This window comes from Paracoccus sp. MKU1, from assembly GCF_001447385.1.
Lineage (GTDB): Bacteria > Pseudomonadota > Alphaproteobacteria > Rhodobacterales > Rhodobacteraceae > Paracoccus.
Genome location: NZ_LLWQ01000216.1, coordinates 1 through 43490 on the forward strand (window position 1 = coordinate 1; position 43490 = coordinate 43490).

Here is a 43490-nt window from a genome sequence, read left to right on the forward strand (position 1 = left end):
GCCGAGATCTGGAAGCTGCGCACCAGCCCCATCCGCGCCACCTTGTCGGGCTTGGTCTGGGTGATGTCCTGGCCCAGAAGCGTGATCCGGCCCCGCGTCGGCTGCAGGAACTTGGTCAAGAGGTTGAACACCGTGGTCTTGCCGGCGCCGTTCGGCCCGATCAGCGCATGGATGCGCGCGTGCTCCACGTCCAGGTCGACATCGTTCACCGCCGTGAAACCCGCGAAATCCTTGCCGAGGCCGCGGGCGGAAAGCACCACCCGCGGCTCGGTCTGCTCTGCAAGCAACGCCGCCATCACTGGACCAGAGGACAGCCGCTTTCCGCGGGGTCCAGGAAGGCCTCGTCGCCCGGAATGGTGGCCAGCACGTTGTAGTAATCCCAATCCTCGGTCACGTCGCCCGGCGCCTTCACCTCCATCAGGTAGACGTCCTTGATGAGCCGGCCGTTGGGCCCGACCTTGCCGCCCTGAGCGAAGACGTCGTCGACCGGCATCTCGTGCATCTTGGCGGCGACAGCCTCGGTCTCGTCGGTGCCGGCCTCCTGGATCGCCTTGAGATATTGGGTGACGGCGGAATAGGTGCCGGCATGGACCATGTTCGGCATGACGCCGGTGCGCTCCTTGAAGCGTTCGCCGAACTCGCGCGATTCCGGCGTGCGGTTCCAGTAGAAGCTTTCGGTCAGCGTCAGCCCCTGCGCGGCGTCCAGCCCGATGCCATGCACCTCGGCCAGGGTGAACAGCAGCGCCGCAAGGCGCTGGCCGCCGGCGGTGATGCCGAACTCCGCCGCCTGCTTGATGGCGTTCTGCGTGTCCATGCCGGCATTGGCCAGGCCGATCACCTTGGCGCCCGAGGACTGGGCCTGGAGCAGGAACGAGGAATAATCCGTCGTCGCCAGCGGGTGGCGCACCGCGCCCGCGACCGTGCCGCCCTGCGACTTGACGAAATTGCCGGTCTGCTCTTCCAGCGAATAGCCGAAGGCATAGTCGGCGGTCAGGAAGAACCAGCTGTCGCCGCCCTCCTTCACCAAGGCGCCGCCGGTGCCCACGGCCAGCGCATGGGTGTCATAGGCCCAGTGGAAGCCATAGGGGGTGCATTGCGGCCCGGTCAGCTCGGTGGTGGCCGCGCCGGTGTTGACGGTGATCTTCTTCTTTTCCTGGCTCAGCGCCTGCACCGCCAGGCCCACGGACGAGGTGGTCAGTTCCATGATCGCATCGACCTGCTCGGTGTCATACCACTGCCGGGCGATGTTGGAGGCGATGTCGGGCTTGTTCTGGTGGTCGGCGGTGACGACCTCGACCGGCGCGTCCAGCACCTTGCCGCCGAAATCCTCGACCGCCATCCGCGCGGCCTCATAGGAATACTTGCCGCCGAAATCGGCATAGACGCCGGACTGGTCGTTCAGGATGCCGATCTTGACCTTGCCATCCGAGACTTCGGCCAGGGCGGGCGTGGCAATGAGGCCGACCGCAGCGGTCGACAGCAGAATCTTTCGCATTATGTCCTCCCAAAGGCGCATCCCTTCCACCGTCAGCCTTGGTCGTCCGGGTGGGAATGCTGTCCTGTTACCGTCGGGCGCGACTCCATCCCGCGCCTTCCTGGACCGAACGATGCCGGCAATTCGGTTTTGACACAAGTGTTCAGAGAGGTTTAATTTCTTACAGGGTATGTGCGTTTTCGAACAGATGGCCAATCTCAGCTGGGACGATCTGCAATTCTTTCTGGCGGTTGTGCGTGAAGGCCAGCTTTCTCGCGCCGCGCGGCATCTGGGCACCTCGCATGTCACCGTCTCGCGCCGCATCGACCGGCTGGAGCAGGCGCTGAACACCCGCCTGTTCGAGCGCAATCCCCGCGGCTATGAGCCGACCCCCGCCGGCCAGCGCCTGATCGAGGCGGCCGAGCGCATGGAGGAGGCGGCCGGGCTGATCCCGCTGGATCAGGTCGCCGCGCCGGGTCAGGCCAGGCCGCTGCGGCTGGCGATGCCCGAGGGGTTCGGCAGCCTGTTCTCGACCCATCTGCTGCCGGCCTTTACCGCGCGTTTCCCGCTGATCTCGCTGGAGCTCATCACCATGCCGCAGGTGCTGTCGCTGTCGCGGCGCGAGGCGGATATCTCGATCACGCTGGACCCGGTGACCAGCGGCCCCTATCGCTCGGAACGGCTGGTGGATTATACGCTGCACCTTTACGCCACGCGCGCGCATCTGCGCGACCTGCCGCCCATCGCCGGCCCCGAGGATCTGCGCCAGCTGCGCTTTATCGGCTATATCGAGGAGATGATCTTCGCCCCCGGGCTCGACTACCTGGGCGAGATCCATCCCGCGATCCGGGCCAGCGTGAAAAGCTCCAGCATCTTCAACCAGCTGGCGGCTGTGCGCAACGGGCTGGGGATCGGCGTCCTGCCCTGGTATATCGCCGCGAAATATCCCGAGTTGCAGATCGTGCTGCCCGATCAGGTCCGGCTGACCAGGACCTATTGGCTGACCTGCCATCGCGACCTGCGCATGATGCAATGGGTGCGGGCGGTGATCGGCTTTCTGTCGGCCAGCCTGGCCGAGCGCGGCCATGAACTGTCCCGCCCGCTCGGTCACGCCGGCCCGGGCTGAACGCGGCCCCAGGCGACCAGCCCCATCTCGGCGCGGTATTTCGCCACCGTGCGGCGCGACAGGGCGATGCCCTGCCCGGCCAGTCGCTGTGCCAGCGCCGCGTCCGAGATCCGTTGCCCCGCCGGCCAGTCCGCGATGAGCCGGCGCAGCGCCTTCTGCGCTTCGTCGCGGGCCAGATCGGGATTGCGCGGACTGGCCGGCACCAGCAGCAATTGGCGCAGCAGCACCGTGCCGCGCGGGCTGCGCATCGCCACCCCTGCCACCGCCCGGCTGACCGTGCTTTTCGCGAGCCCCAGCCGTTCGGCCAGTTGGGTCATGGTCAGCACCCGCAGCGCCCCCTGCCCCAGCAGCCAATCCGCCTGCGCCTCGGCCAGTGCCGTGCCGATGCGCAGCAGGCTGGCGCCGCGTGCCTCGCAGCCCGCGATCAGGGCGCTGGCAAGGGCGGCCTGCCCGGGCCGGCCCTCGCCCGCGCACCAGGCCGGCGACGGCCCGTTCAGGGCGACCACGCGGCCGTCCGGCGTCAGCTCCAGTTCGGGCGCGGCCGGCGGCGCCGTGCCCTCGGACAGCGGAAACGGCGACAGCGCGCGCAGATCGGCCAACATCCCCGCCGCATCCTCGGCATCGCAGCCGCAATGCGCCTGGATCGCCGCCAGATCACCCGCCGCCGCCAGGTCGAGGCGTTGCAGCAGCCGCTCGATCATCGGGTCCAGCCGCCCGCGCGCCCGCAATTGCAGCCGCAGGCTTTCCGCCAGGTCACGGGCAAAGACGCCGGGCGGCTCCAGCGCCTGCAAGACCGGCAGCAGCGCCTGGATGCGGGCGGGTGGCACATCCAGCCAGCCGGCGATCTCGGGCAGCGGATCGACCAGCCAGCCGTGATCATCGAGGCAATGCACCAGCGTGCGGGCCAGGTCCGCCTCATCCCGGGTCAGGCGCAGAAGGCCGATCTGATCCGTCAGCGCCTGCCGCGGCGTCACCGTCCCGGGCGTTTCGCGCAGTTCCAGGAACGGGTTCCGCGCGGCCTCCAGCCGCAGGCGGCGGCGCAGGCGCCCGCCCTCCATATGCAGCAGGTCCAGCGACAGCCGCATCTGTTGGCTCAGCGCAAGGCCGCAGATCTGGCGCTGCTGCTGGCTTTGCATCCCCTCTCTCCTGTTGCGCCACAGTGTTGCACGGCGGTGCAACAGCCCGTCGCCAAAACCCGGCAAAACCCCCGCTCCAAAATTGGCACCGGCGTTGCTTGCATGATGGGCAGGGAGGACAGACATGGTCAAGGTCGGCATCATCGCCAATCCGATTTCGGCTCGCGACATCCGGCGGGTGATCTCGCATGCGGGCAACCTGCCCATCAACGACCGCGCCAATATCGTGCTGCGCATGATGGCCGGGCTGGCCGCGTCCGGCGTCGATGAGGTGGTGGTCATGCCGGAAAACGGCGGCATCCGCTTTCACTTGGAACGCAGCATCCAGCGCGAGCTTCGACTCGGCCACGGGAATTTTCCGCGCCTGCGCTATCTGGACATGCCCGTCACCGCCACGCCCGAGGACAGCGCCCGCGCCGCGCGGATGATGGCCGAGGATGGCGTGGGCGCCATCGTGGTTCTGGGCGGCGACGGCACCAGCCGCGTCGTGGTGGGGGCCTGCGGCGCGGTGCCGGTGGCGGGGGTCTCGACCGGCACCAACAACGCCTTTCCCGAACTGCGCGAGCCGACGATCACCGGCCTGGCCGTGGGGTTGGCCGTCACCGGGCAGGTGCCCGAGGCCGTGGCGCTGCGGCCGAACAAATGGCTGGAGGTGACGCTGGGCGAGCGGCGCGAGATCGCGCTGGTCGATGTCGCCGTGGTCGAGGACCGCTTCATCGGCGCCCGCGCCATCTGGAAGGCCGCCGGCTTCCGTGACCTGTTCGTGACCTTCGGCCTGCCGCAGGCCATTGGCATGTCGGCCATCGCCGGGCTCTGCGACCCGGTGGACCGCGCCACGCCCGAGGGCCGGCATGTCCGCCTGTCCCCCGATGCGCCGCGCCAGCTCCTCGCCCCCATCGCGCCGGGGCTGATCGATCGGGTGGGCATCGCCGGCATCGCGCGCATGGCGCCGGGCGAGGCGCATCGCCCCTCGATCCCCGCCGGCACGCTGGCCTTCGACGGCGAGCGCGAGCTGACCTTCACCGAAAGGGACGAGGTCTCGGTGCGGCTGGTGCCCGACGCCTTCCGCACCATCGACGTGCCCGCCTGCATGGCCCATGCCGCGCAGGCCGGGCTGTTCATCCGCAACCCAGACTGAACCAGACAAGGGAGGAGTTCATGTCCAATCCGTTTCCGCTGCCCAAGGAGCGGCTGCTTGAAGCCTATCGCAAGATGCGCACCATCCGCGATTTCGAAGAGCGGCTGCATGTCGATTTCGCCCGCGGCGAGATCCCGGGCTTCGTCCATCTTTACGCCGGCGAGGAGGCGACGGCGGTCGGCATCATGATGCACCTGCACGACCGCGACCGCATCGCCTCGACCCATCGCGGCCATGGCCATTGCATCGCCAAGGGCGTGGACGTCAAGGCGATGATGGCCGAGATCTATGGCAAGGCGACCGGCTGCTGCGCCGGCAAGGGCGGCTCGATGCATATCGCCGACCTGTCGCTGGGGATGATGGGCGCAAACGGCATCCTGGGCGCCGGCGCGCCGCTGGTCTGCGGCGCGGCGCTGGCGGCGCAGAAGCTGGGCCATGACGGCGTCGGCATCACCTTCTTCGGCGACGGCGCCTCGAACCAGGGCACGGTGCTGGAAAGCATGAACCTGGCCGCGATCTGGAACCTGCCGGTGATCTTCGTGGTGGAAAACAACGGCTATGCCGAATCCACCTCGGTCGATTACGCCACCGCATCGGACAGCTACGTGGACCGGGCGACGGGCTTCGGCATGCCGGGGATCACCGTGGACGGCCTTGATTTCTTCGCCGTCCACGAGGCGGCGGGCGAGGTCATCCGCCGCGCCCGCGAAGGCGCCGGCCCGACGCTTTTGGAGTGCAAGAACGTGCGCTTCTTCGGCCATTTCGAGGGCGACGCCCAGACCTACAAGGCGCCGGGCGAGAACGAATACAACCGCGCGCACAATGATTGCCTGAAGCTGTTTCGCCAGAAGGTGACCGAGGCCGGGGTGATCTCGGACGACGAGTTGAACGCCATCGACGCCGAGGTGGCGCAGTTGATCGACGAGGCCGTGGCCGAGGCCATCGCCGCGCCGCTGCCCGGCCCGGAACAGCTGACCACCGACGTTTACGTATCCTATTGAGGGAGGGGAAACCATGGCACGCATCATCAGCATGAAGGACGCGGTGAACGAGGCGCTGGATCAGGAGATGACCCGCGACCCCACCGTGATCATGATGGGCGAGGATATCGTCGGCGGCGCCGGCGCGCAGGGCGAGGACGACGCCTGGGGCGGCGTCCTGGGCGTCAGCAAGGGGCTTTACGCCAAGCACCCGAAGCAGATGATCGACACGCCGCTGTCGGAAAGCGCCTATGTCGGCGCGGCGGTGGGCGCGGCGACGGCGGGGCTGCGGCCGGTGGCGGAACTGATGTTCGTCGATTTCATCGGCGTCTGCCTGGACCAGGTCTTCAACCAGGCGGCGAAGTTTCGCTACATGTTCGGCGGCAAGGCCGAGACCCCGGTGGTGATCCGCGCCATGTGCGGCGCGGGCTTTCGCGCGGCGGCGCAGCACAGCCAGATGCTGACGCCGCTTTTTGCCCATCTTCCGGGGCTGAAGGTGGTCTGCCCCTCGAACGCCTATGACTGCAAGGGCCTGCTGATCCAGGCGATCCGGGACAACGACCCGGTGATCTTCCTTGAGCACAAGAACCTTTACGCCAGCACCGCCGACGTGCCCGAGGAACCCTATACCATCCCCTTCGGCGAGGCGAACATCGTCCGCGAGGGCGGCGACGCCACCATCGTCACCTATGGCCAGATGGTCGGCCGCTCGCTGGAAGCCGCCGAGCTGCTGAAGAAGGACGGCGTCGATGTCGAGGTGATCGACCTGCGCACGCTGTCGCCCATCGACATGGACACGGTGCTGGAAAGCGTCGAGGCGACCGGCCGGCTGGTCTGCGTCGACGAGGCGAACCCGCGCTGCTCGATCGCCGCCGACATCGCCGCGAACGTGGCGCAGGACGCCTTCGGCGCCCTCAAGGCACCCATCCAGATGGTGACGCCGCCGCATGCGCCGGTGCCCTTCTCGCCCTCGCTGGAGGACGCCTATGTGCCCTCGGCCGAGCGCATCGCCGCGGCCGTCCGCAAGACGCTGGAGAACTAGACATGGCAGACATCACCCCGATCCTGATGCCGAAATGGGGCCTGTCGATGAAGGAGGGCAAGCTTGCCGCCTGGCACGTGGCCGAGGGCGCCGAGATCAAGCCTGGCGACGAGATCATGGATGTCGAGACCGACAAGATCGCCAATGTGGTCGAGGCCGCCGACGGGGGCCTCTTGCGCCGCCGCGTCGGCATCGAGGGCGAGACCTATCCGGTGCGCGCGCTGCTGGCGGTGATGGCGCCGGAATCGGTGCCCGACACGGAGATCGACGCCTATGTCGCCGCCTATCAGGCCCCGTCGGCCGGCGACGAGGACGAGGATGCCGGACCCGCCTATCAATATGCCGACCTGCCCATGGGTCGCATCCGCTATGCCGAGCGGCCGGGCGAGGGCGTGCCGTTGGTGCTGATCCATGGGTTCGGCGGCGACCTGGACAACTGGCTGTTCAACATCGACGCGCTGGCGGAAGCCGCGCCGGTCTATGCGCTGGACCTGCCCGGCCATGGCCAGTCGGTGAAATCGGCGCGTCCGGCCGGGCTGGGGCTGATGGTTTCGACCGTGATCGCCTTCATGGACCATCTGGGCATCGACAAGGCGCATCTGGCCGGCCATTCCATGGGCGGTCTGATCGCCGGCACGCTGGCGGCCCGGCGCCCCGAGCGCGCGGCCTCGGTCACGCTGATCTGTTCGGCCGGACTCGGCTCCGAGATCAATGCGGACTATATCGACGGCTTCGTGAAGGCGACCGGGCGCAAGGACCTGAAGCCGGTGCTGGCGCATCTGTTCAGGGACCAGTCGCTGGTCAGCCGCGCGATGGTCGAGGACCTGCTGAAATACAAGCGCCTCGACGGGGTGCAGGATTTCCTGACCGAACTGGCCGGAAATCTGTTCCGCGAGGGCCGGCAGGCCGAGCGACTGGCCGAGGCGCTGGCCGCCTCGGGCGTCCCCGCGCAGGTGATCTGGGGCGAGGCCGATGCGATCATCCCCGCCGCCCATGCCGAAAGCCTGCCGGGCGCGTCCCGCCATGTCATCCCCGATGCGGGCCACATGGTGCAGATGGAGCAATCGGCCGAGGTGAACCGCCTGATCCGCGACTTCATCGCCTGACAATCCGGCCGTCCCCTCGGGGGCGGCCCATTGCAATGGGAGGAGAGAGATGAGCAATTCCGTCGAAGGCCGCAGCATCATCGTCACCGGCGCGGGCCGGGGCATCGGGCGTTCCATCGCCGAGGGGCTGGCGCAGGCCGGCGCCCGGGTGGTGATCGCTGACATCGCTGCCGATACCGCCGAATCCACCGCCGCCGAGATCCGCGAGGCGGGCGGGCAGGCCATCGGCCTTGCCGTCGATGTGACCGACCGCGCAAGCACGCGCGCGCTGATCGCCCGCACTGCCGCCGAACATGGCCGGCTCGACGCCATGTTCAACAATGCCGGCATCGCGCAGGTCAAGCCGTTCAACGACATCACCGAGGAGGACTGGCACCGCGTCATGGACGTGAATGCCATGGGCGTGCTGATCGGCATCCAGGAGGCGGCGAAGCAGTTCATCGCCCAGGGCGGCGGCGGCAAGATCGTCAACACCTGCTCGATCGCCGGCAAGCAGGGCTACGAGCCCTTGGCGCATTACTCGGCCAGCAAGTTCGCCGTGGTGGCGCTGACCCAGGCCGCGGCCCGCGCCTTTGGCAAGCACGGCATCTGCGTCAACGCCATCTGCCCCGGCGTGGTCGCGACCGACATGTGGAAGCTGATCGACAAGGGCTTCAAGGACGAGGGGCTGACCCAACGCGACAACGAGGCCTTCGAGGGCTTTTCCGCCGACATCCTGCTGGGCCGTCCCTCGCGGCCCGAGGATCTGGCGGGCGTCTCGGTCTTCCTTGCCTCGGCCGGGTCGGATTACATGACTGGGCAAAGCTTGGTCGTCGATGGAGGGATGGTGCTGGTATGAACGCGAAACAGAAGCTGGCCGAAATGAACGCGCGCGCCGCCGCGCTTTACAAGGCCGACGGCAAGACCATGTCCGCCTTTCGCGGGCTGATGCTCGCCGCGAACCGCGAGGGCAAGGTCGGCCCCGCCATGAAGGAGATGATCGCCATCGCCGTCGCCATCGGGCGCGGCTGCGAGGATTGCATCGTCTTTCACGCCAGCGAGGCCAAGGCCCATGGCGCCAGCCGCGAGGAACTGCTGGAGGTGCTGGCCGTCGCCATCGAGATGTCGGGCGGACCGGGCACGGTCTATGCGGCGAAAGCCCTTGCCGCCTTCGATGAGCTTTGAGAGGAAACCCCATGAAAGCCTTGCGTTTCCATGCCGCCAGGGATCTGCGGATCGAGGATATTCCCGAGCCGCCCTCGCCCGGCCCCGGCCAGGTGCTGATCCGCAACCGCCATGTCGGCATCTGCGGCACCGACCTGCACGAATATGCCTCGGGGCCGATCTTCATCCCGACCACGCCGCATCCCTATTCCGGCGCCCATGGCCCGCAGGTGCTGGGTCACGAATTCGGCGGCGAGGTCGTGGCGGTGGGCGAGGGCGTGACCAAGGTGGCGCCCGGCGACCGGGTGGCGGTGCAGCCGCTCATCATGCCGCGCGGCGGCGAGCATTTCGCCGACCGCGGCTGGCACAACCTCTCGGGCAGCCTGGCGCTGGTCGGGCTGTCCTGGGTCTCGGGCGGCATGGCCGAGATGGCGCTGCTCAACGACTACAATGTCGAGAAGATCCCCGACGGGATGAGCGACGAGGAGGCGGCGCTGGTCGAGCCGACCGCCGTCTGCGTCTATGCCTGCGACCGGGGCCGGATCACCGCCGGGGATTCGGTGCTGGTGACGGGCGCCGGTCCCATCGGCATCCTGGCGCTGCTGACCGCGCGGGCCTTTGGCGCGACGCGGCTGTTCGTGTCGGACGTGAACGACACGCGGCTGCGGCTCGCCGCCGAGGTCGTGCCGGGCATCGTTCCCATCAATCCGGCGCGCGAGGATGTGGGCGAGCGGGTGCGCGCCGGCACCCAAGGCGGCATCGGCTGCGACGTGGCGCTGGAATGCGTCGGCAACGACCGCGCGCTGCAATCCTGCCTGGACGCGGTGCGCAAGCAGGGGGTGATCGTGCAGACCGGGCTGCATCCCGGCAAGGGCAGCGTGGATTTCTTCCAGCTGACCTTCAAGGATGCCGAGATCCGCGGCTCGTGGTGCTATCCGACCCATGGCTGGCCGCGCACCATCGAGCTGATCGCCTCGGGCGCGATCCCGGCCAGGCGGGTGGTGACGAAGCGCATCGCGCTGGACGAGGCGGTGGCCGAGGGGTTCGAGGCGCTGCTGGACCCGGCCGGCAGCCAGCTGAAGATCCTGATCGACCTGTCGCGCTGACGGCCCGCGCCTGCGGCAAGATTTCTGCCCCGGCGCTGTCCGACCCGTGCTATGGTCGCGCCGGGCTTTGGGAGGAGCCGATGCGGGGAATGCCGGATACGGGGACGCATGTCCTTGAAGTCATTCGCGTGGCCGAGGGCGAGACATCGCCGCGCCGGGATGCCGATGTGCTGGCCTCGTGGCGGCGCTGCGTGAACGAACACCAGCTCGACCCCGGCCGCCATGCCGGGCCGCGTATCGTTACCCAGCAGGAGCTGCGCCAGCACCGCCAGGAATCCGAGGAACTGCTGGGCGTTGCCCGGCACGGCATGGAGGATCTCTATCGCCGCGTGAACGCGATGGGCTACGTCCTGCTGCTCGCGAATGCGCGCGGCGTGACCGTCGATGCCATCGGCGATGCGGAACTGGACCGCGAGCTGCGCCATGCCGGGCTGATCGCCGGCTCGGAATGGCATGAAAGCCATGTCGGCACCAACGGCGTCGGCGCCTGCCTTGCCACCGGGCGGGCGATCACCGTGCATCGCACCGACCATTTCGACGTGGCGCTGACGCCGCTGTCCTGCACCGCCGTGCCGGTGCATGATACGCGCGGCGGGCTGATCGGCGTGCTGGACCTGTCGCATCTTCAGGCGCCGCAGGACAAGATGAGCCAGGCGCTGACGCTGGAGGTGATGAAATCCTGCGCCCGGCGCATCGAGATGGCCAATCTGGTGCGCCGGCACCGCGCCGACTGGATCCTGCGGCTGAACCCCTCGCCCGAATTCCTGGACGTGGACCCGATGGCCGCCGTCGCCATCGACGCCGAGGGCCGCATCAGCGGCATGACCCACAACGCGCGCGAGCTTCTGGCCGGCGGGCCGGCCGGGGCGCTGATCGGCCGGCGCTTCGACGACATCTTCGCCTCTGCCATGGACGACCTGCCCAAGCTGTCGCGCGCCATGGCCCTGATCGACGGCGCGCTGGAGATGCAGGCCGGCGGGCTGATCTTTGCCCGGGCCGTGCCGCCGACCGCACCGCCGCGCCGGGCCGCCGAAACCAGCCTGCCCCAGCCTCTGCGCGCGATCCATGGCGGCGACGCGGCCATGCAGCGCCTGGCCGAGCGCGCCGCCAAGGTGGTGGACCGCCAGATCAGCGTCATCCTGCGCGGCGAGACCGGCACCGGCAAGGAGTTCATCGCCCGCGCCATGCATGCCTCGTCCCGGCGCCGGGGTGCCTTCGTCGCCATCAATTGCGCCGCGCTGCCCGAGGCGCTGATCGAAAGCGAGCTGTTCGGCTATGCCCCGAACGCCTTTACCGGCGCCCATGCCCGCGGCAAGAAGGGCCTGATCCGCGAGGCGCATGGCGGCACGCTGTTCCTGGACGAGATCGGCGACATGCCGCTGGCCCTGCAGGCGCGGCTGCTGCGCGTGCTGTCCGAGCGCGAGGTGCTGCCGGTCGGCGCCACCCGCGCCGAGCCGGTGGACATCCGCGTCATCTCGGCCTCGCATCGCGACCTGGCGGAGCTGGTGGCCGAGGGGCGGTTTCGCCAGGACCTGTATTACCGGCTGAACGGGCTGGTGCTGGACATCCCGCCGGTGCGGGCGCGGGCCGACCTGGAATGGCTGATCGCCCGCATCGCCAGCGCGACCGAGGGCAAGCCGCGCTTCTCGCCCCAGGCCATGGCGCGCCTGCTGGTCCATGACTGGCCGGGCAATGTGCGCGAGATCGTCAATCTCTGTACGCTTTGCGCCGCGCTTTGCGACGGTGCGACGGTCGGCCCCGACGACCTGCCGGACGAGATCGCCCGCCCCGCCCGGCTGCGGACCGGCGCATTGCCGGCCGCCGATACCGGGGAACGCGCCGCGCTGCGCCGGCTGATCGCGGAATGCGAGGGCAATATCTCGGCGGTGGCGCGGCAGGCGGGAGTGGACCGCAGCACGATCTATCGCCGGATGCGGCGGCTGGCGCTGGCCGAGGTGCCGGGCGCGGGCTGACCGGCGATCATTCCCCGCCGGCCGCGAGGCTGCGGCGATGCCGCTCGGCCAGCAGGCCGGTCATCTCGCCGGTCAGCCGGCCGATGGGACCGGCGCTTTCCCAGGCATAGATCGACACCACCATGGCCGGCTCGCCGCCGAAGCTGTCGCAGCGCCGCAACCCTGCGCCCGAGACCGCCGCGACCGGCAGGAGCGTGATGCCCAGCCCGCCCTCGACCCCCAGCATGACGCTGTGCAGGCTGCTGCCGGAAAAGGCGACATACCAGCGCCGATGCTCGCGCTCGATCCGCGCGAACATGGCGTCGCGGTAAAGCCCGCCGGGCGGGAACACCACCAGCGGCACCGGATCCTGCCAGTCGCGCGGCAGGACGGCGCTTTCGAACCAGGCCATCGCCTCGGTGAAGCTGGCCCGGCAATCGCTGTCGGCGGCGGGCTCCTTGACCACGACGATGTCCAGCTCGGCCGCGCGATAGCGGCGCGTCAGCTCTCGGCTGAGACCGACGGTCACGTCCAGCCGGATCTGCGGGAACTGCCGGGTGAAGTCGCGAAAGATCCCGCACATCCCGGCGTTGAAGATGTCCTCGGGCAGGCCCAGCCGGATCGAGCTGGTGCCGCTGGGATCGCCAAGCGCCGCCGCCGCCTCTTGCTGCAAGGCCAGGATGCGCCGGGCATAGCCCAGCAGCCGCTCGCCCTGCGGGGTCGGCAGCACGGGCCGGGCGGTGCGCTCGACCAGCGGGTGGCCGGCGGCATCCTCCAGCCGGGCCAGTTGCTGGCTGATGGTCGATTGCGTCATGTGCAGCCGCTCCGCGGCGCGGGTGAAGCTGCCGCAATCGACGATGGCCACGAAGGCGCGCAGCAGGCGCGGATCGAGCATCCCGGACTCCATTCGATTTCACGATGTTTATCATCTGGACATTTAATTTCCAGATGATCCCGGCCGGGCTTATCCAGATCGCAGGGCAAACGACATTCGGGAGGAAACGCATTTGCACACCGAGCATCGCCACAGCCGCCGCGCCTTCCTGCGCGGCACCGGGGGGCTGATGACCGCATCGGCCGTGATGGGCATGGGAACCGCCAGCGCCGCAGGAGCCGCCGCCGGGGCCGCCGAGGAACAGGCGCTGATCGGCGAGATCGCCGAGACGCATTACTACCTGACCGAGGTCCGGCTGGAAAACGGCTTCGAGCGCGAGGGCGAATACATCACCGCCACCCGCACCGCACTGCATACGCTGGAAATCCGCGACGGCCGCATCCAGGCGATCCTGGGGGAAGGCGCCGCGCTGGCGCCGGATGTCCCGCGCTATTCGGCCGGGGGCAAGCTGGCGCTGCCGGCCTTTCGCGACATGCATATCCACCTGGACAAGACCTTCTATGGCGGGCCGTGGCAGGCGCCGCTGCCGCGGCAGGGGAAGACGATCATGGACATGATCGCGCGCGAGGAAATCCTGCTGCCGAAGCTGTTGCCGTCCTCGCAGCAGCGGGCCGAGGCGCTGATCGATCTGCTGCTGTCGCAAGGCACCACCGTGGCGCGCAGCCATTGCAACATCGACCCGGTCAGCGGGCTGAAAAGCCTGGAGCATCTGCAACTTGCGCTGGAAAGGCACCGCGACCGCTTCGAATGTGAGATCGTCGCCTTCCCGCAGCACGGGCTGCTGCATTCCAAGGTGGACGGGCTGATGCGCGAGGCGATGGCCATGGGCGTGCAATTCGTCGGCGGGCTGGACCCGACCAATGTGGACGGCGCGATGGAGCAGTCGCTGGACGCCATGTTCCAGATCGCACTGGACCATGACAAGGCGGTGGATATCCACCTGCACGAAACCGGCCCCGCCGGCGTCGCGGCGATCAACTACATGGTCGAGACGGTCGAGCGCACGCCGCAGCTCAAGGACCGGCTGAACCTGAGCCATGCCTTCGCGCTGGGGACGCTGCCCGAGGCCGAGCTGGACGCGCTGGCCGAGCGCATGACGGCGCAGGGCGTCACGGTGATCTCGACCGTGCCCATCGGGGCACTGACCATGCCCCTGCCGCGCCTGCGCGAAAAGGGCGTGACGCTGATGACCGGCACCGACAGCGTGATCGATCACTGGTCGCCCTTCGGCACCGGCGACATGCTGGAAAAGGCCAATCTCTGCGCGCAGCTTTATGGCGGGCGCGACGAGTTCGGCCTGACCCGCGCCATGGCCATTGCCACCGGCGACGTGCTGCCGCTGGACGATGCGGGCGAACGCGCCTGGCCGACACCCGGCGATGCGGCGGAATTCGCGCTGGCCGAGGCCAGCTGCTCGGCCGAGGCGGTGGCCCGGCGCTCGGCCCGCAGCGCCACCTTCCACAAGGGCCGGTTGGTTTTCGGCAACGTCAGCCGGGCCTGAGCCTGACGGCGGGGCGGCCATCGCCGCCCTGCCCCGTTTCCTGCCCGCCTGTGCGATCGGGCGCTAGTCGTAAAGCCCGGCGAAACGGTCGCGCAGCAGGTTCTTCTGCACCTTGCCCATGGTGTTGCGCGGCAATTCGTCCACGAACAGCACACGCTTGGGCTGCTTGAACTTCGCCAGCCGCCCTTCCAGCGGGGCCAGCACCTCGGCCTCGGTCAGGGCGGGGCTGCCGGTCGGGACCACCACCGCCGTCACCCCCTCGCCGAAATCGCGATGCGGCAGGCCGATGACGGCGGATTCGACCACGCCGGGCAGCGCGTCGATCTCGGTCTCGATCTCCTTGGGATAGACGTTGTAGCCGCCGGTGATGATCAGGTCCTTGCCGCGGCCGACGATATGCAGATAGCCGCGCGCGTCGAATTTCCCCAGGTCGCCGGTGATGAAGAAGCCGTTGTCCCGCAGCTCGGCGGCGGTCTTTTCCGGCATGCGCCAATAGCCCTTGAAGACGTTCGGGCCGCGCACCTCGATCATGCCGATCTCGCCCTGCGGCAGCTCGGCGCCGGTTTCGGGGTCGGTGACGACGATCTCGGTGCCGGGCAGCGGCAGGCCGACGGTGCCGGCGATGCGCTCGCCGTCATAGGGGTTCGAGGCGTTCATGTTCGTCTCGGTCATGCCGTAGCGTTCCAGGATGGCGTGGCCGGTGCGGGCCTGCCATTCGCGATGCGTCTCGGCCAGCAGCGGCGCCGAGCCCGAGACGAACAGGCGCATGTTGGCGGTGGTCTCGGCGTTCAGCATGTCGTCCTGAAGCAGCCGGACGTAGAAGGTCGGCACGCCCATCAGCACCGTGGCGCGGGCCATCGCCTCGAATATCCGGTCCACGTCGAATTTCGGCAGGAAGATCATCGAGGCGCCCGAGAACAGCACCACGTTGGTGGCGACGAACAGGCCATGGGTGTGAAAGATCGGCAGGGCGTGGATCAGCACGTCCCGCGCGGTAAAGCGCCACGCCTCGCGCAGCACCAGGGCATTCGAGGCCAGGTTGCCATGCGTCAGCATCGCCCCCTTGGACCGGCCCGTGGTGCCCGAGGTGTAAAGCAGCGCGGCCAGGTCGTCGCTGTCACGGGCCACGGTTGCGAAGGTTTCGGGCGCGGCCTCGGCGGCGTCGGTCAGGCTGCCCCGTCCCTCGGCATCCAGCGTGACCATGCGGGCGTCGGCGGCCTCGGTGGGCTCGCGCAGCGCTTCCTGCCGGGCGGGGTCGCAGACGAAAACCCGGGGCTCGGCATCGCCGAGGAAATAGCCGATCTCGGCGGGGGTGTAGCCAGTGTTCAGCGGCAGGAACACCGCGCCCGCCCGCAGAGTGGCGAGATAGAGGATGATCGCCTGAACCGATTTCTCGACCTGCACCGCCACCCGGTCGCCGGGCTGGACGCCAAGCCCCGCCAGCGCATTGGCCATGCGGCCGCTGCGGGCGATCAGGTCGGCGTAGCGGATGGGCTCGCCCGCCGGGGTCTCGATGGCCACGGCCTCAGGGTCGCGGATGCCGGCGGCGAGAAGGTCGAACAGATTGTCACTCATCAGTTATCCCCGTGGTTCATGGGTTGGAGGCCGGCAGCGCGCGCTTGACGCTGTCCGAGGCGGCGACGGCGCTGCGTTCGGCAAAGGCTTCGTGGTTCGCCTCGATCCGGTCGAGATCATAGAGATAGTTCACCATCAGCCCATGCGACTGCCTGAGCCCGTTGGCCGAGACATCGCCCAGGAAGTTCAGCCGCTCCAGCCGGGCGCCGTTGCCCAGGTGGAAGCGCGCCACCGGATCGAGGACGCGGCCCTTGCCGTCGCGGGCGCGCAGGAAATAGGTCGCGGCGGCGGCCAGCAGCGGCGCGCGCAGGCTTTCGGCCACGGCCGGATCCTTGTGCCAGTCGGGATCGTCCAGCACGGCAAAGGCCAGGCGCTGGTCGGCGTCGATCAGTTCCGACATCGCGTCCTTGCGCTGCCCGGCCAGCCAGGCGGCAAAGCCCGGCACCGGCGACAGCGTGACGAAGGTGCGGATGTTGGGCAGTTCGGCCTTGAGCTCTTCGACCACCTGTTTGATCAGGAAATTGCCGAAGGACACCCCGGCCAGCCCGCGCTGGGTGTTCGAGATGGAATAGAACACCGCGGTGCTGGCGCGCTCCGCCTGGATCGGCTGGCGGTCGAGGTCGAGCAGCCCGGCGACATTGTCCGGGATCTCCTCGGTCAGCGCCACTTCGACGAAGATCAGCGGCTCGTCCACCAGCTGCGGATGGAAGAAGCCGTAGCAGCGCCGGTCGGTCGGTTGCAGGCGATTGCGCAGGTCGTCCCAGTTCTGGATGGCATGCACCGCCTCGTAGCGGATGATCTTTTCCAGGATGCTGGCGGGCGTGTTCCAGTCGATATGACGCAGCACAAGAAAACCCCTGTTGAACCAGGACGCAAAGAGATGCGCGAAATCGCCGTCCACCCGGCGCAGCACGGGATTGTCACGCAGATGGCGCAGCAGCTCCTCGCGCATCCGCACCAGCGCCGCCGTGCCGCCGGGGGCCAGGTTCAGGCGGCGGAACAGCTCCTGCCGGCGCGGCTCGGCAGCATCGTGCAGCGCCTCGATGGCTTCGGGGGAATCGGCGTCGTGCTGCACGGCCTTCAGCGCCGCGCGCACCGCCGCCGGATCGGGGCCGAAACGGTCGGCGAGGTTTTGCAGGAAGGCAAGCCGCGTCGCCTCGTCGGCATCCTCGAAGGCGGCGAGCAGCCCCTGCGCGATGGCCACGCCCGAAGCCTCGCCCCGCCGCGACAGCAGCGCCTCGCCCAGTTCGCACAGTTCGGGCGCCTCGGTGGCCGTGCCGGCGCCCCGCCGCCCCAGCAGACGGCGGCCGCGTGCGGTCAGCACCTCGAACAACTCGCCCAGAAAGGCCGGGCGGCTGGGGCGCGGGGTCTCGACGGTCTTGATCATTTCGGGCCTCCGAACAGGGGATGGTCTGCCGGGATCACCCCGGCAGCACGACGAAGATCAGCCACAGCACGACCGGAGCGACCACCGTCACCAGCGCGCCGTAGTTCAGCAGTTTGCGGAAAAACACCTGGCGGTCCACCCCGCGCGCATTGGCCAGAACCAGGGCGCCGTTGGTCGAGAACGGGCTGACATCGACGATGGTCGAGGCGACGGCCATGCCGGCGATGAAGCCGATGGCGCCCACGCCCGTATCGCCTTGCAGGAAGGGCACCGCCAGCGGGATCAGCGAGCCCAGCACCGCCGTGGACGAGGCGAAGGCCGAGACGACGGCGCCGATCAGGAACAGCATCAGCGCCGCCAGCAGGGGCGAGGCCATGCCCGCCACGCTGTCGCCGACGAAATCGATGGTGCCCATGTGCTCCAGCACCGCGACATAGGTGGAAACGCCGGTGATCAGCATGATCTCGGGCCAGGCGACCTGCGCCATGGCGCGTTTCTGCATGGTAGGGTTCCACAGCGCCAGGCCCAGGCCGATGGTCAGCGAGACGAAGCCGATGTCGAGGTTGAAGGCCAGCACCAGCACCGCCAGCAACGCCAGCCCGGCCAGCGTCACGATCTGATAAAGCGTGCCCTCGGGCTGGTCGCCCTCGTCCACCTCGGAGACGAGGCGGTTCGATTCGCCGCCGCCCTCCTCGCCGATGCGGCGGCTCAGCGCCTCAGCCTCGCTGTCGCCGAAGATCTGCGGGCCGGTGGCCGGGCGGGCGATCTCGACATGCGGCACGCTCACCGGCTCGATCCGCTCCGACCGCGCCTGCATCAGCTTGCGCCCGCCCAGGGCCATGAACAGCAAGAGCGCCACCGCTGCGTTGACGAAGAAGCTGGCGGCAAAGGTGGTCATCGGCGACAGCGGCAGGCCGGCCTTGGCCACCACGCCATTGGTGATGCCGCCATAGATGCTGATCGGCGAAAAGCCCCCGGCCTGCGCGCCATGCACCACCATCAGGCCCATGAGCAGCGGCGAGATCTGGTAGCGAAAGGCGAAACCCAGCGCGATGGGCGCCACGATGGCGACGGCGCCGGGGCTGACCGCGCCCACCGCGGTCAGGACGGCCGAGATGCCGAACATGATCCACGGGATCGCACCGATGCGGCCCTTGACGGCGCGCACGGCCATGCGCACCAGCCAGTCGATGGTGCCGTTGTTCTGCGCCAGGGCGAACAGCCAGGTGATGCCGACCAGCGTCAGGAACAGGCCGCTGGGAAAGCCGGCGATGATCTCCTTGGCCGCCTGTCCCGCCAGCAAGGTGCCGACCAGGAAGGCGCCGACATAGGCCAGCACGCCCATGTTGATCGGCCAGATCGTGGCGACGACGAACATCGCCGCCAGTGCGTAGATGGAAAATAGATGTGGGGTCATGCGCGGCTCCTCTCCATGCAAACCTCCTTGCGCCGGTAAACCGGCTGCCGATTCCCGCGCCCTCCTCCGGTGCGCGAATCCTCACCGGGCTGTTATACGTTTCCCGTTGCTTGTTGTATATATCAAATCCGAAGATGGATAAATGCCGGGGAACTGCTTATCTTTCGGGCAAGAAGCAGAAGGAGGCTTTCCATGGCGACGATCCCCAACACGCTGCGCATCCGCAACGCGCTGGAAAACGCCATCGTGGAGGGCAAGTACCCACCCGGCGCCCGGCTGGACCCCGAGGCGCTGGAGCGGGAATTCGAGGTCTCGCGCACCCCGATCCGCGAGGCGCTGCACCAGCTGGAAGCCTCGGGGCTGGTCCGGGTGGTGCCCAAGCGCGGCACCTTCGTCACCGAATGGAGCGCGAGCGAACTGGCCGAGCGTTTCGAGGTCATGGCCGAGATCGAGGCGACCTGCGGCCGCCTGGCCGCCCGCCGCATCACCGAGGCGGAGATGGCCGATTTCGAGGCCGTGCACGAGGCCTGCCGCCAATTGGCCGAGGCCGGCGAGGTCGAGGCCTATTACGCCCGCAACTCGGATTTCCACCACTGCCTCTATCGCGCGACGCACAACGCCTTTCTGGCGCAGGAGGCGGCGCGGCTGCATGCCATGCTGCAACCCTATCGCCGCATGCAGCTCAAGGTGCGCAACCGGATGATGCGGTCATTCGCGGAACATGACGCGGTGGTGGCGCGCATCCGCGCCGGCGATGGCGAGGGCGCGGCCCAGGCGCTGCGCAACCATGTCATCGTGCAGGGCGATCGGTTCCACGACCTGATCGCGGCATTGCGGCAAGAGGGCTGAACGAGGCGCCGGCGGCGATCGCCGGAAAACCCCTCTGGCGCATCGCGGCAAAGCGGTGGGATAAAGGCCCAGGACAGGCCGAGGGGGGTGCCCATGCGCTATTTCGATTTCAGCACCTGGCAGGGGATCCTGACGACGCTGCTGGGCCTTGCACTGTTCACGCTGATCGGCGTGGGCATCCGGGTGCTGATGCTGCTGACCATCCAGCAGCGCCAGCAGCGCATGAACCGCCAGATCAACGAACGCCTGCGCACGCTGATCGCCGCCTACAAGGTGCTGGGCGGGTCCTTCACCGGCGAGTTGCTGGTCGATCCGACCCATCTGCGCGACCTGCGGCAGCGCGAGCAAGAGGCTGGGGCCGAGGAGGCCGCCGGCTCGGATCGCGCCCGGCGCATCCGCGACGCGGTCGAGGCGGCGCTGTCGGACATCATCCTGCTGGGCACCGAGGAACAGGTCCGCCTGGCCAGCCGTGCCGCCGCCGAGATGGCCGCCGGCCGGCCGATCCATACCGCCGAACTGGTCGTCTCGCTGCGCGATTTCATCCGCAAGGCGCTGGACCTGGGTCCGGTGCCTCGGGACGTGACCATCCCCTCGCAGGGTCCGACGCGGCAATCGGGCGGCTCGTCCAGGGGCGGGCGCGGCGAAAGCGGCAGCAAGGGCGGCGGCGGTGGAGGTGGCGGCGGCATGGGTGGCGGCGGTGGCATGGGCATGGGCATGGGGCTTGGCCTGGGACGCCATGCCGACGACGCGCCGTCCTGAAACGCGGGAAACGCCCGGCTTGCGATGCGGCATCGATCCTGCGATCCTGCCGCCATGACCGGGGACCTGCATATCCTGCGCCAGCACGTCCTGCTGACGGCGCGGCTGTTTCGGAACTACGGCGCGGTGCTGGCGGCCACATGGCTGGCCGGCTCGCTGCTCGGCACGCTCCTGATGATGCTGGCGGTCGAGATCGGCTTCGCCGACCGGCTGGCCGGGCTGATCGCGCTGGTGCCGGTGATCCTGTTGCAGTTGGTGCTGTTCGTCGCCATGTTCGTTATCCTGCGCGACGGGCTGCCGGTGCTGCGCTTTCGCTCAAGGCGCCGTCGCGAGGCGCCCGCGCCCGAGGAAGGCGCAGCCGGGACCCCGGCAGGCATCGGCATGCTGGCCGGGGCGCTTCTGGCGGTCCTGATCCCGTTCTATGGCTATTACGCCGGCTGGGGCCTGCTCGGGAACACGCTGCGCGACTATTCCAAGGCGTTCCTGTCGACCTCGATGGAGCGGATCGACTTCTCGACGGTCTCGCCCGAGCCGGCGCCCACCGCGCTGGAGGTGCAGAGCACGCTTTGGGTCATGGTCGCCGTGCTGCTGATCTGGGCGATCCGGCGCGGCGCCAAGGCCCTGCACAAGCGCAGCGAGGCCGGGATCTGGCCGCTGCTGGTCGTCGCCTGCGAGGCGAGCTGGGCGGTGCTGGGGCTGTACGTCATCTCGGGTTGGCAGGCGGAGTTCGTGGAATGGCTGGCCCGCCTGCCCTCGCCCGCCGAGCTGTGGCAAAGCCTGGTCCCGCCCGCCGCGGCCGAGGTGGTCGATGCCACGAGGCGCCCGGTGGACTGGGCGCCCGCCTTCCAGCCCTGGCCCTGGCTGGTGCGGCTGTTCTGGTATGCGCTGCTGCCGCTGATCTGGTTCAATCTCGGCGCCATCGTCTATGGCCATGACCTGAACCTGATGGCCGAGGAGACGCGGCGCTCGGCCGGCCGGGTCGTCGACCGCTGGCAGGCGCTGCCGAAGCCGCTGACCGACTTCATCGGCCATTTCTGGGCGGGGCTGGTGAAACGCTGGCACGCGGTGGCGAACGGCATGCTGCTGGCAGGATCGGCGGGTTTCGCGCTGACCGTCTCGGTGCTGGTGCTGTGGCGGCTGGCCGACTGGGCGGGCCGCTGGGCCTGGGTCGGGCTGGCCGAGTTGATCGGGCCGCAGGACCTGCGGGTCTGGCAGGTGGCGCAATATCCGCTGGGCCTGCTTTTCGGCGCGCCCGGCCAGCCACAGGGCGGGGTGCTGGTCTGCGTCGTGCAATTCTGCATCCTCGCCGCCGGGCTGGAATTGGCCGGGCGGGCGCAGGCGGCCCGCGCCGCTAGTGCAGATCGCGCAGAACCGGCGTGACCGCGAATTCCAGCGCCTCGGGCCGCGTCCCCCAGGCCGAGACGCGCAGCCGCGCGCCCTTCAGCAATTCGGCCGGCACCAGGAAAAGCTGGTCCGACAGCATCTCCTGCCCGTCCGGCGGCGCGTCATATGAGATGGGATTGCAGCGCCCCTTGTTCTCACCATCAGGGGAAAGCACCCGGACGGCACCCTCGGAATCGGCGCTGATCAGCGGCAGCCAGACCCGATCCGCCGCGTCGCGCAGGCTGATGTCGCAGCCGGCCCAGCCCTGCCGCGCCGCCTCGGGACCGCGCAGCGCCAGGCGGACCAGGACCAGCGCCCGCTCGGACAGGTTGGGCGCGCTTCCCGCCCAGACCTGATCGAGCCGGACATGCACGCCGCGCAGCTCGGCCCCCGCCTCGCCGGCCTGCACCACCCGCCATTCGCGGGCGCGGCGCAGGTCGGTGATCTCGGTCCAGCCCCCGACGACCACGTTGGCGAGCAGCAGGACCGCGGCAAGGAGGATCCACAGCAGATGTCTCATGAGAGGTCTCATGGCTCGAACCGGATGATCGGCCGGCGCTCGGGCAAGGCCGGCGGGGCCAGATGCAAGGCGCTGTCGAAAACCGCGGTAAAGCTGCCCGTCAGCACCAGCGCGCCGCCCGCGACCTCGTCCGCGGGCAGCTCGAAGACCGCGACGGCGCGATTGCTCAGGCCGGGCTGGAACCAGCGGCTTTCCAGCCCGCGCGGAATGTCCTCGGCGCGGCGGGACAGCGCATAGCGCCGCCCGCTCGCGCCCTGCCAGACCGCGTCGAGGCGCTGCGAGGCCAGAGTCGCTTCGGCCTCGATCTCGGCGATCAGGAACACGCCGTCGCTGTCGCGGACCAGATCCCGGCCATAGCGCCGGAAGGCGATGCGGTCGGCCAGGCGCAGGCCGGTGAAGCGGGCGCGGAAACTGCGCGCCTCTCCCGTCCTGCCCGCCGCGACATGGTGGCGGAAGGGCTGCACGACGCTGTTGTAGTCGGGGGCGGTCTGCATCATCCCGCCCAGAAGCGCGGCCCCGGCCAGCACGATGGCAATGCGACCCAGCCAGATCATGGCGCACCCTCGGGCAGCATGGTCATGCGGGCGGTGGGCTGGAAAAGCAGCCAGTTCGACATGCCGTAGAGATTATCCCTGAGCTTGAAGATCTGCCGGTGGAAGGTCAGCGAGACCGGCCCAGGCCGCCAGTCCGGCGGAAGCTGCCAAGCCAGCGTCACCCGCTCGGCCAGGCGCGGATGCAACTGCGCAAGCATCTCGCCATCGCGGTCCAGCGTGACCTCGGGTTCGGGCCAGACCACACCGCCAGAGGCAAGCTCGGGCGGATGCGGCGGAAAGCCGAAGACGGCGGTCTGGCTCTCTCCGGTCAGGTTCAGCAGCCGGACCTGCATCAGCAGCCGGGCCGGCTCGCCCTGCTGCTCGGGCGGGGCGAGCGCCAGCGACAGCGGCGTCAGTTCGACCCGGCCCAGATCGACCGGCTGTCCAAGGGCGACCGGGGGCGGGTCCTGTGGCGCCCGCGCCTCCTCGACCTTCAACCACAGGCCGAGCAGCACCGCGGCCGCCACCCCGGCCGAGGCGGCCATGCGCACCCTCAGACGCCGCAGCAAGGAGGCATGTCGCTTTCCCGTCATGCGAGAATTAAGGCCCGGCCGCGCAGCCCGCACAAGATCCGAACGGCCCCGGTCGGCGGAATCCGGCCAGGGCTCATGCAGCCCGGCCCGCCGCCGACGCGCCTCGGCGCCGGTCGCCCGTCGCATTCGACCGCGCGCCGAACCAACGCCGGCGTCCGGTCCAGCGCCGCCCGTAGACCGTCGGGAAAGGTTGGGAACGATGGCCAGACACAGATGCGGATCGCCCGAGATGTTCTCGAACGGCTGGATCGCCACCGAGGCCCCGGGGGAAGTCGCCAAGCGCGCCCCTAACAGCCGAGCATAGCCATGAACATCAGCAAAAAGAAACACCGCCAGAAGCCGGGACCGGTCAAGCCGGTGCGGTCCCAACGCCCTGTTCGTCCAGGCGTCGGAACAGTGGTACGCCCAGCGGACAAGCCGCGGGGACGCGGGAGAAGCCCGCGCCCCCGTCGGCGGTGGTCGCAGGTGCGGTCACCAGATGAAATCGTCGTCGCCCAATTGGCCCAGCCGGATGTCCTCGATCACCAGCTGGTCGTTGCCGGCACGGATGACGACATTGTTGCCGACCTGGCTGGCCGCGGCGCGGATATCGCCGAAACTGTCGAACCGGGCGTAATGCGACAGGTTGATGCGGTCGTCGTCGCTGTCGAAATCGGTGATCCGGTCGCGACCGCCATTCCAGACGAAGACATCCGCGCCCTCGCCGCCGGTCATGGTGTCATTGCCGGCGCCACCGTTCAGCGTGTCGTTGCCCTCATGCCCGACCAGCCGGTCGTTGCCGGCCTCGCCGAACAGCCGGTCGTCGCCCTCGCCGCCCAGCAGCGTGTCGGCCCCGGCGCCGGCGCGGACGACATCGTTACCCTCGCCGGCGGCGATATGGTCGCGGCCATTGCCGGTGGTGGCCTGGTCGTTGCCCTCGCCCAGGGTGATGCGGTTGTTGCCGTTGCCGGCACGCACGACGTCATTGCCGGAGCCCGCTTCTATGGTGTCGTTGCCGCTTCCGGCCAGGATCACGTCATTGCCTTCGCCGCCCCAGACCCGGTTGTGCCCGTGGCCCGCGTCGATGCGGTCGTTGCCCTCGCCGCCATAGAGGCTGTCGTTGCCCTGATAGCCGAAGATGGTGTCATCCCCCGACAGGCCGCGGATCACATCGGCGAGGCTGGTGCCGAACAGGCGGTTGTCGTCGTCATTGCCACGAATGTTTGCCATGGTCGTTCTCCGTCACTTGCATTGGACCGGCAGGATCGGAACGGCCTTGCGGCCGCTCTCCGCGTCCCGGCTGCCGGTTCGGCCGGGGCGCAAGTCATAAGACTCAGAGGCCGCGCGGCGCCGCGCCAGGCGCCGGCCGGCCAACGGCACGGGCATGGGGCCCGAGGGCGCATTCGGAACGATCAGGGCCATGTCCGGCATCCTTCACCTCTGTATGGCGGGATTACGCCCCGGGTCGGCGGATTATTCCGGCGCCATGCGAAAAATTTGTGGCGGAATGAAAAAAAACGGAGAGAGCCGCTCTTTTCAATTGATAATAAAGGATTTTATTGGATCGAGAGGGCCGGCCCATCGAACGGGCGGCTTGCCGCTCGGATCCGGGGCGGCGGGGCGGGTCTATTCCCCGGAAAGCCCACGCAGGGCCCGGGCCTCGTCCGCTGGCGTCAGCGGCTCGCCCGCGCCCAGGGCGGAACCTCCGGTTGGAAAAATTGACGCTGGCGGGGAATAATAGAATGTGTGGGGCGTAGAATGTCCAGAAACCGGCGAGTGGAGGAAAGGCAATGCCGCGCCTGCTGCTGTTCATGACCGTGCTGGCCGCCATGTTGCTGGCCGATCTGCGCCCCGGGGCCGACTGGCCGGCCCCCGCCGCCGCCTGGGCGGATGACGACGATGATGATGATGACGACGACGATGATGACGCCCCGCGCCGCCGCCGGGCACCGCCGCCAGCCCAGCCGCGGGCCCAGGCCGCACCCCTGCCGCAGCGCGCCCCGGACGAGGTGATCGCGCGCGGCCTGACGCCCGCCGATCTGGCGCAGTTGCAGGAGATCGGCTTCGAACTGCTGCACGAGACCCGGTTGAGCGCGGGCGAGCCGATGCACCGGCTGCGCAAGCCCGCCGCCATGCCGCTGGAGCAGGCGCGGGAGACGGTGCGCGGCATGGGCTCGGCCACGGCCGCCGATTTCAACCATTACTATCGGCCGGGCCAGGCGGGGGCGTGCCGGGGCAGCGACTGCCCCGCACGGCAGATGATCGCCTGGCCGGCGCATGGCGCGGGCTGCGGCACCCCGCCGCTGATCGGCATGGTGGATACCGGGCTGAACATCCGGCACGAGGGGCTGGAGGGGGCGCGGATCAGCCTGCACCGCATCGCCTCGGACAGCGACGCCCCGGATTCGGACAAGCTGCACGGCACGGCGGTGGCGGCGCTGCTGGTCGGGCGCGCCGACAGCCGCACGCCGGGGCTGGTGCCGCAGGCGCCGCTGATCGCCGTCGATGCCTTTCACAAGCGGCGCGAGGACGAGCGCGCCGATGCCTTCGCGCTGGTCGAGGCGCTGGACTATCTGGCCGCGCAGCAGGTGCGGATCGTGAACCTGTCGCTGGCCGGCCCGCCCAACCAGGCGCTGGCCGGGCAGATCCGGCGCATGGACCAGGCCGGGATCGTGCTGGTCGCGGCGGCGGGCAATGGCGGACCGGCGGCGAAGCCGGCCTTTCCGGCCGCCTATCCGCAGGTGATCGCCGTCACCGCCGTCGATCGCCGCGCGCAGGTCTATCGCCGGGCGAACCGGGGCGAGCATATCGACCTGGCCGCGCCGGGGGTGGATGTCTGGACCGCCGCCTCGATCCGCGGGGCGCGGACCAAGACCGGCACCTCCTTCGCGACCCCCTTCGTCACCGCGGCGGCGGCGCTGCTGATGCAGAGGGAGCCGGGGCTGACCCCCGCCGAGGTGCGCGCCCGGCTGCTGTCGAGCGCGCGCGACCTGGGCAAGGCCGGCCATGACGAGGTCTTCGGCCACGGCTTGCTCAGCCCGCCCGATCCTTGCCCCTAGCGCAGGCGGCAGGCGATCCGGCGGGCAAGGCGGTCACGGTGCAACTGCCCGCCGGAACGGTGGCTTGCCGCTCAGAGCGCCAGCGGAAAACCCGTGACGCGCTTGGGGCGCGGCGGGGCATAGGTGCGCACCTTCGAGGTCTTCAGCCCCAGCCGGACCAGCGATTCGGCGATGGTGACCGCCGAGGCCACGCCATCGACCACCGGCACGCCGGTCCGCTCGCGCACCTTGGCCTCCAGTTCGGCCATGCCGCCGCAGCCGAGGCAGATCACCTCGGCATGGTCGCGCTCGACGGCGGCGGCGGCCTGTTCGACGATGGCCTCGACCGCGCGCTCGGGCTGGGTCTCAAGCTCCAGAACCGCCATGCCGCTGGCCCGGACCGAGGCGCAGCGGGCGTCCAGCCCGGCCAGCTTCAGCCGGTCCTCGATCATCGGCACGGCCCGGTCGAGCGTGGTCACGACCGAATATTTGTGCCCCAGGAACATGGCGGTCGAGGCGGCGGCCTCGGTGATGTCCACCACCGGCACCTCCAGAAGCTCCTGCAACCCCTCGCGGCCATGCTCGCCATAGCCGGCCTGGATCACCGCGTCGAAGGGCTGGTCGTAGCGCATGACCGCATCCATGACGCCGACGGCGGCAAGGTAGCTCTCGAAGTTGCCCTCGACCGATTCCGCGCCGAAGCGCGGGGTCAGGGCGACGATCTCGGTTCCCGGCGCGGCGGCCTTCCGGGCCTGGACGCCGATGCCGTGGGTCATCGTCTCGGTCGTGTTCACGTTCACAACAAGGATACGCATGTCTTCTCCGTCTCGGGATCAGTGATTTGTGGCCACGGCGATGGCCTCGCCATCCCGGTCGGCATAGGTCAGCCCCTTGGGCGCGATCAGCCAGTAGAACAGGGCGCCCAGCCCGGCGGCGATGAACCACGAGAACTGCGACAGCGCATGCAGTGCCGGCAGGAAGGCGAACATCAGCGAGATCGCGGCCGAAGGGATCAGCGCCTTGATCGCCGCCGGGTTGATGCCGTTGACATAGTGATAGGGGCCGGCCGTATCGTCGCTGTAAAGCGCCGGCACGTCCACATGCTGTTTGCGGATCAGCCAATAGTCGGCCATCACGATCCCGAACAGCGGCCCGAGGAAAGCGCCGAGGCCGCCCAGGAAATAGACGATCACGATGGGCGAGTTGTAGAGGTTCCAGGGCAGGATCACGAAGCCGATGACGGCGCTGACCACGGCGGCGCGGCGGAAGTTCAGGTGCCGCGGCAGCAGGTTCGCCAGCGCGAAGGCGGGGGCGACGAAATTCGCCATCAGGTTCACCGCGATGGTCAGGATCAGCAGCGACAGGCTGGCCAGGATCAGCAGCGGCGTGTTCGGGATCTTCTGCACCACGTCGGTCGGGCTCTGGATCAGCGTGCCGTCGATCACCAGTTGCCCGCCGGTCAGGATCACCACGATCATGCCGAAGATCAGCATGTTGATCGGGATGCCCCAGAAATTGCCCATGACCACCGCCCGGCGCGAGACCGCGCCCCGGGTGAAGTCGCAGAAATTCAGCACGAACGTGCCGTAGATCGCCACCCAGAGCGAAGCGCCGCCCAGGATCTGCGCCCACATCGCGCCGCCGGTCAGCGGGTTCGGCGGCGACCAGCGCAGCGCCCCGCCCGAGCTGTAGAGCACCCAGCCCGCCAGCGCGACGAAGGTGACGAGGATGATCGGGCCGGCGAAGGCTTCGTATTTGCGGATGCTCTCCATGCCGTAGCAGGCGATGATGACCTGGACGACCCACAGGATGCTGAAGCTGATCCAGCCCAGCACCGACAGGCCCAGCAGCATCTGCTGCGACAGCGGCGCCAGGCTGGGGATCAGCGCGATCAGCAGCACGTCCAGCACCATCGAGGCCAGATAGGTCTGGATGCCGAACCAGACGATGGCGACGCCGCCCCGGATCAGCGCCGGGATCTGCGCGCCCCGGGTGCCGAAGCTGATGCGGCTCATCACCGGGAAGGGCACGCCGGTCTTGAGGCCCATGTAGCCGGACAGGTTCAGCAGGATGAACAGGAACAGCGCGCCGAAGCTCAGCGCGCCCAGGATCTGCCATGCCCCAAGGCCAAGCGCGAACAGCCCGATGGCAAAGGAGTAGTTGCCCAGGCTGTGCACGTCATTGGCCCAGAGGGCGAAGATGTTGTAGGTGCTCCAGGTCCGACCCTCTTTCTTGGTGGGCGCAAGGTCCTGATTGTAAAGCCCGGGCGAAACCCCGGGCGGAATGGTTTCGTGCAGGGCGACGCCTTGCAGGTGCTCGTGGCCGGTCTCGGCGGTCTTGAGGCTGGTCACAGCATCCCCTCCCCGTTCGCATGCAGGCCCGACCCCTTGCGCGACCGGGTCGAATGGCCGATGACGGCGCCGGCGGGATGAGGCTGCGTCCTTGCCGCCCGCAGCGGGCGCGAAATCCCTGTCGCGGGGCGCGTCGCAAGGCGACGGCCCCCAGCCGTAAGTGATGCCATGGTTACCTCCCGTTTCCTCTGGCAGCCGGCGCTGTCCCGGCACGGCAAGCCGAAGCCTGGGCTTGCAGATAAAATGTTAGATGATATCTTTACTGAGCGTCTATTTAGTATGTTAGATATCACCTTATAGGAATTCTTTAAAATTCCCTCTTGGAATCATGACAGACTGACGGTGCCGGAGGGGGGAAGACGGATGGACGACATGCTGAACACGCGGGCGCAGGCCGCATTGACCCAGGCGCTGCGGCAGGGAGAGTTGCGCGCGGGCCAGTTCCTGTCGATGCCCCAGCTTGTCGATATCCTCAAGCTGCCGCTGGCGGCGGTGCGCGAAGCCGCGCGCCATGCCAGCAGTTCGGGCTGGCTGGAGATCATCCCCAAGCGCGGGGTGCAGATCCTCGAGGCGCGGCCCGAAGTGATCCGCGACAGCCTGGACCTGCGCATGGTGCTGGACCAGGAAGGGGCGCGGCGCAGGATATCGAACGACGCGCGGCTGGAATCGCTGCCCGCCCTGCGTCAGGCGCATGAGCAGATGCTGGCCGCCGCGCGCGGTGCGCCGGCGCCCGAGCTTTCGCCGCGGGCCATCAAGGTCGATCTGTCGCTGCACGACTTTCTGGCGGAGGGGCTGGACAATCCGCTGCTGCGCGCCAGCTACGACGCCAACCGCATCCGCATCGCCATCATCCAGCGCGCCCGGCCCTTCGTGCAGGAGCGGATCCGCTCGGCGATGGAGGAGCATCTGGCGATCATCGATGCGCTGGAGCGCCGCGACGCGCCGGGCGCGGTCGAGGCCGTCGCCCATCATTGCGAACGCACCCAGCATTGGTGGGGCGTGACGGCCTGGCACCGGGCCGGCTGACCGGGCCGAGGACACCGGCTTGCCGGGCCCGCGCGGAACCGCCGGCTGCCGTTGGCGCCGCCCGAGGCGCCGGCTCGGATTGCGCCTCATCGCCGGCCGGCTTGTGAAAAGTGACATGGATCTGTCTTGACCGTGGGCTATCTTTCTTGCGCATCGCGTTCATGATGGGCGGGTGCCGCGCACCGAAGCGTCGCAACGGAAGGTCGAGATGCCGCAACAGAAAACCCTTGTCTCCGCGCCGGAACTGCCGCTGGACATCGCGCCCGAGGCGGCCGGGATGCTGCGCGGCTCGGATCTGCTGCCGGGCGAGCCGAAGGCCCTGCCTGTCCATGCGACCTATTTCGACACGCCGGCCCGGGATCTGGCCGCGGCCGGATTCACGCTGAGCCTGACCGAGGGCGAGGACGAAGGCGAACGCATCCAGACCATCAGCGCCACCGGCCCCACCGCCGATCTGTTCGTGCTGCCCGAATGGCGGCAGGCCGTCGCGGGCGACAGGCCGGTCCTGGACGACCGCACGCCGGTCCCGGCGCTGCTGGGGGCGAAGATCGCGGAAATCGGTCCGCTGTTCGGCCTGAACGTCCGGCGGCAGGTCTGGAGCCTGTCCTGGCAGGGCGCCGCCATCGACCTGGTGCTCGACCAGGGCGAGGTGGCGGCCGCCGACCGCCGCGCGGCTCGCTGCGAGATCCGGCTGCTGCTGCGCGACGGCCCGCCCGCGACGCTCTACGCGCTGGCGCGGCGGCTGGACGAGATCGTGCCGCTGCGCCTTGGCATCCTGACCGAGGCCAAGCACGGCTTCCGCCTGCTGGGGCCGCTGCTGCACATGCACAAGGCGGCGCCGGTCGCCTTGCGCCGCGACATGACGGCGGCGGAAGGCTTTCGCCTGATCGGCGCCGCCTGCCTGCGGCAGTTCCGGCTCAACGAGCCGCTGATCGATCCCGGCAATCCCGAAGCCGTGCATCAGGCGCGGGTGGCGCTGCGCCGGCTGCGCTCGGCCTTTGCCATCTTCAAGCCGATGCTTCAGGACGACCTGGCCGACCGGCTGAAACAGGAGAGCCGCTGGCTGGCCGGCATGCTGGGCGAGGCGCGCGACCTGGACGTGCTGCGCCTGCGCTGCCGGTCCGACGCGCTGCGCGCCCGGCTGGAGCCGACCCGGATGGCGGCCTATGCCCAGTCCCGCACGGCACTGGCCTCGCGCCGGGCGCGTCTGCTGATGCTCGATCTGGCGGAATATCTTGCCATCGGTCCCTGGACCACCCTGCCCTCGGGCGCCGAGATCCGCGACCTGCCGTTGCGGGAGTTTGCCGCCGGTGCCCTCGACCGTTTCCGCCGCAAGGTCAAGAAGGACGGCATCGACCTTGCCGATCTGGATGACGAGGCCCGGCACACCTTGCGCAAGGACGCCAAGAAGCTGCGCTATGCCGCGGAATTCTTTGCGCCGCTGTTCACCGAAAAGCGCCGCAAGCGCCGGGCCGCGCGTTTCCTTGCCGCGCTGGAGGCGTTGCAGGATCGCATGGGGGCGCTGAACGACCTGGCGACCGCGCCGGCGCTGATCGCGCGGCTGGGTCTTGCCGATGACCCCGAGGCGGCCGCGCTTCCGGGCACGGATCGTGACAAGCGCGCAGAGATCGACGCCGCCGCCGAGGCGCATGATGCCTTCGTCGATGCCAAGCGTTTCTGGCGCTAGCCGGGACGCCGCCAGCCGCGCCGTTCTCGCCCCCTGCCGACCCCGCCCGCGCTGACGCCGTGCCTACCCGGCCAGAAGCTGGTCCGGGGTGACCGCCGCAAGCCCCAGCGCCTCGCCCACCGGCGGCGAGGTCAGCTGCCCGTCATGCGTGGCCAAGCCCGCGCGCAGATGCGCATCCTGCTCCAGCGCCCGGCGCCAGCCCTTGTCGGCCAGCGCCAGCAGGAAGGGCAGCGTGGCATTGCCGAGCGCCTGGGTCGAGGTCCGCGCCACCGCGCCCGGCATGTTGGCGACGCAGTAATGGATGACGCCGTCGACCTCATAGATCGGGTCCTGGTGGGTGGTCGGGCGCGAGGTCTCGAAACAGCCGCCCTGGTCGATGGCGACATCGACCAGCACTGCGCCGCGCGGCATGGTGGCCAGTTGCGCCCGCGACACCAGCTTCGGCGCCGCCGCGCCCGGCACCAGCACGGCGCCGATCACCATGTCGGCGCCCTGGATCAGCTCGGCGGTCGCCGCCGCGCTGGCATGCTGGGTGGTCAGCTTGCCCATGAACAGGTCGTCGAGCCAGGACAGCCGCGGCAGCGAACGGTCCATGACGGTCACGTTGGCGCCCATGCCGACCGCGACCCGCGCCGCCGCCGCGCCGACCACGCCGCCGCCGATGATGAGCACATTGGCCGGCCGGACCCCCGGCACCCCGCCCAGCAGCACGCCGCGCCCGCCATTGGCCTTTTGCAGTGCCCAGGCGCCGACCTGCGGCGCCAGCCGCCCCGCCACCTCGGACATCGGCGCCAGCAGCGGCAGCCCGCCGCGCGCATCGGTCACCGTCTCATAGGCGATGGCGGTCACGCCGGAATCCAGCAGGTCGCGGGTCTGCGCCGGATCGGGCGCCAGATGCAGATAGGTAAACAGCACCTGCCCGCGCCGCAGCATGGCGCGCTCGGGGGTCTGCGGCTCCTTGACCTTCACGATCAGTTCGGCCTCGGCAAAGACCGCGCCCGCATCCGGCGCGATCCGCGCCCCGGCGGCCAGGTAATCCTCGTCCGCGAAACCGGCGCCGAGTCCCGCACCGGTCTCGACCAGCACCTGATGGCCATGCGCGACGGCCTCGGCCGCGGCGGCGGGGGTCAGGCCGACGCGAAATTCCTGCGGCTTGATCTCTCTGGGGCAGCCGATCTTCATGTCCTTCTCCTCCTGCCGGTTTCGGAGCTTCCGGCGCCAGCCTGACAATGCCGTTCCGCAAGGTGCCGCGAAACTGCCCTTGGCCAAACGGGCGCGGCGGAACAGGTTCCCTCCGGGCGACCAGAAGAATCGAAGATTCTGCCGCCGTCAAGAAGATCGGCGCAAGCATCCTCCCTTCCAGCCCTCCTGCCTTGCATCCATACGCATATTCGAATATGTAACTTTCCCGTATTGCGGCAGCGAAGGAGGGAGCGGATGACCCAGGCCCCGGAGGTGACAGGATTCTACGAGCCGCGGACCGGCTCGGTGCAATATGTGGCGGCCGATCCGGCGACCGGGCAATGCGCCATCATCGACCCGGTGCTGGACTATGACGAGAAATCCGGCGCCACCGCCACCATCGAGGCCGACCGCATCCTGGATTTCGTCGCCGCGCGCAGCTACCAGGTGCAGTGGATCCTCGACACTCATCCCCATGCCGACCATTTTTCGGCCGCCGACTATCTCAAGCGCCGGACCGGCGCCGCCACGGCCATCGGCGAGAAGGTGGTCGAGGTGCAGAAACTGTGGAAGGATTTCTACAACTGGCCGGATTTCCCGGCCGACGGCTCGCAATGGGACAAGCTTTTCGCCGAGGGCGAAGGCTTCCAGGTCGGAAACATCCCGGCACGGGTGCTGTTTTCGCCGGGCCATACGCTGGCTTCGATCAGCTATGTGATCGGCGATGCGGCCTTCGTGCATGACACGCTGTTCATGCCCGACAGCGGCACGGCGCGGGCGGATTTCCCGGGCGGCGACGCGCATGTGCTGTGGCGCTCGATCCAGGAGATCCTGGCGCTGCCGGACGCGACGCGGCTCTTCACCGGGCACGACTATCGCCAGGGCGGGCGGGCGCCGGCCTGGGAATCGACCGTGGCCGAGCAGAAGGCCCGGAACAGCCACGTGGCGCAATATCGCACCGAGGCCGAATTCGTCGCGGCGCGCCAGGCGCGCGACCGCAGCCTGCCGATGCCGCGGCTGATCCTGCATGCCTTGCAGGTCAACATCAATGCCGGCCGGCTGCCCGAACCGGAAGCGAACGGCCGGCGCTATTTGAAGATCCCGCTGGATCTGTTGCAGGCGCCCTGGGACTGAAGCCAAGGAGGAGGAGGAGAGATGCAGATCGACATGGGCGGCGCCGTGCGGGCGCTGCGGCCGGATCTGGCTGGGCGGCCGCCGCTCGGGGCTCGGGCGGGGCTGGCCATGCGCGGCGACGGTCCGGAAACGGGCAGCCGAAAGAACCGGAACCAGGACGCCGGAGGCCGGGCATGACCGAGTTCACCCCTGTGCAATCGCTGCTGGGCGGCGGGCTGATCGGGCTGGCGGCGGTGCTGCTGATGGCGCTCCATGGCCGCATCGCCGGCATGACCGGGATCCTGGCCGGGGCCTTCGCGCCGGGCGGTGGCTGGCGGCTGGCCTTCCTGCTGGGCGCGGCGCTGGCGCCGCTGCTGCTGGTCCGGGCCGGCGGGGTCGAGATCGGCTTCGACAGCCCGGCGCCGCTGGGCTGGACGGCGCTCAGCGGGCTTCTGGTCGGGATCGGGGTCAGCTATGGCGGCGGCTGCACCTCGGGCCACGGGGTCTGCGGCCTGGCGCGGCTGTCGGCGCGGTCGCTGGTGGCGACGCTGAGCTTCATGCTGGTGACGGGCGCGACGGTCTATGTCACGCGCCACCTTATGGGAGGGCTCTGAGATGGCCTTGCTCACGGCCTTGCTGATCGGGCTGGTCTTTGGCGCGGGGATTGCGGTCTCGGGCATGGCCAATCCGGCGAAAGTGGTGAACTTCTTCGACATTGCCGGGTCCTGGGATCCGTCCCTGGCCCTGGTGATGGGCGGTGCGCTGGCGGTGGCCTATCCGGGCTACCGGCTGGTGCTGCGCCGGCCGGCCCCGGTGCTCGACCCGCGTTTTCACCTGCCCGAGCGGCGCAGGATCGACGCGGCGCTGGTCTGGGGCTCGGCGCTGTTCGGCATCGGCTGGGGGCTGTCGGGCTTCTGCCCCGGCGGGGCCATCCCCGCCATCGGCCTCCTCCGCCCCGAGCCGCTGATCTTTACCGCAACCATGGGCGCAGGCATCCTGGCCGCGAAGGCGCAGCAGCGATGGGCCGCAGAGCGACGAAGCGACCGCGCAAGGCGGCAAGGGGCGTGCCGCGGATGCGGCTGATCCGCCGCCTGCCGCTGCTGCAATGGGCGCGCGGCTATGGCGGGGCGATGCTCGGCGCCGACCTGCTGGCGGCGGTGATCGTCACCATCATGCTGATCCCGCAGAGCCTGGCCTATGCCATGCTGGCCAACCTGCCGCCCGAGGTCGGGCTTTATGCCTCGATCCTGCCGCTGGTCGCCTATGCGGTCTTCGGCACCTCGCGGGTGCTGGCGGTCGGGCCGGTGGCGGTGGTCTCGCTGATGACGGCCTCGGCCATTGGGCCGGTGGTGCAGGCGGGGCTGGCCGATCCGCTGACGGCCGCCGTGGTGCTGGCGCTGCTCTCGGGCGCGATGCTGGCGGCGGCGGGCATCTTCCGGCTGGGGTTCCTGGCGAATTTCCTGAGCCATCCGGTGATGTCGGGCTTCATCACCGCCTCGGGCATCCTGATCGCGGCCGGGCAGGTCCGGCACCTGCTGGGCGTGGGCGGCACAGGCGCCACCCTGCCCGAGATCCTGCCCGCGCTGTTGGGCGCCCTGCCGCAGACCAATCCCTGGACGCTGGCCGTCGGCACGGGCGCGCTGGGGTTTCTTTACGCGGCGCGGCGCTGGGGCAGGCGCGGGCTGGTGCGGGCCGGGCTGCCCGCCTGGCTGGCCGAGATGCTGGCACGGGCGGCGCCGATCCTGGCCGTCGCCTTGGCCATCGCGCTGGCCCAGGCGCTGGACCTGGGGGCCAGGGGCGTGGCGCTGGTCGGCGCCATCCCGCAGGGCCTGCCGCGGCTGGCGCTTCCGGGGCTGTCGGCCGAATTGCTGATGGCGCTGGCGCCGGCGGCGTTGCTGATCTCGGTCGTGGGCTTCGTCGAGTCGGTCTCGGTCGGCCAGACCCTGGCGGCGCGGCGGCGCGAGCGGATCGCGCCGGACCAGGAACTGATCGGCCTCGGCGCGGCCAATATCGCGGCAGGGCTCAGCGCGGGCTATCCGGTGACGGGGGGCTTCGCGCGTTCGGCGGTGAATGACGACGCCGGCGCGCAGACCCCGGCCGCGGGAATCTTCACCGCCATCGGCATCGCGCTGGCCGCGCTGTTCCTGACGCCGCTGCTGGCCGACCTGCCGCAGGCGGTGCTGGCGGCGACGATCATCCTGGCGGTGCTGTCGCTGGTGGATTTCCGCGCCATCCGCCGGGTTCTGGACTATTCGCCGCGCGATTTCCTGGCCATGGCGGCCACCATCCTGGTCACGCTGCTGGTGGGGATCGAGCCGGGCATCAGCGCCGGGGTGGTCCTGTCGCTGGTCATGCAGCTTTACCGCAGCTCACGGCCGCATTCCGCCGTGGTGGGCCAGGTGCCGGGGACCGAGCATTTCCGCAACATCGACCGCCACCGGGTGCTGGTCTGGCCCGAGATCCTGTCGCTGCGCGTCGATGAAAGCCTGTATTTCGCCAATTCCCGCTTTCTGGAAGATCGCATCGCCGCCCTGGTGGCCCAGAATCCGCGCGTGCGTCATGTGGTGCTGATGTGCCCGGCGGTGAACGATATCGACGCCAGCGCGCTGGAAAGCCTTGAGGAAATCAATCGCCGCCTAGCCGAAGGCGGGGTCAAGCTGCATCTCTCCGAGGTCAAGGGGCCGGTCATGGACCGGCTGCATCGCAGCGATTTCCTGCGCCACCTGTCGGGCCGGGTCTTCCTGAGCCAGCACGAGGCCATCTGCCACCTGCGCCGCGAACTGGGCCCGGACGCGGCCCCGGCGCAAGAACTGGGACCGGCTTGTTGCCGGGACGGTGTCTCAGGCGGATAGGCCGCGGCCTTGAATACCTACGGCAATGCGAACATATCCTTGGGACAGCTTCAGGAACCGAGGTCGAGCATGTCCGGCACCGACATCCAGATCGCCTGCACCGCCTGCGGCGCGACGAACCGCCTGCCGCCCGGGCGCGACCCGCGCGAGGCGCGCTGCGGCAAATGCCGCGCGGCGCTGTTCTCCGGCCAGCCCGCCGACGTGGACGGGCCGATGTTCCAGCGCCAGATCGGCCGCAGTTCGATCCCGGTTCTGGTCGATGTCTGGGCACCCTGGTGCGGCCCCTGCCGGATGATGGCGCCGGAATTCGCCCGCGCCGCCGGGATGCTGGAGCCGGAGATGCGGCTGATCAAGCTGAACTCCGAGGCCGAGCCGCAGACCGCCGCCGCCTTGGGCATTCGCGGCATTCCGACGCTGCTGCTCTATCGCGGCGGGCGCGAGGTGGCGCGGCAATCCGGCGCCATGGATGCCGCCGGGATCGCCGGCTGGGCGCGCGCACAACTGCGCCACTGAAGCCAGAGCGGTTGCCCGCGCCGCCCGCTCGGCTATGCTGGAGACCGGACGGAAACGCGGGGGACAGCATGGGCCAGTTGATCGACGGTGTCTGGCATGACGAATGGTATGACACGGAAAGCAGCGGCGGACGCTTCCAGCGCAGCGTGACCGCCTGGCGCAACTGGATCACCCCGGACGGCAGCCCGGGCCCCAGCGGCAAGGGCGGTTTTCCCGCGGAAAGCGGGCGTTATCACCTTTATGTCTCCTATGCCTGCCCCTGGGCGCATCGCACGCTGATCTTCCGCGCGATCAAGGGGCTGGCGCGGCATATCGACGTCTCGGCCGTGCATCCGGACATGCTGTCCGAAGGCTGGACTTTCGCCACCGATTTCCCCGGCGCGACCGGGGACGGGCTGTTCGGCCTGCCCTATCTGCGCGACCTCTACCTGAAGGTGGACCCGAAAGCCTCGGGCCGGGTGACGGTGCCGGTGTTGTGGGACAAGACGCAGGGCACCATCGTCAGCAACGAAAGCGCCGAGATCATCCGCATGTTCAACTCGGCCTTCGACGGGCTGACCGACAACGGCGACGATTACTGCCCGGCCGAGTTGCTGGGCCAGATCGATGCAATGAACGAGCGCATCTACGACCGGGTGAACAACGGCGTCTACAAGGCGGGCTTCGCCACCACGCAGGCCGCCTATGACGAGGCCGTGGGGCCGCTGTTCGAGACGCTGGACTGGCTGGAGAGCCACCTGGCCGCGAACCGCTATCTTTGCGGCGAGCGCATCACCGAGGCGGATTGGCGGCTGTTCACCACCACGCTGCGCTTCGATCCGGTCTATCACACGCATTTCAAATGCAACCGGCGCTGGCTGCGCGAATATCCGAACCTCTGGGGCTGGACGCGCGAGCTTTATCAATGGCCGGGCGTGGCCGAGACGGTGCATTTCGACCATATCGTGCGGCATTACCATTACAGCCATGTCACGATAAACCCGCATCGCATCATCCCGATCAATCCGCTGATCGACTGGCACGAGCCGCACGGCCGGGGCTGAGACAAGGCGTCGCGGGGCTTTCCTAGGGTTTCCCTCGGGATTGACAAGCCCCGCGGGCGGCGTATTGCTTTTCCCGTCGGCCCGCTTTGGCCGATGACCTTGCCGCGATGCCCTTCCGGCCGGCGCGATCCGCCGCCACCGGACCCGCACCACGACAAAATGTTGGGGAAAGGCCGATGCTGGCACCGTTTCTCATCATGCTGCGCGAGGGCTTGGAGGCGGCCCTGATCGTCGGCATCATCGCCGGTTACCTGCGCCAGACCGGACGCCGCGCTTGGCTGCCCGCGATCTGGGTCGGCGTTTTCCTTGCCGTCGCCATGGCGCTGTTCGCCGGCGCGGCGATCCAGCTGGTCAACAGCGGCTTTCCGCAAAAGACGCAGGAACTGTTCGAGGCGGTGATCGGGCTGGTCGCCGTCGCCGTGCTGACCGGCATGGTGTTCTGGATGCGCCGGGCCGCGCGCTCGATCAAGGCCGAGCTGCATTCCGGCATCGACGAAGCGCTGGCGCATCAAGACAGCGCCGGCACCTGGGCGCTGATCGGCATGGTCTTTCTGGCCGTGGCGCGCGAGGGGCTGGAATCGGTGTTCTTCCTGCTGGCGATCTTCCAGCAAAGCCGGGATAGCGCGGCGCCCATCGGCGCGCTTCTGGGCGTGATCGTCGCCATCGGCGCCGGCTGGGGCATCTATGCCGGCGCGCTGCGGCTGGACCTGCGCCGCTTCTTTCGCTGGACCGGGGTGTTCATCCTGCTGGTCGCGGCGGGGCTGCTGGCCGGCTCGGTCCGCGCGCTGCACGAGGCCGGGCTGTGGAACGGCTTGCAGGACCGGATCTATGACCTGAGCCGCACCCTGCCGGAATCGAGCCCGCTGGGCACGGTTCTGTCCGGCCTTCTGGGCTATCGCGAGGCGCCCACGCTGGGCGAGGCGCTGGTCTGGGGCGTCTTCCTGGCGGTGACGCTGGTGCTTTTCCTCAGGCCGCAGGCAGGCCCCCTGCCCGCCCGGCCGCGGACCGCGGGGCGCAAATGAGTTCACCCTCGAAAGGCATTTACCTGGCGGTCGCGGGCGCGGCGGTGTTGGCCGTCGCCGGCGGCGTAGCCTTCTGGCAGGCGACACAGCAGACTGCCGGCACGCAGACCGGCGCCGACCAGTTGGTGACCGTGAACGCCACCACCTGCGAGCCCAATGCCATCACCGTGCCCGGCGGGCGGCGCAGCTTCGAGATCGTGAACGCCAGCGACCGCCCCATCGAATGGGAGATCCTGAACGGCGTCATGGTGGTGGCCGAGCGCGAGAACATCGCCCCGGGCTTCCGCAGCATGCTGGAGGTGCAACTGGCGCCGGGCGAATATGCCATCACCTGCGGCCTGCTGTCGAACCCGCGCGGCAAACTGACCGTGACGCCATCGGACGAGGCCGCGGCCGCCGCCTCGGAAGTCACGCTGCGCAAGTTCCTGGGGCCGCTGTCGGAATACCGCGTCTATCTGGTCATGCAGGGCAATGCCGCCGTGAAGGCCGCCGAGACGCTGCGCGACGCCATCGCCGCGAATGATCTTGAGGCCGCGCGCGAGGCATGGCGCCAGGCCCGCCTGCCCTATCGCCGCATCGAGCCGCTGGCCTATCGCTTCTCGGACCTGGAAGAGCGCATCGACGCCCGCGCCGCCTATTTGCAGGGGCGCGAACAAGACCCCGCCTTCACCGGCTATCACCGCATCGAATACGGGCTTTTCGCCGAAAACAGCACCGAGGGGCTGGCACCCCTTGCGGACGCGCTGGTCGCCGACCTGACGGAGTTGGCCGCCCGGCTGAAACAGGCGCCGCTGGACCCCGGCCTGCTGATCGAGATGCCGGGCGAAAGCGCGCTTCAGATCGCGCAGGGCCAGCTGCCGCAGGGCGAGAACCTTTATGCCGGCAACGACTTGCAGGATCTCGGCGCCAGCCTGGAGGGGATCGGCAAGCTGGCCGGCTTGTTGCGGCAGGTGGTGGCCGAGGTCGATCCGGCGCTGGACACGGTGATCGGACAGGACATGCAGGCGGTCCAGGCCCGTCTTGCCGAGGTCGAGGCGCAGGGCCATCCCGGCTATGGCGACGTGCCGCAGGACGCCCGCGCCGCGCTGGCCGCCGACCTCACGCGGCTTTCCGAAAGCCTGCGCAAATTGCAACCCGCCATCGGGATGAACTGACATGAGCGACCAGGACCGCCTTTCCACCACGCGCCGTACCCTTCTGAGGCAGCTTGGACTGGGCGCCCTGGGCGGGACCATTGCGGGCCTGGGTATCCCGGGCCTGTCCGCCGGGGCGCAGGACGGGCCGCCCAAGCAAGGGCCGCAGGTGGTCGATGCGCCGCCGGGCCATGCCGAAACCGCCGCGCAGCGCGTACCCTTCCATGGCAGGCACCAGGCCGGCATTCTGACCCCGCGCCCGGCCAGCGGCATCTTTGCCGCCTTCGACGTGGTGATCTCGTCCCTCGACGATTTCGAGCGAATGCTGCGGCTGCTGACCGAGCGCGCCGTGTTCCTGACCCAGGGCGGCGCGGTACCGGCACGCGACCCGAAACTGCCGCCCGCCGATTCCGGCCTGCTGGGCCCGGTGATCGCGCCGGACAACCTGACGATCACCCTGGGCCTGGGCGCCTCGTTCTTCGACAGGCACGACTGGCTTGCCGGGCTGAAGCCGGCGCGGCTGCAACGCATGGTGCAGTTCCCCAATGACGCGCTGGACCCGGCGCTGTGCCATGGCGACCTGTCGCTGCAATTCTGCGCCAACCTGCCGGACACCAACATCCACGCCCTGCGCGACATCGTGAAGAACCTGTCCGAATTCCTGGTGCTGCGCTGGATGATCGAGGGCTCGGTCCCGCCGGTGCCGCCCGCCCCCGACGGCTCGACCCCGAGCGCGCGGAACTTCCTGGGCTTCCGCGACGGTTCGGCCAACCCGGATGCCAATGACGCGGCGCTGATGGAGCGCGTGGTCTGGACCCACGGCCCGGACGAGCCGGAATGGACCCATGGCGGCAGCTACCAGGCCGTCCGAGTGATCCGCAATTTCGTCGAACGCTGGGACCGCGCCCCCTTGGCCGAGCAGGAGCGCATCTTCGGCCGCACCAAGATGACCGGGGCGCCCTTGGACGCGCCCGAGGCCAGCGAATACGACGTGCCCGACTACACTGCCGACCCGGACGGCACCGCAACGCCGCCGGATTCGCATATCCGCCTGGCCAATCCGCGCACCCCGGAAAGCGGGCGGAACCTGATGCTGCGCCGCCCCTTCAACTATTCCCGCGGCGTGCTGAAGAACGGCCAGCTCGACCAGGGCCTGCTGTTCATCGCCTATCAGGCCGATCTGGAGGCGGGCTTCATCGCCGTGCAGAACCAGCTGAACGGCGAGCCGCTGGAGGAATATATCAAGCCGGTGGGCGGGGGCTATTTCTTTGCCCTGCCCGGCGCCGCGGCCGGGGGTTACCTCGGCTCGTCCCTTGTCAACGCAGCCAGGCGGGGTTGATCCGCCAAGCCGGGAAACCATCAAACGGGAGTTGGAACGATGGTCGGACAGTATCTGAAGACGACGGCCCTGGCACTGGCCATGGGCGGCTGGGGCCTGGGCGCCATGGCGGCGGATCCCTCGCTGGACCTGGTCGGGCCGCTGGCGGAATACAAGCTCTATGTCGCGGAAAACACCGCCAAGCTGGTCGAGGACACCACCGCCTTCACCGATGCGGTCAAGGCCGGCGAAGTGGAAAAGGCCAAGTCGCTTTTCGCCCCGACCCGCACCAGCTATGAGAAGATCGAGCCCATCGCCGAGCTGTTCTCGGATCTCGACGTCTCGATCGACGCGCGCGCCGACGATTACGAGCAGGCCGAGCAGGACCCGGCCTTCACCGGCTTCCACCGCATCGAATACGGGCTTTGGGAGCAGGGCTCGACCGAGGGGCTGGCAGAATATGCCGACAAGCTGCTGGCCGATGTGAAGGAGCTCGACACGCGCATCAATGACCTGACCTTCCCGCCCGAGATCGTGGTGGGCGGTGCCGCCGTGCTGATGGAGGAGGTTGCCGCCACCAAGATCTCGGGCGAGGAGGACCGCTATTCACGCACCGACCTGTGGGATTTCGACGCGAATTTCGAGGGCGCGCAAAAGATCTATGACCTGCTGCGCCCGCTGATCGCCGAGAACGAGGCCGATTTCCTCGCCAAGGTGGACGGCAATTTCGCGGCGGTGGACGAGGTGCTGGAGAAATACCGCAGCGCCGAAGGCGGCTTCGTCTCTTACGAGGAACTGACCGATGCGGATCGCAATGCGCTTTCGGCCAAGGTGAACACGCTGGCCGAGGATCTCGCGACGCTGCGCGGCAAGTTGGGCCTGGGCTGAGTGCCGGCGGGCGAAGCGGTGCCGCCGCTTCGCCGACCCTGTCCCGGGCAGCGTCCGGCGGCAGGATTCCCGAATGAAGGCAAGTTCTTTCAACGGGTTGGGGCGTTAGTCGGGAATTTTGCACTGTGGCTGCATTTTTCCGCTTGCACCTTCCGGCGCGCCCTCCTATACGACGCCTCACACGGGCGCCGGAGACGCCGCCCGAGACCTCCGGTGGGGCCATAGCTCAGTTGGTAGAGCGCTTGAATGGCATTCAAGAGGTCAGGGGTTCGACTCCCCTTGGCTCCACCAAATCTATCGCATATTCGGATTGATTATTAGCCGGTTAGGCGAATACCGCCGCGTGTCACCCCGCGCTCGCCCCCACACCCGAAAAAAGATGCTGCTGGATCTCGCTGGACGTTCAGCGACCCGTGTAGCCCGGATGCGAGCCGGATCGAGGTGTTAGATTCCGGGCGCAACTAGGAGCCTTCGCGCCCGTTCTGGAGGCCGAAGCGGCGGGCATCACTTCAAACCCGGATCGGCTAGTGTCCAGGCTCATTGAGTTTCACAGCCAGAACAAGACGGTTGCGGCTAGCATGATCGCAGAGAAGAAGGTTTCCGGGCACCGGTCGTATCGGGTCGCGACGTATGAGGAGGATCAGAAAACAGTCCGGGGGACTGTTTTCCCGACGATTGGCCAATCCTTCAGGCGGCCGAACATGATCTCGATGCGGTTGCGCCGTTTGTA

General features: G+C 68.9%; 42 protein-coding genes, 1 tRNA gene and 1 pseudogene. 28 read left to right on the top strand and 16 right to left on the bottom strand.

Features of this window, described 5'->3' with window-relative positions; translation table 11 throughout:
- Window positions 1-296: ATP-binding cassette domain-containing protein (locus AQY21_RS23765; RefSeq protein ID WP_152988331.1), on the bottom strand; the 296-nt coding region annotated here is incomplete at its 3' end.
- Window positions 296-1495, bottom strand: a complete 1200-nt coding sequence (locus AQY21_RS23770) for an ABC transporter substrate-binding protein (protein WP_058100070.1) — start codon at window positions 1493-1495, stop codon at window positions 296-298. The genes AQY21_RS23770 and AQY21_RS23765, both read right to left, overlap by 1 nt.
- Window positions 1496-1682: 187 nt before the next feature.
- Here AQY21_RS23770 and AQY21_RS23775 point away from each other — a divergent pair, with 187 nt between their 5' ends.
- Window positions 1683-2600: a LysR family transcriptional regulator gene (locus AQY21_RS23775; RefSeq protein ID WP_058100104.1), complete on the top strand. Its 918-nt coding sequence runs from the start codon at window positions 1683-1685 to the stop codon at window positions 2598-2600.
- Here AQY21_RS23775 and AQY21_RS23780 read toward each other — a convergent pair.
- The gene (locus AQY21_RS23780; protein ID WP_058100071.1) at window positions 2582-3736 is read right to left on the bottom strand and encodes a hypothetical protein; all 1155 of its coding nucleotides are present in this window, start codon (window positions 3734-3736) and stop codon (window positions 2582-2584) included. The two genes, AQY21_RS23775 and AQY21_RS23780, sit on opposite strands and share 19 nt — an antisense overlap.
- Before the next feature lie 124 nt (window positions 3737-3860).
- Here AQY21_RS23780 and AQY21_RS23785 point away from each other — a divergent pair, with 124 nt between their 5' ends.
- The 8 genes from AQY21_RS23785 to AQY21_RS23820 all read left to right on the top strand — a co-directional run bounded on the left by AQY21_RS23785 (window position 3861) and on the right by AQY21_RS23820 (window position 12224).
- The gene (locus tag AQY21_RS23785) at window positions 3861-4874 is read left to right on the top strand and encodes an ATP-NAD kinase family protein (protein WP_058100072.1); all 1014 of its coding nucleotides are present in this window, start codon (window positions 3861-3863) and stop codon (window positions 4872-4874) included.
- 20 nt (window positions 4875-4894) lie between these two features.
- Window positions 4895-5875 (top strand): thiamine pyrophosphate-dependent dehydrogenase E1 component subunit alpha, encoded by a 981-nt coding sequence (locus AQY21_RS23790; RefSeq protein WP_058100073.1) that lies wholly within the window; start codon window positions 4895-4897, stop codon window positions 5873-5875.
- A gap of 13 nt (window positions 5876-5888) precedes the next feature.
- The gene (locus tag AQY21_RS23795; protein ID WP_058100074.1) at window positions 5889-6896 is read left to right on the top strand and encodes an alpha-ketoacid dehydrogenase subunit beta; all 1008 of its coding nucleotides are present in this window, start codon (window positions 5889-5891) and stop codon (window positions 6894-6896) included.
- A 2-nt stretch (window positions 6897-6898) separates the two neighbouring features.
- Window positions 6899-8002, top strand: a complete 1104-nt coding sequence (locus AQY21_RS23800) for an acetoin dehydrogenase dihydrolipoyllysine-residue acetyltransferase subunit (RefSeq protein WP_058100075.1) — start codon at window positions 6899-6901, stop codon at window positions 8000-8002.
- A gap of 49 nt (window positions 8003-8051) precedes the next feature.
- Entirely contained in the window at window positions 8052-8840 is a 789-nt protein-coding gene (locus tag AQY21_RS23805) for an SDR family NAD(P)-dependent oxidoreductase (RefSeq protein ID WP_058100076.1), read from the top strand.
- On the top strand, window positions 8837-9166 hold the full coding sequence (locus tag AQY21_RS23810) for a carboxymuconolactone decarboxylase family protein (protein WP_058100077.1): 330 nt from the start codon (window positions 8837-8839) through the stop codon (window positions 9164-9166). The genes AQY21_RS23805 and AQY21_RS23810 overlap by 4 nt, the downstream gene beginning before the upstream one ends.
- A gap of 11 nt (window positions 9167-9177) precedes the next feature.
- Window positions 9178-10251 carry a 2,3-butanediol dehydrogenase gene (locus tag AQY21_RS23815; protein ID WP_058100078.1) on the top strand — a complete coding sequence of 358 codons (1074 nt, stop codon included), beginning with the start codon at window positions 9178-9180 and terminating at the stop codon, window positions 10249-10251.
- 89 nt (window positions 10252-10340) lie between these two features.
- A complete protein-coding gene (locus tag AQY21_RS23820; RefSeq protein WP_058100079.1) occupies window positions 10341-12224 on the top strand; it encodes a sigma-54-dependent Fis family transcriptional regulator in 1884 nt (627 codons plus the stop codon).
- Between the two features lie 7 nt (window positions 12225-12231).
- Here AQY21_RS23820 and AQY21_RS23825 read toward each other — a convergent pair whose 3' ends face one another.
- Entirely contained in the window at window positions 12232-13098 is an 867-nt protein-coding gene (locus AQY21_RS23825; RefSeq protein WP_058100080.1) for a LysR family transcriptional regulator, read from the bottom strand.
- A 112-nt stretch (window positions 13099-13210) separates the two neighbouring features.
- Here AQY21_RS23825 and AQY21_RS23830 point away from each other — a divergent pair, with 112 nt between their 5' ends.
- Window positions 13211-14599 (top strand): amidohydrolase family protein, encoded by a 1389-nt coding sequence (locus tag AQY21_RS23830; protein WP_203416647.1) that lies wholly within the window; start codon window positions 13211-13213, stop codon window positions 14597-14599.
- 63 nt (window positions 14600-14662) lie between these two features.
- On the opposite strand, the gene AQY21_RS23835 is transcribed toward AQY21_RS23830, so the two are convergent.
- The 3 genes from AQY21_RS23835 to AQY21_RS23845 are packed head-to-tail and all read right to left on the bottom strand — an operon-like array spanning window position 14663 to window position 18978.
- Complete coding sequence (locus AQY21_RS23835) at window positions 14663-16174, bottom strand: malonyl-CoA synthase (protein ID WP_058100081.1); 1512 nt, start codon at window positions 16172-16174, stop codon at window positions 14663-14665.
- 16 nt (window positions 16175-16190) lie between these two features.
- Window positions 16191-17561, bottom strand: a complete 1371-nt coding sequence (locus AQY21_RS23840) for a malonyl-CoA decarboxylase (protein WP_058100082.1) — start codon at window positions 17559-17561, stop codon at window positions 16191-16193.
- A gap of 34 nt (window positions 17562-17595) precedes the next feature.
- Window positions 17596-18978 (bottom strand): SLC13 family permease, encoded by a 1383-nt coding sequence (locus AQY21_RS23845; protein WP_058100083.1) that lies wholly within the window; start codon window positions 18976-18978, stop codon window positions 17596-17598.
- Between the two features lie 192 nt (window positions 18979-19170).
- On the opposite strand from AQY21_RS23845, the gene AQY21_RS23850 reads away from it, so the two are divergent.
- From AQY21_RS23850 to AQY21_RS23860, 3 genes are all read left to right on the top strand, one after another.
- A complete protein-coding gene (locus tag AQY21_RS23850) occupies window positions 19171-19827 on the top strand; it encodes a GntR family transcriptional regulator (RefSeq protein WP_058100084.1) in 657 nt (218 codons plus the stop codon).
- Between the two features lie 93 nt (window positions 19828-19920).
- Window positions 19921-20586 (top strand): hypothetical protein, encoded by a 666-nt coding sequence (locus AQY21_RS23855; protein WP_058100085.1) that lies wholly within the window; start codon window positions 19921-19923, stop codon window positions 20584-20586.
- Window positions 20587-20640: 54 nt separating this feature from the next.
- Entirely contained in the window at window positions 20641-21966 is a 1326-nt protein-coding gene (locus AQY21_RS23860; protein WP_058100106.1) for a hypothetical protein, read from the top strand.
- Here AQY21_RS23860 and AQY21_RS23865 read toward each other — a convergent pair.
- The 5 genes from AQY21_RS23865 to AQY21_RS23885 form a co-directional block, all read right to left on the bottom strand.
- Window positions 21938-22489: a hypothetical protein gene (locus AQY21_RS23865; protein WP_058100086.1), complete on the bottom strand. Its 552-nt coding sequence runs from the start codon at window positions 22487-22489 to the stop codon at window positions 21938-21940. The genes AQY21_RS23860 and AQY21_RS23865 overlap by 29 nt on opposite strands.
- A gap of 8 nt (window positions 22490-22497) precedes the next feature.
- Window positions 22498-23043 carry a hypothetical protein gene (locus tag AQY21_RS23870; RefSeq protein ID WP_058100087.1) on the bottom strand — a complete coding sequence of 182 codons (546 nt, stop codon included), beginning with the start codon at window positions 23041-23043 and terminating at the stop codon, window positions 22498-22500.
- Complete coding sequence (locus tag AQY21_RS23875) at window positions 23040-23591, bottom strand: hypothetical protein (protein WP_161906105.1); 552 nt, start codon at window positions 23589-23591, stop codon at window positions 23040-23042. Before AQY21_RS23875 ends, AQY21_RS23870 begins: the two co-directional genes overlap by 4 nt.
- Window positions 23592-24086: 495 nt before the next feature.
- Window positions 24087-24824, bottom strand: coding sequence for a calcium-binding protein (locus tag AQY21_RS23880; RefSeq protein WP_058100089.1), 738 nt, complete (start codon window positions 24822-24824; stop codon window positions 24087-24089).
- Between the two features lie 12 nt (window positions 24825-24836).
- Window positions 24837-25016 carry a hypothetical protein gene (locus AQY21_RS23885; RefSeq protein WP_058100090.1) on the bottom strand — a complete coding sequence of 60 codons (180 nt, stop codon included), beginning with the start codon at window positions 25014-25016 and terminating at the stop codon, window positions 24837-24839.
- Between the two features lie 368 nt (window positions 25017-25384).
- On the opposite strand from AQY21_RS23885, the gene AQY21_RS23890 reads away from it, so the two are divergent.
- Complete coding sequence (locus AQY21_RS23890; protein WP_058100091.1) at window positions 25385-26653, top strand: S8 family serine peptidase; 1269 nt, start codon at window positions 25385-25387, stop codon at window positions 26651-26653.
- A gap of 71 nt (window positions 26654-26724) precedes the next feature.
- Here AQY21_RS23890 and AQY21_RS23895 read toward each other — a convergent pair whose 3' ends face one another.
- Together AQY21_RS23895 and AQY21_RS23900 are read right to left on the bottom strand one after the other, a co-directional pair.
- On the bottom strand, window positions 26725-27447 hold the full coding sequence (locus AQY21_RS23895; protein ID WP_058100092.1) for an aspartate/glutamate racemase family protein: 723 nt from the start codon (window positions 27445-27447) through the stop codon (window positions 26725-26727).
- A gap of 18 nt (window positions 27448-27465) precedes the next feature.
- Window positions 27466-28983, bottom strand: coding sequence for an NCS1 family nucleobase:cation symporter-1 (locus AQY21_RS23900; protein ID WP_082658252.1), 1518 nt, complete (start codon window positions 28981-28983; stop codon window positions 27466-27468).
- Window positions 28984-29346: 363 nt separating this feature from the next.
- Here AQY21_RS23900 and AQY21_RS23905 point away from each other — a divergent pair, with 363 nt between their 5' ends.
- Complete coding sequence (locus AQY21_RS23905; protein ID WP_065169986.1) at window positions 29347-30009, top strand: GntR family transcriptional regulator; 663 nt, start codon at window positions 29347-29349, stop codon at window positions 30007-30009.
- 208 nt (window positions 30010-30217) lie between these two features.
- Entirely contained in the window at window positions 30218-31696 is a 1479-nt protein-coding gene (locus AQY21_RS23910) for a CHAD domain-containing protein (RefSeq protein WP_058100109.1), read from the top strand.
- Between the two features lie 63 nt (window positions 31697-31759).
- Here the strand turns inward: AQY21_RS23910 and ald are convergent, their stop codons facing one another.
- Window positions 31760-32878 (bottom strand): alanine dehydrogenase, encoded by a 1119-nt coding sequence (gene ald, locus AQY21_RS23915; RefSeq protein WP_058100093.1) that lies wholly within the window; start codon window positions 32876-32878, stop codon window positions 31760-31762.
- Between the two features lie 255 nt (window positions 32879-33133).
- On the opposite strand from ald, the gene AQY21_RS23920 reads away from it, so the two are divergent.
- The 12 genes from AQY21_RS23920 to AQY21_RS23970 all read left to right on the top strand — a co-directional run bounded on the left by AQY21_RS23920 (window position 33134) and on the right by AQY21_RS23970 (window position 43051).
- Window positions 33134-34012: an MBL fold metallo-hydrolase gene (locus AQY21_RS23920; protein WP_058100094.1), complete on the top strand. Its 879-nt coding sequence runs from the start codon at window positions 33134-33136 to the stop codon at window positions 34010-34012.
- Window positions 34013-34033: 21 nt separating this feature from the next.
- Window positions 34034-34189, top strand: a complete 156-nt coding sequence (locus tag AQY21_RS29105) for a hypothetical protein (protein ID WP_161906107.1) — start codon at window positions 34034-34036, stop codon at window positions 34187-34189.
- Window positions 34186-34605, top strand: a complete 420-nt coding sequence (locus AQY21_RS23925; RefSeq protein ID WP_058100095.1) for a YeeE/YedE family protein — start codon at window positions 34186-34188, stop codon at window positions 34603-34605. The genes AQY21_RS29105 and AQY21_RS23925 overlap by 4 nt, the downstream gene beginning before the upstream one ends.
- A gap of 1 nt (window position 34606) precedes the next feature.
- Window positions 34607-35074, top strand: a complete 468-nt coding sequence (locus AQY21_RS23930; protein WP_058100096.1) for a YeeE/YedE family protein — start codon at window positions 34607-34609, stop codon at window positions 35072-35074.
- On the top strand, window positions 35065-36843 hold the full coding sequence (locus AQY21_RS23935) for a SulP family inorganic anion transporter (protein ID WP_058100097.1): 1779 nt from the start codon (window positions 35065-35067) through the stop codon (window positions 36841-36843). Before AQY21_RS23930 ends, AQY21_RS23935 begins: the two co-directional genes overlap by 10 nt.
- Before the next feature lie 69 nt (window positions 36844-36912).
- Window positions 36913-37356, top strand: coding sequence for a co-chaperone YbbN (locus AQY21_RS23940; protein ID WP_058100098.1), 444 nt, complete (start codon window positions 36913-36915; stop codon window positions 37354-37356).
- Window positions 37357-37424: 68 nt separating this feature from the next.
- Window positions 37425-38399 (top strand): glutathione S-transferase family protein, encoded by a 975-nt coding sequence (locus tag AQY21_RS23945; protein ID WP_058100099.1) that lies wholly within the window; start codon window positions 37425-37427, stop codon window positions 38397-38399.
- 176 nt (window positions 38400-38575) lie between these two features.
- On the top strand, window positions 38576-39421 hold the full coding sequence (gene efeU, locus AQY21_RS23950) for an iron uptake transporter permease EfeU (protein WP_058100100.1): 846 nt from the start codon (window positions 38576-38578) through the stop codon (window positions 39419-39421).
- Window positions 39418-40575 (top strand): iron uptake system protein EfeO, encoded by a 1158-nt coding sequence (gene efeO / locus AQY21_RS23955; RefSeq protein ID WP_058100101.1) that lies wholly within the window; start codon window positions 39418-39420, stop codon window positions 40573-40575. The genes efeU and efeO (AQY21_RS23955) overlap by 4 nt, the downstream gene beginning before the upstream one ends.
- Window position 40576: 1 nt before the next feature.
- Window positions 40577-41893, top strand: coding sequence for an iron uptake transporter deferrochelatase/peroxidase subunit (efeB, locus tag AQY21_RS23960; protein ID WP_058100102.1), 1317 nt, complete (start codon window positions 40577-40579; stop codon window positions 41891-41893).
- Window positions 41894-41932: 39 nt separating this feature from the next.
- A complete protein-coding gene (gene efeO, locus AQY21_RS23965; protein WP_058100103.1) occupies window positions 41933-42760 on the top strand; it encodes an iron uptake system protein EfeO in 828 nt (275 codons plus the stop codon).
- A 215-nt stretch (window positions 42761-42975) separates the two neighbouring features.
- A tRNA-Ala gene (locus AQY21_RS23970) sits at window positions 42976-43051 on the top strand.
- A 256-nt stretch (window positions 43052-43307) separates the two neighbouring features.
- Here AQY21_RS23970 and AQY21_RS28165 read toward each other — a convergent pair.
- Window positions 43308-43490: pseudogene (locus tag AQY21_RS28165) on the bottom strand (hypothetical protein); the annotation flags it as partial.

Bases quoted from the DNA above. Each gene is read 5' to 3' on its own strand.
- AQY21_RS23770 (WP_058100070.1), bottom strand. From the start codon at position 1,495: ATGCGAAAGATTCTGCTGTCGACCGCTGCGGTCGGCCTCATTGCCACG.
- AQY21_RS23775 (WP_058100104.1), top strand. From the start codon at position 1,683: ATGGCCAATCTCAGCTGGGACGATCTGCAATTCTTTCTGGCGGTTGTG.
- AQY21_RS23780 (WP_058100071.1), bottom strand. From the start codon at position 3,736: ATGCAAAGCCAGCAGCAGCGCCAGATCTGCGGCCTTGCGCTGAGCCAA.
- AQY21_RS23785 (WP_058100072.1), top strand. From the start codon at position 3,861: ATGGTCAAGGTCGGCATCATCGCCAATCCGATTTCGGCTCGCGACATC.
- AQY21_RS23790 (WP_058100073.1), top strand. From the start codon at position 4,895: ATGTCCAATCCGTTTCCGCTGCCCAAGGAGCGGCTGCTTGAAGCCTAT.
- AQY21_RS23795 (WP_058100074.1), top strand. From the start codon at position 5,889: ATGGCACGCATCATCAGCATGAAGGACGCGGTGAACGAGGCGCTGGAT.
- AQY21_RS23800 (WP_058100075.1), top strand. From the start codon at position 6,899: ATGGCAGACATCACCCCGATCCTGATGCCGAAATGGGGCCTGTCGATG.
- AQY21_RS23805 (WP_058100076.1), top strand. From the start codon at position 8,052: ATGAGCAATTCCGTCGAAGGCCGCAGCATCATCGTCACCGGCGCGGGC.
- AQY21_RS23810 (WP_058100077.1), top strand. From the start codon at position 8,837: ATGAACGCGAAACAGAAGCTGGCCGAAATGAACGCGCGCGCCGCCGCG.
- AQY21_RS23815 (WP_058100078.1), top strand. From the start codon at position 9,178: ATGAAAGCCTTGCGTTTCCATGCCGCCAGGGATCTGCGGATCGAGGAT.
- AQY21_RS23820 (WP_058100079.1), top strand. From the start codon at position 10,341: ATGCCGGATACGGGGACGCATGTCCTTGAAGTCATTCGCGTGGCCGAG.
- AQY21_RS23825 (WP_058100080.1), bottom strand. From the start codon at position 13,098: ATGCTCGATCCGCGCCTGCTGCGCGCCTTCGTGGCCATCGTCGATTGC.
- AQY21_RS23835 (WP_058100081.1), bottom strand. From the start codon at position 16,174: ATGAGTGACAATCTGTTCGACCTTCTCGCCGCCGGCATCCGCGACCCT.
- AQY21_RS23840 (WP_058100082.1), bottom strand. From the start codon at position 17,561: ATGATCAAGACCGTCGAGACCCCGCGCCCCAGCCGCCCGGCCTTTCTG.
- AQY21_RS23845 (WP_058100083.1), bottom strand. From the start codon at position 18,978: ATGACCCCACATCTATTTTCCATCTACGCACTGGCGGCGATGTTCGTC.
- AQY21_RS23850 (WP_058100084.1), top strand. From the start codon at position 19,171: ATGGCGACGATCCCCAACACGCTGCGCATCCGCAACGCGCTGGAAAAC.
- AQY21_RS23855 (WP_058100085.1), top strand. From the start codon at position 19,921: ATGCGCTATTTCGATTTCAGCACCTGGCAGGGGATCCTGACGACGCTG.
- AQY21_RS23860 (WP_058100106.1), top strand. From the start codon at position 20,641: ATGACCGGGGACCTGCATATCCTGCGCCAGCACGTCCTGCTGACGGCG.
- AQY21_RS23865 (WP_058100086.1), bottom strand. From the start codon at position 22,489: ATGAGACATCTGCTGTGGATCCTCCTTGCCGCGGTCCTGCTGCTCGCC.
- AQY21_RS23870 (WP_058100087.1), bottom strand. From the start codon at position 23,043: ATGATCTGGCTGGGTCGCATTGCCATCGTGCTGGCCGGGGCCGCGCTT.
- AQY21_RS23880 (WP_058100089.1), bottom strand. From the start codon at position 24,824: ATGGCAAACATTCGTGGCAATGACGACGACAACCGCCTGTTCGGCACC.
- AQY21_RS23885 (WP_058100090.1), bottom strand. From the start codon at position 25,016: ATGGCCCTGATCGTTCCGAATGCGCCCTCGGGCCCCATGCCCGTGCCG.
- AQY21_RS23890 (WP_058100091.1), top strand. From the start codon at position 25,385: ATGCCGCGCCTGCTGCTGTTCATGACCGTGCTGGCCGCCATGTTGCTG.
- AQY21_RS23895 (WP_058100092.1), bottom strand. From the start codon at position 27,447: ATGCGTATCCTTGTTGTGAACGTGAACACGACCGAGACGATGACCCAC.
- AQY21_RS23905 (WP_065169986.1), top strand. From the start codon at position 29,347: ATGGACGACATGCTGAACACGCGGGCGCAGGCCGCATTGACCCAGGCG.
- AQY21_RS23910 (WP_058100109.1), top strand. From the start codon at position 30,218: ATGCCGCAACAGAAAACCCTTGTCTCCGCGCCGGAACTGCCGCTGGAC.
- ald (WP_058100093.1), bottom strand. From the start codon at position 32,878: ATGAAGATCGGCTGCCCCAGAGAGATCAAGCCGCAGGAATTTCGCGTC.
- AQY21_RS23920 (WP_058100094.1), top strand. From the start codon at position 33,134: ATGACCCAGGCCCCGGAGGTGACAGGATTCTACGAGCCGCGGACCGGC.
- AQY21_RS29105 (WP_161906107.1), top strand. From the start codon at position 34,034: ATGCAGATCGACATGGGCGGCGCCGTGCGGGCGCTGCGGCCGGATCTG.
- AQY21_RS23925 (WP_058100095.1), top strand. From the start codon at position 34,186: ATGACCGAGTTCACCCCTGTGCAATCGCTGCTGGGCGGCGGGCTGATC.
- AQY21_RS23930 (WP_058100096.1), top strand. From the start codon at position 34,607: ATGGCCTTGCTCACGGCCTTGCTGATCGGGCTGGTCTTTGGCGCGGGG.
- AQY21_RS23935 (WP_058100097.1), top strand. From the start codon at position 35,065: ATGCGGCTGATCCGCCGCCTGCCGCTGCTGCAATGGGCGCGCGGCTAT.
- AQY21_RS23940 (WP_058100098.1), top strand. From the start codon at position 36,913: ATGTCCGGCACCGACATCCAGATCGCCTGCACCGCCTGCGGCGCGACG.
- AQY21_RS23945 (WP_058100099.1), top strand. From the start codon at position 37,425: ATGGGCCAGTTGATCGACGGTGTCTGGCATGACGAATGGTATGACACG.
- efeU (WP_058100100.1), top strand. From the start codon at position 38,576: ATGCTGGCACCGTTTCTCATCATGCTGCGCGAGGGCTTGGAGGCGGCC.
- efeO (WP_058100101.1), top strand. From the start codon at position 39,418: ATGAGTTCACCCTCGAAAGGCATTTACCTGGCGGTCGCGGGCGCGGCG.
- efeB (WP_058100102.1), top strand. From the start codon at position 40,577: ATGAGCGACCAGGACCGCCTTTCCACCACGCGCCGTACCCTTCTGAGG.
- efeO (WP_058100103.1), top strand. From the start codon at position 41,933: ATGGTCGGACAGTATCTGAAGACGACGGCCCTGGCACTGGCCATGGGC.